General features: G+C 74.0%; 51 protein-coding genes, 3 tRNA genes and 2 pseudogenes (1 of these 56 only partly in view). 19 read left to right on the top strand and 37 right to left on the bottom strand.

All coding sequences use genetic code 11. The features are described from left to right. The first annotated feature begins 219 nt into the window (after positions 1-219). Positions 220-2,967, top strand: coding sequence for a pyruvate, phosphate dikinase (gene ppdK / locus ACFW6P_RS00350; RefSeq protein ID WP_386350122.1), 2,748 nt, complete (start codon positions 220-222; stop codon positions 2,965-2,967). Beyond that, positions 2,886-3,260 (top strand): annotated as a pseudogene (locus ACFW6P_RS00355) (hypothetical protein); the annotation flags it as partial. The gene ppdK and the pseudogene ACFW6P_RS00355, both read left to right, overlap by 82 nt. A gap of 192 nt (positions 3,261-3,452) precedes the next feature. Here ACFW6P_RS00355 and ACFW6P_RS00360 read toward each other — a convergent pair. The 7 genes and pseudogenes from ACFW6P_RS00360 to ACFW6P_RS00390 all read right to left on the bottom strand — a co-directional run. Beyond that, on the bottom strand, positions 3,453-3,971 hold the full coding sequence (locus ACFW6P_RS00360; RefSeq protein WP_386350125.1) for an NUDIX hydrolase: 519 nt from the start codon (positions 3,969-3,971) through the stop codon (positions 3,453-3,455). A gap of 90 nt (positions 3,972-4,061) precedes the next feature. Continuing rightward, positions 4,062-4,553 (bottom strand): excalibur calcium-binding domain-containing protein, encoded by a 492-nt coding sequence (locus ACFW6P_RS00365; RefSeq protein ID WP_386422595.1) that lies wholly within the window; start codon positions 4,551-4,553, stop codon positions 4,062-4,064. Positions 4,554-4,660: 107 nt separating this feature from the next. After that, a complete protein-coding gene (locus ACFW6P_RS00370; RefSeq protein ID WP_386350128.1) occupies positions 4,661-5,818 on the bottom strand; it encodes an alkaline phosphatase PhoX in 1,158 nt (385 codons plus the stop codon). A 461-nt stretch (positions 5,819-6,279) separates the two neighbouring features. After that, positions 6,280-6,642 carry a nitrite reductase small subunit NirD gene (gene nirD / locus ACFW6P_RS00375; protein WP_386350131.1) on the bottom strand — a complete coding sequence of 121 codons (363 nt, stop codon included), beginning with the start codon at positions 6,640-6,642 and terminating at the stop codon, positions 6,280-6,282. After that, a complete protein-coding gene (nirB, locus tag ACFW6P_RS00380) occupies positions 6,639-9,245 on the bottom strand; it encodes a nitrite reductase large subunit NirB (protein WP_386350134.1) in 2,607 nt (868 codons plus the stop codon). Before nirB ends, nirD begins: the two co-directional genes overlap by 4 nt. Continuing rightward, positions 9,245-10,462 (bottom strand): NAD(P)/FAD-dependent oxidoreductase, encoded by a 1,218-nt coding sequence (locus ACFW6P_RS00385; protein WP_386350137.1) that lies wholly within the window; start codon positions 10,460-10,462, stop codon positions 9,245-9,247. The genes nirB and ACFW6P_RS00385 overlap by 1 nt, the downstream gene beginning before the upstream one ends. A 168-nt stretch (positions 10,463-10,630) precedes the next feature. After that, positions 10,631-11,268, bottom strand: a pseudogene (locus tag ACFW6P_RS00390) (hypothetical protein); the annotation flags it as partial. Positions 11,269-11,310: 42 nt separating this feature from the next. On the opposite strand from ACFW6P_RS00390, the gene ACFW6P_RS00395 reads away from it, so the two are divergent. Continuing rightward, a complete protein-coding gene (locus tag ACFW6P_RS00395; RefSeq protein ID WP_386350140.1) occupies positions 11,311-11,703 on the top strand; it encodes a winged helix-turn-helix transcriptional regulator in 393 nt (130 codons plus the stop codon). Here ACFW6P_RS00395 and ACFW6P_RS00400 read toward each other — a convergent pair. After that, positions 11,641-12,306, bottom strand: a complete 666-nt coding sequence (locus ACFW6P_RS00400) for a class F sortase (protein ID WP_386350143.1) — start codon at positions 12,304-12,306, stop codon at positions 11,641-11,643. The genes ACFW6P_RS00395 and ACFW6P_RS00400 overlap by 63 nt on opposite strands. A gap of 243 nt (positions 12,307-12,549) precedes the next feature. Further along, positions 12,550-13,071 (bottom strand): hypothetical protein, encoded by a 522-nt coding sequence (locus ACFW6P_RS00405; protein WP_386350146.1) that lies wholly within the window; start codon positions 13,069-13,071, stop codon positions 12,550-12,552. Between the two features lie 440 nt (positions 13,072-13,511). Here ACFW6P_RS00405 and ACFW6P_RS00410 point away from each other — a divergent pair, with 440 nt between their 5' ends. Next, the gene (locus ACFW6P_RS00410; protein WP_386350149.1) at positions 13,512-14,162 is read left to right on the top strand and encodes an NADPH-dependent FMN reductase; all 651 of its coding nucleotides are present in this window, start codon (positions 13,512-13,514) and stop codon (positions 14,160-14,162) included. 59 nt (positions 14,163-14,221) lie between these two features. Here ACFW6P_RS00410 and ACFW6P_RS00415 read toward each other — a convergent pair whose 3' ends face one another. Further along, positions 14,222-14,638: a gamma-glutamylcyclotransferase family protein gene (locus ACFW6P_RS00415; RefSeq protein ID WP_386350152.1), complete on the bottom strand. Its 417-nt coding sequence runs from the start codon at positions 14,636-14,638 to the stop codon at positions 14,222-14,224. Between the two features lie 70 nt (positions 14,639-14,708). Here ACFW6P_RS00415 and ACFW6P_RS00420 point away from each other — a divergent pair, with 70 nt between their 5' ends. Beyond that, entirely contained in the window at positions 14,709-14,795 is an 87-nt protein-coding gene (locus ACFW6P_RS00420) for a hypothetical protein (protein WP_386350355.1), read from the top strand. Here the strand turns inward: ACFW6P_RS00420 and ACFW6P_RS00425 are convergent. Both ACFW6P_RS00425 and ACFW6P_RS00430 read right to left on the bottom strand, forming a co-directional pair. Beyond that, positions 14,782-16,950, bottom strand: coding sequence for a molybdopterin oxidoreductase family protein (locus ACFW6P_RS00425; protein ID WP_386350155.1), 2,169 nt, complete (start codon positions 16,948-16,950; stop codon positions 14,782-14,784). The two genes, ACFW6P_RS00420 and ACFW6P_RS00425, sit on opposite strands and share 14 nt — an antisense overlap. Before the next feature lie 108 nt (positions 16,951-17,058). Beyond that, positions 17,059-17,781, bottom strand: a complete 723-nt coding sequence (locus tag ACFW6P_RS00430; protein WP_386350158.1) for a vancomycin high temperature exclusion protein — start codon at positions 17,779-17,781, stop codon at positions 17,059-17,061. A gap of 213 nt (positions 17,782-17,994) precedes the next feature. On the opposite strand from ACFW6P_RS00430, the gene ACFW6P_RS00435 reads away from it, so the two are divergent. The 4 genes from ACFW6P_RS00435 to dnaG all read left to right on the top strand — a co-directional run bounded on the left by ACFW6P_RS00435 (position 17,995) and on the right by dnaG (position 23,565). Continuing rightward, positions 17,995-18,762 carry a sirohydrochlorin chelatase gene (locus ACFW6P_RS00435; RefSeq protein ID WP_386350161.1) on the top strand — a complete coding sequence of 256 codons (768 nt, stop codon included), beginning with the start codon at positions 17,995-17,997 and terminating at the stop codon, positions 18,760-18,762. 135 nt (positions 18,763-18,897) lie between these two features. Continuing rightward, on the top strand, positions 18,898-20,208 hold the full coding sequence (locus ACFW6P_RS00440; RefSeq protein WP_386350164.1) for a deoxyguanosinetriphosphate triphosphohydrolase: 1,311 nt from the start codon (positions 18,898-18,900) through the stop codon (positions 20,206-20,208). A 145-nt stretch (positions 20,209-20,353) separates the two neighbouring features. Next, positions 20,354-21,619, top strand: coding sequence for an NAD(P)/FAD-dependent oxidoreductase (locus tag ACFW6P_RS00445; RefSeq protein ID WP_386350165.1), 1,266 nt, complete (start codon positions 20,354-20,356; stop codon positions 21,617-21,619). Between the two features lie 29 nt (positions 21,620-21,648). After that, positions 21,649-23,565 carry a DNA primase gene (dnaG, locus tag ACFW6P_RS00450; protein ID WP_386422438.1) on the top strand — a complete coding sequence of 639 codons (1,917 nt, stop codon included), beginning with the start codon at positions 21,649-21,651 and terminating at the stop codon, positions 23,563-23,565. Positions 23,566-23,571: 6 nt separating this feature from the next. Here dnaG and ACFW6P_RS00455 read toward each other — a convergent pair whose 3' ends face one another. After that, on the bottom strand, positions 23,572-23,859 hold the full coding sequence (locus tag ACFW6P_RS00455) for a hypothetical protein (RefSeq protein WP_386350170.1): 288 nt from the start codon (positions 23,857-23,859) through the stop codon (positions 23,572-23,574). Between the two features lie 90 nt (positions 23,860-23,949). On the opposite strand from ACFW6P_RS00455, the gene ACFW6P_RS00460 reads away from it, so the two are divergent. Continuing rightward, on the top strand, positions 23,950-25,242 hold the full coding sequence (locus tag ACFW6P_RS00460) for a sigma-70 family RNA polymerase sigma factor (protein ID WP_386350173.1): 1,293 nt from the start codon (positions 23,950-23,952) through the stop codon (positions 25,240-25,242). A gap of 97 nt (positions 25,243-25,339) precedes the next feature. On the opposite strand, the gene ACFW6P_RS00465 is transcribed toward ACFW6P_RS00460, so the two are convergent. From ACFW6P_RS00465 to ACFW6P_RS00480, 4 genes are all read right to left on the bottom strand, one after another. Further along, on the bottom strand, positions 25,340-27,268 hold the full coding sequence (locus ACFW6P_RS00465; protein WP_386350175.1) for an ABC transporter ATP-binding protein: 1,929 nt from the start codon (positions 27,266-27,268) through the stop codon (positions 25,340-25,342). Further along, entirely contained in the window at positions 27,268-29,001 is a 1,734-nt protein-coding gene (locus ACFW6P_RS00470) for an ABC transporter ATP-binding protein (protein WP_386350178.1), read from the bottom strand. The genes ACFW6P_RS00465 and ACFW6P_RS00470 overlap by 1 nt, the downstream gene beginning before the upstream one ends. A gap of 112 nt (positions 29,002-29,113) precedes the next feature. Continuing rightward, positions 29,114-30,562 (bottom strand): FGGY-family carbohydrate kinase, encoded by a 1,449-nt coding sequence (locus ACFW6P_RS00475; protein WP_386350181.1) that lies wholly within the window; start codon positions 30,560-30,562, stop codon positions 29,114-29,116. Between the two features lie 76 nt (positions 30,563-30,638). Next, positions 30,639-30,944, bottom strand: a complete 306-nt coding sequence (locus ACFW6P_RS00480) for a YtxH domain-containing protein (protein ID WP_386350184.1) — start codon at positions 30,942-30,944, stop codon at positions 30,639-30,641. 158 nt (positions 30,945-31,102) lie between these two features. Here ACFW6P_RS00480 and ACFW6P_RS00485 point away from each other — a divergent pair. From ACFW6P_RS00485 to ACFW6P_RS00505, 5 genes are all read left to right on the top strand, one after another. Continuing rightward, positions 31,103-31,175 (top strand) — tRNA-Asn (locus ACFW6P_RS00485). 5 nt (positions 31,176-31,180) lie between these two features. After that, a tRNA-Asn gene (locus ACFW6P_RS00490) sits at positions 31,181-31,253 on the top strand. A 190-nt stretch (positions 31,254-31,443) separates the two neighbouring features. Then, a tRNA-Ile gene (locus ACFW6P_RS00495) sits at positions 31,444-31,517 on the top strand. 66 nt (positions 31,518-31,583) lie between these two features. Beyond that, positions 31,584-33,251, top strand: a complete 1,668-nt coding sequence (locus tag ACFW6P_RS00500; RefSeq protein ID WP_386350187.1) for an SWIM zinc finger domain-containing protein — start codon at positions 31,584-31,586, stop codon at positions 33,249-33,251. A 417-nt stretch (positions 33,252-33,668) separates the two neighbouring features. After that, positions 33,669-33,941, top strand: a complete 273-nt coding sequence (locus ACFW6P_RS00505; RefSeq protein ID WP_386350190.1) for a DUF2399 domain-containing protein — start codon at positions 33,669-33,671, stop codon at positions 33,939-33,941. 72 nt (positions 33,942-34,013) lie between these two features. On the opposite strand, the gene ACFW6P_RS00510 is transcribed toward ACFW6P_RS00505, so the two are convergent. The 4 genes from ACFW6P_RS00510 to ACFW6P_RS00525 are packed head-to-tail and all read right to left on the bottom strand — an operon-like array spanning position 34,014 to position 37,966. Then, complete coding sequence (locus tag ACFW6P_RS00510) at positions 34,014-34,631, bottom strand: ATP/GTP-binding protein (RefSeq protein ID WP_386350193.1); 618 nt, start codon at positions 34,629-34,631, stop codon at positions 34,014-34,016. After that, positions 34,579-35,019 carry a DUF742 domain-containing protein gene (locus ACFW6P_RS00515; RefSeq protein WP_386350195.1) on the bottom strand — a complete coding sequence of 147 codons (441 nt, stop codon included), beginning with the start codon at positions 35,017-35,019 and terminating at the stop codon, positions 34,579-34,581. The genes ACFW6P_RS00510 and ACFW6P_RS00515 overlap by 53 nt, the downstream gene beginning before the upstream one ends. A gap of 17 nt (positions 35,020-35,036) precedes the next feature. Further along, positions 35,037-35,513, bottom strand: coding sequence for a roadblock/LC7 domain-containing protein (locus tag ACFW6P_RS00520; protein ID WP_386350198.1), 477 nt, complete (start codon positions 35,511-35,513; stop codon positions 35,037-35,039). Further along, a complete protein-coding gene (locus ACFW6P_RS00525) occupies positions 35,510-37,966 on the bottom strand; it encodes an ATP-binding protein (RefSeq protein WP_386422441.1) in 2,457 nt (818 codons plus the stop codon). The genes ACFW6P_RS00520 and ACFW6P_RS00525 overlap by 4 nt, the downstream gene beginning before the upstream one ends. Positions 37,967-38,386: 420 nt before the next feature. On the opposite strand from ACFW6P_RS00525, the gene ACFW6P_RS00530 reads away from it, so the two are divergent. Continuing rightward, on the top strand, positions 38,387-39,541 hold the full coding sequence (locus ACFW6P_RS00530) for a substrate-binding domain-containing protein (protein ID WP_386350204.1): 1,155 nt from the start codon (positions 38,387-38,389) through the stop codon (positions 39,539-39,541). Between the two features lie 18 nt (positions 39,542-39,559). On the opposite strand, the gene uppS is transcribed toward ACFW6P_RS00530, so the two are convergent. The 4 genes from uppS to ACFW6P_RS00550 form a co-directional block, all read right to left on the bottom strand. After that, on the bottom strand, positions 39,560-41,302 hold the full coding sequence (gene uppS / locus ACFW6P_RS00535; protein WP_386350207.1) for a polyprenyl diphosphate synthase: 1,743 nt from the start codon (positions 41,300-41,302) through the stop codon (positions 39,560-39,562). 84 nt (positions 41,303-41,386) lie between these two features. After that, positions 41,387-41,539 (bottom strand): hypothetical protein, encoded by a 153-nt coding sequence (locus ACFW6P_RS00540; RefSeq protein ID WP_386350210.1) that lies wholly within the window; start codon positions 41,537-41,539, stop codon positions 41,387-41,389. Continuing rightward, the gene (locus ACFW6P_RS00545) at positions 41,536-41,928 is read right to left on the bottom strand and encodes a hypothetical protein (protein ID WP_386422444.1); all 393 of its coding nucleotides are present in this window, start codon (positions 41,926-41,928) and stop codon (positions 41,536-41,538) included. The genes ACFW6P_RS00540 and ACFW6P_RS00545 overlap by 4 nt, the downstream gene beginning before the upstream one ends. Positions 41,929-42,008: 80 nt before the next feature. Then, positions 42,009-42,692: an ANTAR domain-containing protein gene (locus tag ACFW6P_RS00550; protein ID WP_386350213.1), complete on the bottom strand. Its 684-nt coding sequence runs from the start codon at positions 42,690-42,692 to the stop codon at positions 42,009-42,011. 184 nt (positions 42,693-42,876) lie between these two features. Here ACFW6P_RS00550 and ACFW6P_RS00555 point away from each other — a divergent pair, with 184 nt between their 5' ends. Both ACFW6P_RS00555 and ACFW6P_RS00560 read left to right on the top strand, forming a co-directional pair. Then, on the top strand, positions 42,877-43,236 hold the full coding sequence (locus ACFW6P_RS00555) for an STAS domain-containing protein (RefSeq protein WP_386350216.1): 360 nt from the start codon (positions 42,877-42,879) through the stop codon (positions 43,234-43,236). Next, complete coding sequence (locus tag ACFW6P_RS00560; protein ID WP_386350219.1) at positions 43,233-44,186, top strand: anti-sigma factor RsbA family regulatory protein; 954 nt, start codon at positions 43,233-43,235, stop codon at positions 44,184-44,186. The genes ACFW6P_RS00555 and ACFW6P_RS00560 overlap by 4 nt, the downstream gene beginning before the upstream one ends. 16 nt (positions 44,187-44,202) lie before the next feature. On the opposite strand, the gene ACFW6P_RS00565 is transcribed toward ACFW6P_RS00560, so the two are convergent. From ACFW6P_RS00565 to ACFW6P_RS00585, 5 genes are all read right to left on the bottom strand, one after another. After that, positions 44,203-45,240: a rod shape-determining protein gene (locus tag ACFW6P_RS00565; protein ID WP_386350222.1), complete on the bottom strand. Its 1,038-nt coding sequence runs from the start codon at positions 45,238-45,240 to the stop codon at positions 44,203-44,205. A gap of 138 nt (positions 45,241-45,378) precedes the next feature. Next, positions 45,379-45,639 (bottom strand): hypothetical protein, encoded by a 261-nt coding sequence (locus tag ACFW6P_RS00570; RefSeq protein ID WP_386350224.1) that lies wholly within the window; start codon positions 45,637-45,639, stop codon positions 45,379-45,381. Continuing rightward, the gene (locus ACFW6P_RS00575; RefSeq protein WP_386350227.1) at positions 45,636-46,037 is read right to left on the bottom strand and encodes a hypothetical protein; all 402 of its coding nucleotides are present in this window, start codon (positions 46,035-46,037) and stop codon (positions 45,636-45,638) included. Before ACFW6P_RS00575 ends, ACFW6P_RS00570 begins: the two co-directional genes overlap by 4 nt. Before the next feature lie 11 nt (positions 46,038-46,048). Then, a complete protein-coding gene (locus ACFW6P_RS00580; protein ID WP_386350230.1) occupies positions 46,049-47,398 on the bottom strand; it encodes a carboxyl transferase domain-containing protein in 1,350 nt (449 codons plus the stop codon). Further along, positions 47,391-48,836 carry an acyl-CoA synthetase gene (locus ACFW6P_RS00585; RefSeq protein WP_386422447.1) on the bottom strand — a complete coding sequence of 482 codons (1,446 nt, stop codon included), beginning with the start codon at positions 48,834-48,836 and terminating at the stop codon, positions 47,391-47,393. Before ACFW6P_RS00585 ends, ACFW6P_RS00580 begins: the two co-directional genes overlap by 8 nt. Positions 48,837-49,144: 308 nt before the next feature. Here ACFW6P_RS00585 and ACFW6P_RS00590 point away from each other — a divergent pair, with 308 nt between their 5' ends. Beyond that, complete coding sequence (locus ACFW6P_RS00590) at positions 49,145-50,023, top strand: RimK family alpha-L-glutamate ligase (protein WP_386350235.1); 879 nt, start codon at positions 49,145-49,147, stop codon at positions 50,021-50,023. Positions 50,024-50,038: 15 nt separating this feature from the next. Here ACFW6P_RS00590 and ACFW6P_RS00595 read toward each other — a convergent pair whose 3' ends face one another. The 7 genes in view from ACFW6P_RS00595 to ACFW6P_RS00625 are tightly spaced (at most 15 nt apart) and all read right to left on the bottom strand, a layout consistent with a single transcriptional unit that may run on beyond the window. Further along, complete coding sequence (locus ACFW6P_RS00595; RefSeq protein ID WP_386350238.1) at positions 50,039-50,647, bottom strand: hypothetical protein; 609 nt, start codon at positions 50,645-50,647, stop codon at positions 50,039-50,041. After that, entirely contained in the window at positions 50,613-51,440 is an 828-nt protein-coding gene (locus ACFW6P_RS00600; RefSeq protein WP_386350240.1) for an FkbM family methyltransferase, read from the bottom strand. Before ACFW6P_RS00600 ends, ACFW6P_RS00595 begins: the two co-directional genes overlap by 35 nt. Further along, the gene (locus tag ACFW6P_RS00605) at positions 51,437-51,658 is read right to left on the bottom strand and encodes a Trm112 family protein (protein ID WP_386350243.1); all 222 of its coding nucleotides are present in this window, start codon (positions 51,656-51,658) and stop codon (positions 51,437-51,439) included. The genes ACFW6P_RS00600 and ACFW6P_RS00605 overlap by 4 nt, the downstream gene beginning before the upstream one ends. Further along, positions 51,655-52,560: a hypothetical protein gene (locus ACFW6P_RS00610; protein ID WP_386350358.1), complete on the bottom strand. Its 906-nt coding sequence runs from the start codon at positions 52,558-52,560 to the stop codon at positions 51,655-51,657. The genes ACFW6P_RS00605 and ACFW6P_RS00610 overlap by 4 nt, the downstream gene beginning before the upstream one ends. Before the next feature lie 15 nt (positions 52,561-52,575). Further along, a complete protein-coding gene (locus tag ACFW6P_RS00615) occupies positions 52,576-53,322 on the bottom strand; it encodes a class I SAM-dependent methyltransferase (RefSeq protein ID WP_386350246.1) in 747 nt (248 codons plus the stop codon). Then, positions 53,319-54,566: a condensation protein gene (locus tag ACFW6P_RS00620; RefSeq protein ID WP_386350249.1), complete on the bottom strand. Its 1,248-nt coding sequence runs from the start codon at positions 54,564-54,566 to the stop codon at positions 53,319-53,321. Before ACFW6P_RS00620 ends, ACFW6P_RS00615 begins: the two co-directional genes overlap by 4 nt. Then, positions 54,563-56,221: the final stretch of an alpha-(1->3)-arabinofuranosyltransferase family protein gene (locus ACFW6P_RS00625; protein WP_386422450.1), read on the bottom strand. 2,514 nt of this gene lie beyond the right edge of the window; only the last 1,659 of its 4,173 coding nucleotides appear in the window; its start codon lies beyond the right edge, outside the window; it ends in the stop codon at positions 54,563-54,565. Before ACFW6P_RS00625 ends, ACFW6P_RS00620 begins: the two co-directional genes overlap by 4 nt.

The following is a 56,221-nucleotide window of genomic DNA, read 5'->3' on the forward strand; positions in this document are numbered from 1 at the left end:
CACTGCTCATATGAGCACTCGGCGGGCTCCGGGGGAGGGTTCGCGTTCAGGAAGTGAAAACATGCGGCTGGGATCGCTTGCTCAGCCTTGACTTTCGATCCGCTGGCGGACGAGTGGTTACAGGCGTATGACGCGCAAGTGGACGTACCCAGGCGCCTTTGATCTGGGTATGTTCCTGCCCGTCAGGGCAGCCACCGCGTCCTCGAGGAGTCGAGACCCGTGTCGGAAAACAAAGATCCCCACGTAGCTGAGCACGGTAAGAACGTTGAGGGCGTGAAGTTCGTCTACGACTTCACCGAGGGCAACAAGGACCTCAAGGACCTCCTCGGTGGCAAGGGCGCGAACCTCGCCGAGATGACGAACCTGGGCCTCCCGGTTCCTCCCGGCTTCACGATCACCACCGAGGCCTGCAAGGTCTACCTCGACAGCGGCGAGGAGCCCGCGGCACTGCGTGACGAGGTGAGCGCGCACCTCGACGCCCTCGAGGCGCGCATGGGCAAGAAGCTCGGCCAGGCCGACGACCCGCTGCTGGTCTCGGTGCGCTCGGGCGCCAAGTTCTCCATGCCCGGCATGATGGACACCGTCCTCAACATCGGCCTCTCCGACAAGTCGGTGCAGGGCCTCGCCCAGCAGGCCGGCGACGACCGGTTCGCGTGGGACTCCTACCGCCGCCTGATCCAGATGTTCGGCAAGACCGTCCTCGGCGTCGACGGCGAACTCTTCGAGGACGCGCTGGAGGCGGCGAAGGCGGCCAAGAAGGTCACGGTCGACACCGAGCTGGAGGCCGCCGACCTCAAGAAGCTCGTCACCAAGTTCAAGAAGATCGTCAGGACCGAGGCCGGCCGCGACTTCCCGCAGGACCCGCGCGAGCAGATGGACCTCGCCATCCACGCGGTCTTCGACTCCTGGAACACCGACCGCGCCAAGCTCTACCGCCGCCAGGAGCGCATCCCGCACGACCTGGGCACGGCCGTCAACGTCTGCTCCATGGTCTTCGGCAACCTCGGCCCCGACTCCGGCACCGGCGTCGCCTTCACCCGCGACCCCGCCTCCGGCCACCAGGGCGTCTACGGCGACTACCTGCAGAACGCCCAGGGCGAGGACGTCGTCGCCGGCATCCGCAACACCGTGCCGCTCGCCGATCTGGAGCGCATCGACAAGAAGTCGTACGACCAGCTCATGCAGATCATGGAGACCCTGGAGAACCACTACAGGGACCTCTGCGACATCGAGTTCACCATCGAGCGCGGGGTGCTGTGGATGCTGCAGACCCGCGTCGGCAAGCGCACCGCGGGCGCCGCCTTCCGCATCGCGACCCAGCTGGTGGACCAGGGCCTGATCGACGAGGCCGAGGCGCTCACCCGCGTCAACGGCGCCCAGCTCGCGCAGCTGATGTTCCCGCGCTTCGACGAGAGCGCCAAGGTCGCGCAGGTCGGACGCGGCATCGCCGCCTCGCCCGGCGCCGCCGTCGGCAAGGCCGTCTTCGACTCCTACACGGCCGTCAAGTGGTCCCGCTCCGGCGAGAAGGTCATCCTGATCCGCCGCGAGACCAACCCCGACGACCTGGACGGCATGATCGCCGCCGAGGGCATCCTCACCTCCCGCGGCGGCAAGACCTCCCACGCCGCCGTCGTCGCCCGCGGCATGGGCAAGACCTGTGTCTGCGGCGCCGAGGAGCTGGAGGTCGACACCAAGCGCCGCCGGATGACCGTGCCGGGCGGGCACGTCGTCGAGGAGGGCGACGTCGTCTCCATCGACGGCTCCACCGGCAAGGTCTACCTCGGCGAGGTGCCGGTCGTGCCGTCGCCGGTCGTGGAGTACTTCGAGGGCCGGATGCACCCGGGCGCCGACGACGCCGACGAACTGGTCGAGGCCGTGCACCGCATGATGGCCTTCGCCGACCGCAAGCGCCGGCTGCGGGTGCGCGCCAACGCCGACAACGCCGAGGACGCGCTGCGCGCCCGCCGCTTCGGCGCCCAGGGCATCGGCCTGTGCCGCACCGAGCACATGTTCCTCGGTGACCGGCGCGAGCTGGTGGAGCGGCTGATCCTGGCCGACACCGACGCCGAGCGCGAGGAGTCCCTCAAGCAGCTGCTGCCGCTGCAGAAGCAGGACTTCGTCCAGCTCTTCGAGTCCATGGACGGCCTGCCGGTCACCATCCGCCTGCTCGACCCGCCGCTGCACGAGTTCCTGCCCGACATCACGGAACTCTCGGTCCGCGTGGCACTGGCCGAGTCCCGCCAGGAGCCGCACGAGAACGAACTGCGCCTGCTCCAGGCCGTGCACCGGCTGCACGAGCAGAACCCGATGCTCGGTCTGCGCGGTGTCCGCCTCGGGCTGGTCATCCCCGGCCTGTTCACCATGCAGGTCCGGGCCATCGCCGAGGCCGCGGCCGAGCGCAAGGCCGCCAAGGGCGACCCGCGTGCCGAGATCATGATCCCGCTCGTGGGCACGGTCCAGGAGCTGGAGATCGTCCGCGAGGAGGCCGACCAGGTCATCGCCGAGGTCGAGGCGGCCTCCGGCGCGCAGCTGAAGCTGTCCATCGGCACGATGATCGAGCTGCCGCGCGCCGCGCTGACCGCCGGTCAGATCGCCGAGGCCGCGCAGTTCTTCTCCTTCGGCACCAACGACCTCACCCAGACGGTGTGGGGCTTCTCCCGGGACGACGTGGAGGCGAGCTTCTTCACCGCGTACCTGGAGAAGGGCATCTTCGGCGTCTCCCCGTTCGAGACGATCGACAAGGACGGCGTCGGCTCGCTGGTGAAGCTGGCCGCCAAGGCCGGCCGCGAGACCCGGCCCGACCTCAAGCTCGGCGTCTGCGGCGAGCACGGCGGTGACCCGGAGTCGGTCCACTTCTTCCACGAGGTCGGACTCGACTACGTCTCCTGCTCCCCGTTCCGCATCCCGGTGGCCCGCCTGGAGGCGGGCCGGGCCGCGGTCCAGTCCCAGGGCAGCGACCACCGCTAGCCCGGGACGCCTGGAATCCGGAGCCGCCGTCGGTCCCCGACCCTCACCGATCGCGGCGGCTCCGGTGCACGGAGACCGGAGGGCCCGCAGGTCCTGCCCAGGACGCAGGGCGCCGTCCTGGGGACCGGCGCGGCAGCGGGTGCCCGAGCGTCGGACTCACCTTCGGGCGGGGCTCGTTCAGGGCCACCGGCCCGGACGAGGCGCACCCGCTCACCCACACGGTCGGCCCCATGCCGCCCGGCAGCGACGAGCACACCCTCGACCGGGTCCGCCACGACCGCTGGGTGCTGGACCTGCGGACCGCTCCGGGAGCGGCCCGGCACTGGCCGGCCGGGGCCCGGCCCCGCGCAGCGTCGGCACCGCCTACCCGGAGCCGCGCAACGACTACGACAACGCGCTGGGCCGCTGCTTCGACGTCCTGCTCCATCAGGACCGGGTGCGGGCCGCGGACCTGCTGCCCGCGCCCTGGGTTCGGCGGAACGCGGTCACTGGGGCCGTCCTTCCCGCAGGCACACGACGGCGCCGGTGAGGGCGGCCCGGTGCAGGGTGGTGAGCGTGTGCAGCGGGGTCGACAGCCGCGCCGGCGCCAGGTCGGCGAGGGCGAACAGGCCGTCCTCGTCGTGCTCGGCGCTGCGCCGGACGGTCAGCCCGTCCGGGAGGCGGCCGCCGAAGAAGTAGAAGTCGATCACCGGGCCCGTCTCCTTCACGTCGGCCCGGTGGTCGTACCCGATGAGGCGGAGCGGGTGCGCGAGCACGATCCCGGTCTCCTCGCACACCTCCCGGCGCGCGGCCGCGACCGGGTCCTCACCGTCGTCGAGCATGCCGCCCGGCAGCCCCCACAGGCCCGCGCCGGGACGGCCCCCCGAGTAGCGCAGCAGCAGGATCCGGTCCTCGGTGTCGAGGAGCAGGACGCAGGACGCGACGATGGTCTGCGGCAGCGTCTTGACCCACTCGGCGCGCGGCAGCAGGCCGGGAGCGGTCGGGGCGGGCACGGTCGTGTCCACGTGGTGTTCCTTCCGTCGACGGGACAGTCCTTCCGGGCTGTCTGAACGGTGGAACGGCCGGGCCCGCCGAAGGTCACCGGCAGGCCCGGCTCAGGTGTCGCACGCCACCCCGTCGCCGTCGCGGTCCAGGTGGGAGGCGTACCCCGGTTCACCCCGGTGGATGGGAGCGGCGCCGGCGGCACGGACGGCGGTGCAGTTGGCGTAGTACACGTCGGCGCCACCGTCTCCGTCCGGCCCGCCGGCGCCCGAGCCGCCGCCGGCGGCCGGCCGGACCGTGACCGTGGGGGTGACCTCGACGGTCTTCGTGGTGGTGACGGTGGGCGCGGGCGCCGGCTTCGCGGCGCGCGGTGTCGCGGTCGCCGTGGTGGTCGCGGTGACCGTGACGGTGGGCCGCGGCGCGGCGGCGGCGGGCTTCGCACCGGCCGCGGTGTCCCCGCCGCCGGCGCCGATCCCGACGCCGAGGACCAGTGCCAGGCCCAGCGCGGGCAGCAGGTAGCGCTTGCGGGCCCAGCGGGGCGCGGGCCGGCCCGGCTGCGGTGCGGAACCGGGGCTGTCGTGCGGGCCGGCGTACGGATTCGCCATGGTCATCCCCCCGAGGGTGTGCGAGGGGATGACCGTAGGACCGGGCGGCCCCCGGTGGGGGAGAGGTGACCAACTTGTGATGATCGGGTGAAGGCGGCAGGGGCGGGCTACGAGCGGAACGGCCCCTTCACCTCGTACGTGATGCCGCCCGAGGAACTGCCGCTGGTGCCGCGCTGGCTGGAGAAGTACAGGCGGGTGCCGTCCGGGGAGAAGGCCGGGCCGGTGATCTCCGAGCCGGACTGGCCGTCGACGCGGAGGAAGGGCGCCACGACGTCGTCCGGGGTGATGACGCAGATGTCCATGGTGCCGCCGTCCTCGGCGACGAACAGGTCGCCGGAGGCCGCGCCGGTGACGTTGTCCACGCCCGTGAGCGGGGCCGTGCCGCCGGTCACCAGGGAGTCGTCGTAGGCGAGTTCGATCGTCTGGGCCGCCGCGTCGTACTGCCAGACGCGGTTGTCGCCCTTGGTGGTGAACCAGCAGGTGCCGTTCGCGTAGTAGCAGCCTTCGCCGCCGTTGAAGCGCTTGGCGCCCGCGACCTGGTTGCGGGTCGCCGTCGCGCCGGTCGGGTCGGGCACCCGGGCCCAGGTGACCGGCCCGCTCGTGGCGCTGCCCGCCACCAGGACCTCCAGCGTCCCGGCGGACAGATCGCCCCAGGTCGTCGGGCGGAAGCGGTAGAAGCAGCCGTCCGACACGTCCTCCGTGAGGTACACGACCCCGCGGACCGGGTCGGCCGCCGCCGCCTCGTGCTTGAAGCGGCCCATCGCGTCCCGGCGCACCGCCGGCTTCACGCCCCAGGGATCCGTCTCGTAGACGTAGCCCCGGTCCACCTCCTCGCAGGACAGCCAGGTGTTCCACGGCGTCTTCCCGCCCGCGCAGTTCTGCCGCGTGCCCGACAGGATGCGGTACGCGCCCGTGATCGCGCCCGTCGAGGAGAACGCCACCGCGCTCGCGCCGCCCGAGGGGTTGATCTCGGAGTTGGAGACGTAGATCCAGCCCGTTCCGTCGGCGTAACAGGCGCCGCCGTCCGGGGCGTTGTGCCAGCTGTACGACGTGCCCGCGACCCGCTGGCCCGAGCGGGCGATCACCCGGCTCGTGAAGCCGGCGGGGAGTCTGATGCCGTTGGCGTCCGGGGAGCCCAGCGGCCCGTAGGGGCCCGTGCCGGGCTGGGCGGGAGCCGCGTACGCGGCGCCGCGCCACAGGGTTCCGCCCAGCGCGGCGGACGCACCGCCGAGGACGGCCGCGCGCAGAAGGCTGCGACGTTCCACTCTCACTCCAAGAGGTGCCGTACGGGCCCGCCGCCGGTCGACGGCGGGGTCGTGCACAGGGGAGGCGGAACGCGACGCTAGAGCAGCCGGGTTGACGGGGTGTGGACACCCCGTGGCCGGAGGGCGGCGACATCTGCCGACGGCGGGGCCGCGGGCGGTACGGCGCCCGTGGGATGCCGTCCGGGCCGACCCGGCCCGGAGACGCCGCAGTGGCGGGGCGCCCGCCGCACACGGCAACCCCCCCGGGGGGCGGCGCGGGCCCCCCCCGCCCGGGGGGGGGGGGGGCGGGGGCCGGGCCCGGTGGGCCCCGCGGGGCGGCCCCCCGCGGCGCCTCCCGCGCGGTGGCCGCGCCCGCCGCCCGCCCCCCCCCGCCACCGGTGACGACAGGGACGCGCCTCCGGCTCCGCAGCCGCCTTCGGACCGGCGGCGCCCCGATGAACGCGGGGCCCCGCCCCTCGCCCCTACGCGGGAACGTACGAGGTCCGCACCTCGTACGCCGGCACCCGCACCGCCTCGTCGTCCAGGCACTGCCCGGAGGCCAGGTCGAAACGCTGCTTGAGCAGGGGGGAGGCGACGAAGGGGCGGCCCCGGTGGGTGCCCGTCAGGCCGCGGGAGAGGACGGCCGCGCCGGTGAACGGGTCGCGGTTGTCGATGGCGTACAGCTCGCCCGTGCGGTCGCGGAAGACCGCGGCCTGGCGGCCGTCCGGCAGCAGTGCCGCCACCCCGCGGCCCGGGAGCAGGGCGCTCAGGTCACAGACCGTGAACCAGTCGCCGTCCAGGGCGAGCTGGACCTTCAGGCCGGTGGTCTCGGGTGCCAGGGTCATCGCTGGGTGCTTCCTTCCAGAACGTCGGCGGCCCGCGTACCGATGGACAGCAGCGGCAGGTCGGGCTTCATCTGGTCGCGCTCGGGCACGAACGCGACGACGGGGTCCGGCGTGTCCGGCGCGTTCACGAAGGACACGAACCGGGCGAGCTTCTCGGGGTCGTTGATCGTCTCGGACCACTCGTCGCGGTAGTGCGCGACATGGGCCCGCATGAGCTGCTCCAGCTCGTCGCAGATGCCGAGCGAGTCGTGCACGACGACGTCCCGCACGTGATCCAGGCCGCCCGGGATCCGCTCCAGCCAGGTCGAGGTGCGCTCCAGGCGGTCGGCCGTGCGGATGTAGAACATCAGGAACCGGTCGATCAGCCGGACCAGTTCGGCGTCCGACAGGTCCTGCGCGAGCAGGTCGGCGTGGCGCGGGGTGGCGCCGCCGTTGCCGCCGACGTAGAGGTTCCAGCCGCCCGCCGTGGCGATCACGCCGAAGTCCTTCGACTGGGCCTCGGCGCACTCGCGCTGGCAGCCCGAGACCGCCGACTTGAGCTTGTGCGGGGAGCGCAGGCCGCGGTAGCGCAGCTCCAGGTCGATCGCCATCCTCACGGAGTCCTGCACGCCGTAGCGGCACCAGGTGGAGCCGACGCAGGACTTCACCGTGCGCAGCGACTTGCCGTAGGCGTGGCCCGACTCGAAGCCGGCGTCGACCAGGCGGGCCCAGATCAGGGGCAGTTGCTCGACGCGGGCGCCGAACATGTCGATCCGCTGACCGCCGGTGATCTTCGTGTAGAGGCCGAAGTCGCGGGCGATCTCGCCGATCACGATCAGCTTCTCCGGGGCGATCTCGCCGCCGGGGATGCGCGGCACGACCGAGTACGAGCCGTTCTTCTGCAGGTTGGCCAGGAAGTGGTCGTTGGTGTCCTGCAGGGCGGCCTGCTCGCCGTCCAGGACGTAGCCGCTCGCGCCGATCGTCGGAGCGAGGGAGGCGATGATCGAGCCGACGGTGGGCTTGCAGACCTCGCAGCCGTCGCCCCCCCGGGCCTCCCCGCGGCCGTAGCGGTCCAGCAGGTCCTGGTAGGAGGTGAGGCGCAGCGCCAGGACGATCTCGTACAGCTCCTCGCGGGTCTGGGAGAAGCAGCCGCACAGGCCCTTGTCGACCTCGACGCCGGACGCCTCCAGCTCGGCGGTGACCAGCTGGCCCAGCACCTTCACGCAACTGCCGCAGGTGGTACCGGCCTTGGTGCACTTCTTCACCTCGGGCACGGTGGTGCACCGGTGCTCGGTGACCGCGCCGCGGATCGTGCCCTTGGTGACGTTGTTGCAGGAGCAGATGATCGCGTCGTCCGGCAGCGCGGCCGGGCCGAGCTGCGCCGGGGCGCCGGCACCGGCGGGCAGCACCAGCGACTCCGGCGAGACCGGCGGGACGGAGCCGGTGAACGCCTTCAGCGTGCCGTACGCCTCCGCGTCGCCGACCAGGATGCCGCCGAGCAGCGTGCCGTCGCGGCCGATGACCAGCTTCTTGTACAGGCCCGCGCGGGAGTCGGAGTAGACGACGTCGAGGCAGTCCTCGGCGGCGCCGTGCGCGTCGCCGAAGGACGCCACGTCCACGCCGAGCAGCTTCAGCTTGGTGGACAGGTCGGCGCCGGTGAAGGACGCCTCGTCGGCGGCGATCGTCGCGGCGGCGGTCTCCGCCTGCTCGTAGCCGGGTGCCACCAGGCCGTACACCCGGCCGTCGGCGGCCAGCGCGCACTCGCCGATGGCGAACACGTGCGGGTCGGCGACCGTGCGGCACTGCTCGTCGACGGTGATGCCGCCGCGCTCGCCGACGGTCAGGCCGCAGTCGCGGGCCAGCTGGTCGCGCGGCCGGACACCGGCGCTGAACACCACCATGTCGGTGGCGAGTTCGGAGCCGTCGGACAGCCTCATGCCGGTGACGGCGCCGTCCTCGCCGACCACGACCTCCTGCGTGCCCACCCCGGTGTGGACGCGCAGGCCCATCTCCTCGATGGTGCGCAGCAGCGCCGCGCCGCCGCCCTCGTCCACCTGCACGGGCATCAGCCGGGGCGCGAACTCCACGATGTGCGCGTCGAGTCCGAGCCCCTTCAGCGCGCCCGCGGCCTCGAGACCGAGCAGACCGCCGCCGACCACGGCACCCACCCGGGCCCTGCTCCGCGCGTACGCCTCGATCGCGAGCAGGTCCTCGATCGTGCGGTAGACGAAGCAGCCCTCGGCGTCCTTGTGGGGGACCGGCGGCACGAACGGGTAGGAGCCGGTCGCCAGGACGAGCACGTCGTAGCCGAAGACCGCGCCGGAGCGGGCCGTGACCTGGCGGGCCTCGCGGTCCACGGAGACCGCCGGATCGCCGACGCGCAGCTCGATGCCGTGCTCCTCGATGAACCGCGGGTCCGTCATGGACAGGTCCTCGGGCGTCTTCCCCGAGAAGTACGAGGTGAGCGCCACGCGGTCGTAGGCCGGGCGCGGCTCCTCGCAGAGCACGACCACGCGGTGCGTGGCGGTCAGGCCGCGCTCGGCGAGCGCTTCGAGGAAGCGCTGGCCGACCATGCCGTGGCCGACGAGCACGATCGTGGGGGTCGCCCCCGGGGTGGCCGTCATCAGAAGCCTCCGTCGTTGGTGAGCAGGTGGAGCAGCGGGCCGCCGTCGGAGGGGAGCGGCTCTGCTCCCTCCCAGGCGCGGGCGAGCGCGCCGACGGTGCCGAGTTCGCCGACGAGGACCCCGCCGACCAGGCGGTCGTCGCGGACGACGACCTTGCGGTAGGTGCCGCGGGTGGCGTCGGCGAGCTGGACGACGTCGTCGCCCGGGAGCGCCTCGGTCTCGCCGAACGCGGCGAGGTCGAAGGGGCTGTCGTGCCCGTTCAGGGTGAGCCGGGTCAGGGAGCGGGTGCCGGTGTAGCGGGCGGCGGGGTCGCCGGCCAGCAGCCCGGCGAGCGCGTCGGCCTGTTCGAGCGCGGGGGCGGCGAGGCCGTAGAGGACGCCGTCGTGCTGGGCGCAGTCGCCGATCGCGTGGATGTACGGGTCCGAGGTGCGCAGCTCGTCGTCGACGACGACGCCCCTGCGCACGTCGAGGCCGGCGGCCCGGGCGAGAGCGGCCCGGGGGTGGACCCCGCAGGCGACGACCACGAGGTCGGCGTCGAGGGCGTACCCGTCGGCCATCTCCACGCTGCGGACCGCGCCGCCGACGCAGCGCACGTCCCGGACCCGGCACTCGGTGTGCACCTCGACGCCCAGTCCGGTCAGATGCCGCCGCACGAGCCCGGACGCGGCCGGGTCGAGCTGGCGCTCCATCAGCCGCTCGGACTGCTGGGCGAGCACCACCTGGGCGCCGCGCAGGGCGAGCGCCCGGGCCGCGGAGACCCCGAGCAGCCCCCCGCCGACGACGACCGTCCGCACACCCGGCCGGACCGCCTTGGACAGGCCCAGGCAGTCGTCCATGGTGCGGAACGCGTGGACGCCCTCGGGCAGTTCGCGGTCGGCGGTGAACAGGCCGCGCAGCGGCGGCAGCACGGGGTTGGACCCGGTCGCCAGGACGAGCCGGTCGTACGCGATCAACGATCCGTCCGCGCAGGCGACGGTCCGCGCCGCGCGGTCGATCCCGGTGACCCGGGCGCGCCGCACCTCGGCGGGTGCGGGCAGGGCGATCACCTCGGGGCTGTAGCGCCCGGCCAGCACCTCGGCGAGCAGCACCCGGTTGTAGGGCCGGTGCTCCTCCTCGCCGATCAGCGTCGCGGGCGTGCCGAGCTCACCGAGCCGCCGGGCGAGCCGTACGCCCGCGAGGCCCGTGCCGATCACCACCACACGCTCGTTCGAGGTCATGCCCCCGAGCGTGCGGTGCCGGTGTTACCCGGCGGCATCACCTCTGTTTCCCACGGGGAACGCTGCCCTCAGCGGAGGCGGGGGAGGGGTGTGAGGGTTCCTGACGTGCGGGGACGGGGGGCGTGAGAGGACCGGGAGTCCTGGCGCGGGCCCCCGGCGGCGGACCCCCTACGCGCTCCGCCGCCGGTCCAGCAGCCCGATCAGTCCCGCCCCGTCCTCGTCCCCGTGGCCCTGCGCCACGCGCCTGGCCATCAGCTCCAGGTACGGCGCCGGCAGCTCGGGGCTGACGCGCTGCTCCTCGGCGGTGCGCAGGCACGTGGGGATGCCCGCCGCCTGCGTGGCCAGGCTGGAGACGACGTTCCCGGTGAGGTCGCCGCCGCGCAGCCGGCCGGCTGTCTCGGCCACGGTGTGCGCCATCGCGGTCAGCCACTCGGCGAGCAGCGGCGCGAAGTCCTCCGGCGCGACGTCCTCCGGGCGGATCGGCGCGAAGGCGTGCGCCACACCGGCGAACATGCCGTTCATCGCGCTCAGCAGGGCGACGTCGTGCAGCGCGGCGAACCCCGGGTCGGTCCCGACGTACCGGGTGCCGGCCGGGACGCCGAGGGTGGCGCGGTGCTCCTCGAACTCAGCAGGGCGACGTCGTGCAGCGCGGCGAACCCCGGGTCGGTCCCGACGTACCGGGTGCCGGCCGGGACGGCGAGGGTGGCGCGGTGCTCCTCGAACAGCTCGCGGGAGCCGCTGCAGAAGACGTAGCCGCCCGAGTCCGGCGCCCCGATCATCGGCGGTACGGCCATGATCCCGCCGTCCGGGCCACAGGGAAGGGTGCAGGGGGAAGGAGGGCGGACGGCATGGGGATGACGGGACGGCGGCCGGGGGCGTACGTCTGCGGCATCGACGCCGCGATGGACGTGATCGGCGGCAAGTGGAAGGTGCTGATCCTCTGGGCGCTGAACGAGCGGCCCGGCCGCTTCGGGGAGCTGCGGCGGGAGCTGCCGGGGATCACCGAGAGGGTGCTCGCCTCCCATCTGCGCCGGATGGAGGCCGACGGGCTGGTCCACCGCGAGGCGTACGACGAGGTGCCGCCGCGGGTGGAGTACTCGCTGACGGCCCGGGGCGCGTCCCTGAACGAGGCCCTGGAGCCGCTGGGGGCCTGGGGCAGGGCCCATGTGCCGGTCGGCTCAGCGGCTGCCGGTGAGGTGCGCGAAGACGACGACGTTCCCCCGGTAGCCGGTGGCGGGTGACCAGCCGCCGCCGCAGGTGATGACCCGCAGTTCGGGGCGGCGGGCTGCGCCGTAGACCTTCTCGTCGGGGAAGTCCTCCGCCGGGTACGCCTCGACGGCGTCCACGGTGAACACCGCGACGCCGCCGTCCCGCCGGTCCACCTCGATCGTGCTGCCCCGGGCGAGCGCGCCGAGGTCGTAGAAGACGGCGGGGCCGTCGGCGTCGTCGACGTGGCCGGCGACGATCGCGGTGCCCCGCTCGCCGGGGATGGTGCCGGCCTCGTACCAGCCGGCGAGGTTCTTGCGTCCGGCGGGCGGTGCGTCGATGCTGCCGGTGCTCGTCAGGCCGAGTCCGGTCAGGGGCGCGTCCACCCGGATCGCGGGGATGCGGATGCGGAGCGGCGGTGAGGGCGGCAGCGCCGGCACGGCCCCGCGGTCGGTCCGGCCCGCCCGGCCGTCCAGCCCGGCGCTGGCCTGCGCGGCGGACGGCTGCGGCGGGGCGTGCGGCGCGGCGCCGTCGCGCAGCAGCCACGTCCCCGAGCACAGGGCGAACACCGTCAGGGCCGCCATGGCCGCCTCGGCCGGACGGCCGAACCGGCTGCCGTACCCCGGGAACCCGCACATGACCGACCCTTTCCCGATCCCGACCTGATACCGATCCCGACCCGGTCCCGACCTGATCCCGGACCGACCTGATCCCGGACCCGATCCGGTCCCGAACCCGACCCCGGGCACCGTTCACCGACCCGGCTCCCGGCACCGCCCCCCGGGTACCGCCCCGCGCTCCCCCTCCGGGCCGCGAGGGGCGTGGGACCCGGAGGGGGAGGGGGACATGCGGTACCGGCGACGGACAGCGGAGGGTGTCCGTCAGATCCCGTCGCCTCTCGCCCGGCGATGCAGGAGCCAGGTACCGCCCGCGGCGGCGACGGCGAGGGCCGCCACGCCGGCCGCGGTCCGTACGGGATCGGGGCCCAGAGCGCCACCGACCCCCGTCTTCACACTCCCGCGCGGAAACACCTGCTCGCGCGCCGGAGTCAGCGTCACCACCAGCTCACCGGTGATCTCCGGGCCGCTTCCGCCGCATCTCGCGGTGATCTCGTACGTGCCCGGCTGCGCGCTCGGCGGCACTCTGAACCGCCCGCTGGCCCCCGGTTCCCCCGAGCCCCGCGTCAGGCTGAGGGACCCGGCCCCGACCGCGCCGGCGTCACCCGTCGCAGTACCGGCGTCACCGCAGGCCGCCGTACGTACCGTGACCTGTCCGCCGGGCACGACCTGGGCCGGGGACACCTCCAGGTCACCGGCCCGTGCGCCGTGCGCGGGAGCGGCGGCGAGGGCCGCGGCGGCGACGGCGAGCACGGTGCCGGTCAGCGGCCGGGCGGTACGTCGCATCCGTGCCCCACCTTTCTGTTCGGGTTGATCGGGCCATTCGTAGGGTTGGGTCACCCAGGGGCCCGGGGTATGGCTGGCATAGGGGAGCCGTCTGATGGCTCAAGGAGCTTGGCCGCCGCGGGCCCCGCGACGACTCGACCGCTCATTGGGAAACGCGACTTGATCGCTGTGTACGGCTCCTTCGCGCTGGTCGGTCGTGCACCTGCCCTTCCGAGGTAACGGTCAGCGCGGCCAGCGCGCTTGCTGATGGAGCGTCAGAATTGGGGTGAACGAGTGTCGGACACGGACGGATCCGACGGTCCGTCAGTGGCGTTTCGGCAGGTCACGGGCGCGGGACGGGCGGGGTGCGGAAAAGTGCGCGGGGCGGGTGTGAACGGGTGACTTCGGTGCGGGTGGCCGGGCTTGACCTCAAGCAAGGTCGAGGTACGAGGCTGTGGCGCATGGACACCACCACTGAGAGCACCATCTCCGACGCCATCGACCCCATCGACGCCGACGCCACCACCACCGCCGGGCCGGCCGGCCCCCTGCGCGTGACCCTCGTCGTCGGCAGCAACCGCCACGGCCGCTTCGGCCCGATCGTGGCCGACTGGCTCCTCGGCCGCCTCCGGGAGCGGGACGACCTGGTCACCGACGTCGTGGACGTCGCCGGGGCCGCGCTGCCGACGTCCCTCGAACCGACGCCCGAGGCGACCGCCGCGCTCGCCGGCGTCACCCCCGGACTGGAGCGCGCGGACGCCTTCGTGGTCCTCACGCCCGAGTACAACCACTCGTTCCCGGCCGGCCTGAAGAACCTCGTCGACTGGCACTACGGCGAGTGGCGGGCCAAGCCCGTCGCCCTCGTCTCCTACGGCGGACTGGCCGGGGGTCTGCGTGCCGTGGAGCACCTCCGCCAGGTCTTCGCCGAACTGCACGCCGTGACGGTCCGCGACACCGTCTCCTTCCACAACGCGGGCGCGTCCTTCGACGACCGCGGCGCCCTCAAGGACCCCTCCGGCCCGGACGCGGCCGCGAAGACCATGCTGGACCAACTGGTGTGGTGGGGAAGGGCGTTGCGGGAGGCCAGGATCAGGCGGCCGTACGCCGTCTGACCCGGCCGCGGGGCGGCGAGCCCCCTCAAGCGAGGCTCTCTCAAGTGAACCCCGCCGCGTCACCCCCGCGCCCGCCACCGCCCGCCCTCGATCCGCCGCCCCCGGGCCCGCAGGCGCGCCGCCGCCTCCGGGCCCGCCACGTACACCCAGGCCCGCACCGGCGCCCCGTCCGTCTCCCGCACGACCTGCCGCTCCACGCGCAGGTACAGGCTGCGCGGATCACCCGGCACGTACTCCTCCAGCCGGTCCAGCTCCGCGAGCAGCCCGGCGTACGCCTCCGGCAGCGCGGTCACCAGCTCGCCGCCGACCGTGCCGCCGCCCGGCTCCTCGACCGCGTAGGGGTAGCCCGGGCCGTCGTACAGCACCGCCCCCGTGAGCCGGCCCGGTTCCTCGGAGCTGGTGCGGCCGCGCAGGAACAGGCCGTGGTTGACCTCGCCGGGGCGAAGGGTGCCGTAGACGAAGAAGGGGAGGGTCACAGGAACGATTCTCCACCCTCACGCACCTCCCCCGTCCTCCACCGACTACGCGCGCGCCCGCGCGGCCACCCTGAGCGCCGCCGAGGACCTCTGCGGCGGCGACAGCGCGGAGCACGCGGCGGTGGCCGCTGCCTGGACGGCCGTCAACGCCCGCTGACCCCGCCCCGCCCGGCCCGCTCCAGCCGCACCGCGCACGCCTTGAACTCCGGCATCCGGGAGGTCGGGTCGAGCGCGGGGTTGGTGAGGGAGTTGGCGCGGCCCTCGCCCGGCCAGTGGAACGGCATGAACACGGTGTCGGGCCGGATGGCGTTCGTGATCCTCGCGGGCGCCACGGCCCGGCCCCGCCGCGACACCACGGCGACGGGATCGCCCTCGGCCGCCCCCAGCCGGGCCGCGAGCCGCGGGTGCATCTCCACGAACGGCCCGGGCGCGGCGGCGTTCAGCTCCGCCACCCGCCGCGTCTGCGCCCCGGACTGGTACTGCGCGACGACCCGCCCGGTGGTCAGCAGCACCGGGTACTCGTCGTCGGGTTCCTCGGCGATCGCGCGGTGGGAGACGGGCACGAACCGGGCCCGCCCGTCGGGCGTGGCGAAGCGGTCCAGGAAGAGGCGGGGCGTGCCCGGGTGCGCACCCGGTGCCTCCCGGGCGGGGTCGTCGGGAAGCGCGTCCAGCAGCGCGTCCTCGCCCTCGTCCACCGGCTCCTCGACGGCCGGGCAGGGCCAGAACACCCCGTCCTCCTCCGCGAGCCTGCGGTAGGTGATCCCCGAGTAGTCGGCCGCCCCGCCCGCGCTGGCCCGGCGCAGCTCCTCGAAGACCTCCTCCGGGTCCGTCGGGAAGCCCTTCTCCACCCCCAGGCGGGCGGCGAGTTCGTGCAGGACCTCCAGGTCGCTGCGGACGCCGTCGGGCGGGGTGATCGCCCGGCGGCGCAGCAGCACGCGGCCCTCCAGGTTCGTCGTCGTGCCCGTCTCCTCCGCCCACTGCGTGACCGGCAGCACGACGTCCGCGAGCTCCGCCGTCTCCGACAGCACCACGTCGCACACGGCGAGGAAGTCCAGCGCCCTGACCCGCTCCTCGACATGGGCGGCCCGCGGCGCGGACACCACCGGGTTGGACGCCATCAGCAGCAGCGACCTGATGTCCGTGCCCAGCGCGTCCAGCAGCTCGTACGCGCTGCGCCCCGGCCCCGGCAGGCTGTCCGGGTCGACGCCCCACACCCCGGCGACGTGGGCCCGGGCCGCCGGATCGTCCAGCTTGCGGTAGCCGGGCAACTGGTCGGCCTTCTGGCCGTGTTCACGCCCGCCCTGCCCGTTGCCCTGCCCGGTCAGGCAGCCGTACCCGGACCGGGGGCGGCCCGCCCGGCCGGTCGCCAGGCACAGGTTGATCCAGGCGCCGACGGTGTCCGTGCCCTTGGACTGCTGCTCGGGCCCGCGCGCGGTGAGCACCATGGCCGACTCCGGCTCGCAGAACAGCCGCACCACCTCGCGGAGCTGCGGGACGGACACCCCCGTGATCCGCTCCACGTACTCCGGCCAGTGCGCCATCGCCGCCGCCCGGGCCTCCTCCCAGCCGGTGGTGCGCTCCCGGACGTACTCCTCGTCCACCCGGCCCTCGGCGATCACCAGGTGCAGCAGGCCCAGGGCGAGCGCCAGGTCGGTGCCGGGCCGGGGCGCGAGGTGCAGGTCCGCCTGCTCGGCGGTCCTGGTGCGGCGCGGGTCGACGACGATCAGCGTGCCGCCGTTCTCCCTCAGCTCGGTGAAGAACCGCAGCGACGGCGGCATGGTCTCCGCGAGGTTGGAGCCGACGAGGATCACGCAGCCCGACGTCGGGATGTCCTCCAGCGGGAACGGCAGCCCGCGGTCCAGCCCGAACGCCCTGATGCCGGCGGCTGCCGCCGACGACATGCAGAACCGGCCGTTGTAGTCGATCTGCGAGGTGCCGAGCACGACCCGGGCGAACTTGCCGAGGGTGTACGCCTTCTCGTTCGTCAGCCCGCCCCCGCCGAACACCCCGACCGCGTCCGGCCCGTGCTCCTGCCGCGTACGGCGCAGGCCCGCGGCGATCCGGTCCAGCGCCTCGTCCCAGGAGGCGGGCACCAGCGCGCCGCCCTCGTCCCGCACCAGCGGCGAGGTCAGCCGGACGTCCCGCGCGAGCACCGCTGCGGCCGTCCGGCCCTTGCCGCACAGCGCGCCCCGGTTGACCGGGAAGTCGGCGCGCTCGCTCACCTCGACGGTCCCGTCGGGCGCGGGCGTGAGGTTCATCCCGCACTGCAGGGCGCAGTAGGGGCAGTGCGTGGGCGTCGCGGAGTTCTGCATGACGTTCAGCGTGCTTCGGCCGTGTTACGTGCGCGGCGGCCTCCTGTTACGTCACCGGGAAGGCAACCTCCCCGCCGTAGTCCCGGCCGCGTGAGGCGGCCCGGGGCGTCACGGAGAGCGCCGGTGCGGCTCCCGTCCGGGCGTCCGCGCGGCCGCGGCCAGCGCCCTGCGCACCCCCGGCTCCCGCGGCCCGAGGAAGCGCGGGTCCGGCCGGAACGCCGCGTCCAGTGCCGCCTTCCCGGCGGCGAGGATCTCCCGGGCGCCGCCGTAGTACCAGGTCACGTCGTGCACGGCGTCCACGCCGACGCCGTAGGACCGGACGCCCGCCGCCTGGCACAGCGCGACCGCCCGCCGGATGTGGAAGCCCTGGCTGATCAGCACGGCCTCGTCCACACCGAAGATCCTCTTCGCGCGCACGCACGAGTCCCAGGTGTCGAATCCCGCGTAGTCGCTGACGACCCGCCCGTCCGGGACGCCGTGCCGGGTGAGGTACGCGCGCATCGCGTCCGGCTCGTCGTAGTCCTCACGGCTGTTGTCGCCGGTGACCAGCACGACCTCCACCCGCCCCTGCCGGTACAGCCGCGCCGCCGCGTCCAGCCGGTGCGCGAGATACGGCGAGGGCTCCCCGTCCCACAGCCCCGCCCCGAACACCACGGCCACATCGGTGCGCGGCACCTCGGCCGCCGACCTCAGCCGGTCACCGGCCGCCAGGTGCAACCAGGTCGCCGGCAGCAGCGCGAGCACGCACCCGGCCATCACGGCCTGCCCGAGCCGCCGCCGCCCCCGGCGGGTACGCGGCAGCCGCGGCCGGCGCAACGTCACACGGCGCATCGAAACGGTCCCTCCCCAGGTCGCCCCTCGACCCTCAGGGACGCCCGGCCGGGCTTCCCGGTTCACCCGCGGCACCGTGACCGGCTTCACCCGCGTCCCGAGGTCCGGGGCCGGCCGGGCTCACACGGCCGCCGCTCCCCTCGTGAACCGCCGGAAAACACCTGTGACGCCCCCGCAACGAGTCGGCAACCCGGCAGCGGGAACATGGAGGGCATGCCCAGCCAGCCCAGCACCGTCCCGCCGTCCGCCGCACGCCGCCGGCCCGCTCCGGCCCTCGTCGTCGTGGCCCACGGCAGCCGCGACCCGCGCGCGCTGAGCACGGTGACCGCGCTCCTCGACCGGGTCCGCGCCCTGCGCCCCGACCTCCCGGTCCACCTGGGCCACATCGAGCTGAACGCCCCCCTGCTCCCCGACACCCTGGCCGCCCTCGGCGACACGGAGGCGGTCCTCGTCCCCCTCCTCCTCAGCCGAGGCCACCACGTCAAGCAGGACATCCCCGAGGCGGCCGCGGCCTCCCCGGCCCGCACGCACCTGGCGGTCCCCCTCGGCCCCCACCCCCTCCTGGTGGACACCCTCCAGGCCCGTCTGACGGAGGCCGGCTGGGGCAGGACGCCCCGCCGCACCAGCGCCGTCGTCCTCGCCGCCGCCGGCTCCCGCGACCCGGACGCGAAGACCGACACCGCCCGCACGGCCCATCTCCTCGCGGCCCGCCTGGGCGTCCCCGTCCTGCCCGCCTACGCCTCCGCCGCGAGCCCCACGGTCCCGGACGCGGTGCGCACCCTCCTGGCCAGGGGCCGCCGGCACATCGCCCTGGCCTCCTACTTCACCGCCCCCGGCCGCTTCGCCACGGAGTGCGCCCAGGCGGCCCCGTGGATCACGGCGGAGCCCCTGGGCACCCACCCGGCGATGGCCCGCCTCCTGCTGCACCGCTACGAGGAGGCCTTGGCGAGGCCGGCCGTCGGGGAACTGGCCCCAGCCTGAGAACGGCACGTGCCGGCACGTCCCTCAGGGGCGCGGAGAACCGCGCGACGAGCCACCGTGAACCCGCGCGCGCCACACCGCGGAACCCGGCGGACGCTCAGGCACGCAGCACCCCCGTGCCCGTACTGTCGACCCATGGCAGGCACCACGACGCACCCCACGGCCTACGACCCCACGTCAGTCGACCGCTGGGCCCCGGAACCGGACAAACACCCCGGCCGCACGGCCTTCCAGCGCGACCGGGCCCGGGTCCTGCACTCCGCGGCCCTCCGGCGTCTGGCCGGCAAGACCCAAGTGGTGACGCCCGGCACCCTGGGCCCGGCCTGGGACGCCAGCCCCCGCACCCGCCTCACCCACTCCCTGGAATGCGCCCAGGTCGGCCGTGAGCTGGGCGCGGCCCTCGGCTGCGACCCCGACCTCGTGGAAGCCGCCTGCCTCTCCCACGACCTCGGCCACCCGCCCTTCGGCCACAACGGCGAACAGGCCCTCAACGAGTTCGCGGCCGACTGCGGCGGCTTCGAGGGCAACGCCCAGTCCCTCCGGCTCCTCACGCGCATCGAGCCCAAGCGGTTCACCCCCGAGGGCTCCGTCGGCCTCAACCTCACCCGCGCCACCCTCGACGCCGCCACCAAGTACCCCTGGCCCCGCGGCGCCCACCCCACCGACCCGGCCTCGCCGAAGTTCGGTGTCTACGACGACGACCGCCCCGTCTTCGACTGGCTCCGCAAGGAGGCCCCCGGCGCCCGCACCTGCTTCGAGGCCCAGGTCATGGACTGGTCCGACGACGTCGCCTACTCGGTGCACGACGTGGAGGACGGCCTGCACGCCGGCCACATCGACCCGGGCCGGCTGCACGCCGAGCCCGAGCGCCGGGACGTCTTCGAGGCCGCCCTCGGCCGCTACGTGCCCGCCGGCACCGATCCGGCCGAGCTCAGCGAGGCCCTCGACCGGCTCCTCGCCCAGGAGTGGTGGCCGCACGGCTACGACGGCAGCGCCGTCGCCCAGGCCCGGCTGAAGGACGCCACCAGCCAGCTCATCGGCCGCTTCTGCCTGGCCGCCGAGACCGCCACCCGCGCCGCCTGGGGGTACCACCCAGGCCGTTCAGGCACTGGGGGAGGCACGGGACGGCTCACCCGCTACGCCGCCGAACTCGTCGTGCCGCGCGAGACCCGCATGGAGTGCGCCGTCCTCAAGGCCGTCGCCGACCTCTACGTCATACAGCGCGCCGAGCAGGAGCGGCTGCGCGCCGACCAGCGGATCGTCGTCGCCGAACTGGCCGAGGCGCTCACCGCCCGCGCCCCCGACGGCCTCGACCCGCAGTTCCGGGCGCTCTTCGAGCAGGCGCGGGACGACCGGGCCCGCAAGCGGGCCGTCGTCGACCAGATCGCCTGTCTCACCGACACCTCGGCCCGTTCGCTTCACGCCCGTCTGACGGGGCACGCGTGAGAGGGCACAGCGCGGGAGGACCGGCCCGCGGAGCACGTGACCCGTGCATATGACTCGGGTGGCCTGATCGGGTCACTCCCCCTTCCCGCAGCACGCTCCGTGCGGGACGCTCACAAGTGGCGACACCCTGACGAGGAGGCATCAAGTGGTCGACGCGGATCAGACATTCGTCATCGTCGGCGGCGGACTGGCCGGCGCCAAGGCGGCCGAGACGCTCCGGGCGGAGGGCTTCACCGGCCGCGTGATACTGATCTGCGACGAACGGGACCACCCCTACGAGCGCCCGCCGCTGTCCAAGGGCTACCTCCTCGGCAAGGCGGAACGCGACAGCGTCTTCGTGCACGAGCCCGCCTGGTACGCGGCCCACGACATCGAGCTGCACCTCGGCCAGACCGTCGACGCCATCGACCGCGCGGCCAGGACGGTCCGCTTCGGCGAGGACGGGACCGTCGTCCGCTACGACAAGCTGCTCCTGGCGACCGGCGCCGAGCCCCGCCGCCTCGACGTCCCGGGCACCGACCTGGCCGGCGTGCACCACCTGCGGCGCCTGTCCCACGCCGAGCGCCTCAAGCAGGTCCTCACCCACCTGGGCCGCGACAACGGCCACCTGGTGATCGCGGGCGCCGGCTGGATCGGCCTGGAGGTCGCGGCGGCCGCCCGCGAGTACGGCGCGGAGGTCACGGTCGTCGAGCCCGAGGCGACCCCGCTGCACGCCGTCCTCGGCCCCGAGCTCGGCCAGCTCTTCGCGGAGCTGCACCGCGAGCACGGCGTCCGCTTCCACTTCGGCGTGCGGCTCACCGAGATCGTGGGCCAGGACGGCGTGGTCCTCGCCGCCCGCACCGACGACGGCGAGGAACACCCGGCGCACGACGTCCTGGCCGCGATCGGCGCCGCCCCGCGCACCCACCTCGCGGAGACGGCCGGCCTGGAGATCGCCGACCGCGCCCACGGCGGCGGCATCGTCGTCGACGCACGGCTGCGCACCTCCGACCCCGACGTCTACGCGGCCGGGGACGTCGTCTCCTTCCCGCACCCCCTGTTCGGCACCCGGCTGCGCGTCGAGCACTGGGCCAACGCCCTCAACGGCGGCCCGGCCGCCGCGCGCTCCATGCTGGAGCAGGACGTGACCTACGACCGCGTGCCCTACTTCTTCTCCGACCAGTACGACCTGGGCATGGAGTACTCCGGCTGGGCACCGCCGGGCAGCTACGACCAGGTCGTGATCCGCGGTGACGCCGGCAAGCGCGAGTTCATCGCGTTCTGGGTGAAGGAGGGCCGGGTGCTGGCCGGGATGAACGTGAACGTGTGGGACGTCACAGCCAAGATCCAGCACCTCATCCGCAGCCGTGCCCGGGTGAGCACCGAGAAGCTGGCGGACCCCCACATTCCCCTCGAAACCCTCGCGCCGTGAGTGTCGGTCCGTCCCCGTAGAATTCACGCGTGGCAGGACGGATCAACGACGAGGACGTGAAGGCGGTTCGGGACGCGGTCCCGATCGACGCCGTGGTGTCCGAGTACCTCCAGCTGCGCAACGCGGGCGGCGGGAACCTCAAGGGTCTCTGCCCCTTCCACGACGAGAAGTCGCCCTCCTTCCAGGTCAGCCCCGGCAAGGGCCTGTTCCACTGCTTCGGCTGCCAGGAGGGCGGCGACACCATCACGTTCGTGATGAAGATCGACCACCTCACCTTCTCGGAGGCGGTCGAGCGCCTGGCCGGCCAGGCGGGCATCACCCTGCGCTACGAGGAGGGCGGGTACAACCCCTCCCACCAGCGCGGTGAGCGGATCCGCCTGGTCGAGGCCCACAAGATCGCCGCGGAGTGGTACGCGGAACAGCTCGCGGCCTCCCCCGACGCCGACGCCGGCCGGATCTTCCTCGCCGAGCGCGGCTTCGACCAGGCCGCCGCCGTCCACTTCGGCGTCGGCTACAGCCCCCAGGGCTGGGACCACCTCACGCGCTATCTGCGCGGCAAGGGCTTCAGCGACAAGGAGCTCCTCCTCTCGGGCCTCTCCCAGGAGGGCCGCCGCGGCCCCATCGACCGCTTCCGGGGCCGCCTGATGTGGCCCATCCGCGACATCGGCGGCGAGGTCGTCGGCTTCGGGGCCCGCAAGCTCCACGAGGCGGACAACGGTCCGAAGTACCTCAACACGCCCGACACGGCGATCTACAAGAAGTCCCAGGTCCTCTACGGCATCGACCTCGCGAAGAAGGACATCGCCAAGGCCTCCCGCGCGGTCGTCGTCGAGGGCTACACGGACGTCATGGCCTGCCACCTCGCCGGGGTGACGACGGCCATCGCCACCTGCGGCACCGCCTTCGGCTCGGACCACATCAAGATCCTGCGCCGCCTGCTGATGGACAACGGCTCGGCCCGCGTCATCTTCACCTTCGACGGCGACGCCGCCGGCCAGAAGGCCGCCCTGCGCGCCTTCGAGGACGACCAGAAGTTCGCCGCCGAGACGTACATCGCCATCGCCCCGGACGGCATGGACCCCTGCGACCTGCGCCTCGCCAAGGGCGACGAGGCCGTCGCCGACCTGGTCGAACCGCGCACGCCCCTGTTCGAGTTCGCCCTGCGCCAGATCGTGAGCCGCTACGACCTCGACACCCCGGCCGGCCGCGCCGCCGCCCTGGACGAGGCCGCCCCGATCGTCGCCCGCATCAAGAACAGCGGCGCCCAGCACGAGGTCGCCGTCCAGCTCGCCGGCATGCTCGGCATCCTCGACACCCAGTTCGTGGTCAAGCGTGTGGCCCAGCTGGCCCGCTGGGCCCGCGACCGCGGCGGCAAGGGACCCGTCCCGGACCGGCACGCCTCCCCGCAGTACGCCGCCGCCCAGCCGCCCGCCGCCCCCCGAGGCCCCGCCCTCAACCTCCGCAACCCCGTCTACGCGACAGAACGCGAACTGCTCAAACTCGCCCTGCAGCGCCCCGAGCTGGTCTCCCCTGCCTTCGACGCGTACGGCGTGGACGAGTTCACCGCCCCGTCCTACGCCGCCGTCCGCCAGGCCATCATGGACGCCGGCGGCGCCGAGCTCGGCGTGCAGGACACCCAGGACTACCTGGTCCGGGTCCGCGAGGCCGCCCCGGACGACGCGGTCCGCGCGATGGTCACGGAGCTGGCCGTCGAGGCGATCATGCTGCACCGCGGCGTCAAGGGCGTCGACGAGACCTACGCGGGCGCCCAGCTGGTCACCGTCCGCCGCCGGGCCGTCGAGCGCCGCATCCGCGACATCACCGGCCGGCTCACCCGCCTCAGCACCCGCGGCGACCCCGCCGAGCTGGCCGCCGTGCAGAACGAGCTGTGGGTGCTCCAGCAGTACGACCAGACCCTGCGGACGCACGGCGCCGCCGCCCTGTGACGCCGGTCAGGACCCGCCCTCCCCGAAGGCCGGCCGCACCGCCCGCTCGGCGAACTCCCTTGCGCCGTCCCGGAACCGCGGGTACTCCGTGACGAAGTGGTCCCACTCGACGTACCCGACCGCCTCCACCACGTCCTGGAGCAGGATCTCCTCGCGGTCCTGATAAGGCCACCCGCCGGACGGCCGGCACACCTCGTGCGGCAGCTCACGCCGCAGCGGGTGCCGCTCGGCCGGCAGGACCGCGTCGTACCGGTCCCTGCCCCCGGAGGGCCACGGGGCATCCGGGTTTCCCACGAGGGGCGACCGCCCGGTCACGGACCGGAGGCAGAAAGTCCCCGCACGCCCCTCGTGGTGACGATGTGTCGTACTCCACACTGGGGTGCGGTGCCTGAGTCCTCGGAGCGCGGCCGATCCGTCACCGACGGGTTGCAGACCCCCGCGGTTCCGCTCATCGCGTACGGGACGGAAAGCGGCGAGGCCGCCGACTCCGTCCCCCGAGTACCGCTGCCGCCGTCCCGGGCAGCGATCATCCTGGAGGTCGCCCCCGTGCAGACCCGGACCCTCACCCAGACCGCCGCCCGTGGCGCCCCCGGCGCCGGCGACGCCGCGCCGGACGCGGGATCCTGCGCCCTGTCCGCGGTCCCGGCGCAGAGCCGCCCCGCGCACCACCCCGAGACGGAACCGGACGAGCAGCCCGCCGAGGCCGTCGGGACACCCGGGGCCGCCGAACCCGTCGAACCGCCCCCGGTCCGCACCGAGAGCGGCGGCCCCACCTCGGACCTGTTCCGCCAGTACCTGCGGGAGATCGGCCGCGTCCCCCTGCTGACCGCCGCCGAGGAGGTGGAACTCGCCCGCCGCGTCGAGGCCGGCCTGTTCGCCGAGGAGAAGCTGAGCAACACCCCCGATCTGGACGGCCGGTTGGCGCTGGACCTCGACCGGCTCGTCGTCATGGGCCGGATGGCCAAGCGCCGCCTCATCGAGGCCAACCTGCGCCTGGTCGTCTCCGTCGCCAAGCGCTACGTCGGCCGCGGCCTGACCATGCTCGACCTCGTCCAGGAGGGCAACCTCGGGCTGATCCGGGCCGTGGAGAAGTTCGACTACGCCCGCGGCTACAAGTTCTCCACGTACGCCACCTGGTGGATCCGCCAGGCCATGTCCCGCGCCCTGGCCGACCAGGCCCGCACGATACGGGTCCCCGTCCACGTCGTGGAGCTCATCAACCGGGTCGTGCGCGTGCAGCGCCGCCTGCTCCAGGAGCGGGGCCACGAACCGACGGCCGACGAGGTCGCCGCCCACCTGGACCTGCCGCCCGAGCGGGTCGGCGAGGTGCTGCGTCTCGCCCAGGAACCGGTGTCGCTGCACGCGCCGGTCGGCCAGGAGGACGACGTGGCCCTCGGCGACCTCATCGAGGACGGCGACGCGGCCAGCCCCGTCGAGTCGGCGGCGTTCCTGCTGCTCAGGGAGCACCTGGAGGCGGTGCTGTCGACCCTGGGGGAGCGGGAGCGGAAGGTCGTCCAGCTGCGGTACGGCCTGGCCGACGGCCGCCCGCGCACCCTGGAGGAGATAGGTGGCATCTTCGGCGTGACCAGGGAGCGGATACGGCAGATCGAGTCCAAGACCCTGAGCAAACTGCGGGATCACGCTTTCGCGGACCAGCTGAGGGGCTATCTGGACTGACGCCCCCGCACCCCTTCAGGGGCGCGGGGAACTGCGCGACCAGCCCCTCACCGGCCCGCAGCCGCCCCGCGACCTCACGCGGCACCCCGGACGGGGCTCAGTCCACCTCTGCCACCGCCTGCGCGAACTGCGCCTCGTACAGCCGCGCGTACGCGCCGCCCGCCACCAGCAGCTCCTCGTGCGTACCCTGCTCGACGATCGAGCCGTTCTCCATGACCAGGATCGTGTCCGCGTCCCGGATCGTGGAGAGCCGGTGCGCGATGACGAACGAGGTCCGCCCGTGCGCCAGTTTGGCCATCGCCTTCTGGATCAGCACCTCCGTGCGGGTGTCGACGGAGCTGGTGGCCTCGTCGAGGACCAGGATCACCGGGTCGGACAGGAACGCCCGCGCGATGGTGATCAGCTGCTTCTCGCCGGCGCTGACCCCCGTGCCCTCGTCGTCGAGCACGGTGTCGTACCCGTCCGGCAGCGTCCGGACGAACCGGTCCGCGTGCGCGGCCCGGGCCGCCTCCTCGATCTCCCCGCGGGTGACCTCGCGTGCGGCCCCGTAGGCGATGTTCTCCGCGATCGTGCCGCCGAACAGCCAGGTGTCCTGCAGCACCATGCCGATCCCGGCGCGCAGTTCGTCCCGGGACATCCGGGCGATGTCCACGCCGTCCAGGGTGATGCGCCCGCCGGTGACGTCGTAGAACCGCATCAGCAGGTTCACCAGGGTCGTCTTGCCGGCGCCGGTCGGGCCGACGATGGCCACCGTCTGCCCCGGCTCGACCTTCAGCGACAGGTCCTCGATGAGCGGCTTGCCGGGGTCGTAGCGGAACGACACGTGCTCCAGCGCCACCTGCCCGCGCAGCTCCTCGGGCCGTACGCCCGGCACCGGATCGGCGCCCTGCTCCTCGGCGTCGAGCAGCTCGAACACCCGCTCCGCAGACGCCACACCGGACTGCACCAGGTTCGCCATCGACGCCACCTGCGTCAGCGGCATGGAGAACTGCCGCGAGTACTGGATGAAGGCCTGCACGTCGCCGATGGACAGCGCGCCCGAGGCCACCCTGAGCCCGCCGACGACCGCGACCAGCACATAGTTCAGGTTCGACACGAAGAACATCAGCGGCTGCATGATCCCGCTGTTGAACTGCGCGTTGAACCCCGCCTCGTACAGCGCCTCGTTCTGTTCGGCGAACTGCTGCGCGGACTCCTCCTGCCGCCCGAACACCTTCACCAGGGTGTGCCCGGTGTACATCTCCTCGATGTGCGCGTTCAGCGTGCCGGTCGAGCGCCACTGCTGCACGAAGTGCGGCTGCGAGCGCTTGCCCACACGCGTGGCGACGACGAACGACAGCGGCACCGTCACCAGCGCGACCAGCGCCAGGATCCAGGAGACGTAGAACATCATGGCGAGCACGCCGATGATGGTCAGCAGCGAGTTGATGAGCTGCCCCATCGACTGCTGCAGCGTCTGCCCGATGTTGTCGATGTCGTTGGTGGCCCGGGACAGCACCTCGCCGCGCTGGCGCTGGTCGAAGTACGACAGCGGCAGCCGCGACAGCTTCGTCTGCACGTCCTCCCGCATCCGGAACATGGTGCGGTTCACCGCCCGGTTCACCAGCCGCGTCGCCACCGCCATCAGCAGCCCGGCCACCGCGAACACGCCCAGCGCGAACAGCAGCACGTGCCCGACGGCCGTGAAGTCGATGCCCTCGCCTGGGGTGAAGTCGGTGCTGCGCAGCATGTCGGCGACGTCGCCCTCCCCGCGCTGCCGCATCTGCTCCAGGACCTGCTCCTTGGACGCCCCCTCGGGCATGTCCCGTCCGACGATGCCCGCGAAGACCAGGTCGGTGGCCCTGCCGAGGATCTTCGGCCCGACCACGTTGAGGCCGACGCTCAGCACCACGCACAGCAGCAGCACCCAGAGGGTCGCGCGCTCCGGGCGGAACCGGCCGATCAGCCGTTTGCCGGATCCCTTGAAGTCCAGCGAGCGCTGGTCGGGGCCGCCCCCGGCCATCATCCGCCCCATGGGCCCCGCCATCAGGCAGCCTCCGCTTCCGTGAGCTGGGAGAGCACGATCTCCCGGTAGGTCTCGTTGTCCGCCATCAGCTCGTGGTGCCGTCCGGTGCCTACGACACGGCCCGCCTCGAGGACGACGATCCGGTCGGCGTCCCGGATGGTCGCCACCCGCTGGGCGACGATCACCACGGTCGCCTCGGCGGTCTCCCGCGCGAGCGCGGCCCGCAGGGCGGCGTCGGTGGCGTAGTCGAGCGCGGAGAAGGAGTCGTCGAAGAGGTAGATCTCCGGGCGCTGCACCAGCGTCCGGGCGATCGCGAGCCGCTGGCGCTGACCGCCGGAGACGTTCGTCCCGCCCTGCGCGACAGGGGAGTCGAGCCCGCTCTCCAGCCCCTCCACGAACTCCTTGGCCTGCGCCACCTCCAGCGCGTGCCACAACTCCGCGTCGGTGGCGTCCGGGTTGCCGTAGCGCAGGTTGGTCGCCACCGTGCCCGCGAACAGGTACGGCTTCTGCGGCACCAGCCCGACCGTCCTCGCCAGCAGCCGCGGGTCGATCTCCGCCACCTCATCGCCGTCGACGAGCACCTGCCCCTCGGTCGCGTCGAACAGCCGCGGGACCAGGCCGAGCAGGGTGGACTTGCCGCTGCCGGTCGAGCCGATGACGGCGGTCGTCTCGCCCGGCCTCGCCACCAGGTCCACGGCCCGCAGCACCGGCTCCTCGGCACCCGGGTAGCGGAAGCCCGCCCCGCGGATCTCCAGGTGCCCGTGCCGGCGCAGCTCCCGCACGGGCGCGGACGGCGGCACGACGCTGGAGGGGGTGTCCAGCACCTCCTGGATGCGCTCGGCGCACACCTCCGCGCGCGGCACCATCATGAACATGAAGGTGGCCATCATCACGGACATGACGATCTGCATCAGATAGGCGAGGAACGCGGTCAGGTCACCGATCTGCATCTCCCCGCTGTCGATGCGGTGCGCCCCGAACCACACCACGGCGATCGACGACAGGTTCACCACCGTCGTGACGATCGGGAACATCAGCGCCAGCAGGTTGCCGGTGCCCAGCGCGAACTCGGTGAGGTCGGTGTTGGCCTTGCGGAAGCGCTGCTGCTCGTACTCGTCCCGGACGAAGGCGCGGATGACCCGGTTGCCGGTGATCTGCTCGCGCAGCACCCGGTTCACCGTGTCGAGCCGCTCCTGCATCGCGCGGAACAGCGGCCGCAGCCGCCGCACGATCAGCGTCACGCAGACGCCCAGCACCGGCACGACCGCCACCAGCACCCCGGACAGCGGCACGTCCAGGCCGAGCGCCAGCACGATGCCGCCCACGCACATGATCGGCGCCGACACCATGAGCGTGAACGACATCAGCGCCAGCATCTGCACCTGCTGGACGTCGTTCGTCGTCCGGGTGATCAGCGACGGCGCGCCGAAGTGACCCATCTCACGCGCGGAGAACGACTGCACCCGGTCGAACACGGACGCCCGCACGTCCCGTCCGAGCGCCGACGCCGTCCGGGCGCCGTAGTACACGGCACCGATGTTGCACAGCACCTGGACCAGCGAGATGCCGATCATCAGGGCGCCGTAGCCCATGATGGAGCCGGTGTCGCCGTTCACGACGCCCCGGTCGATGATGTCCGCGTTCAGCGTGGGCAGGTAGAGCGTGGCGCAGGTCTGCAGGAACTGCAGCAGCACCAGCAGGGTGATGGGTCTCTTGTAGGGCCTGAGATAGGTCCGCAGAAGTCGTATGAGCACGCTGCTTCTCTCGGGGTGGTCGAAGGGGGCGCATGGTTGCCCCTGGCCCCTATCGTCGGACACTCCACCGGCGTTACCTCAACCGAATTAACCCAACAGGCGGTCAAGAAGCTCAGAAGGCACCGGGGTGCGTCTGCTCCCGCACGGCGACGAACTGCTGCCGCACCGCCTGCCCCACGGCCAGCTCCTCCCCGGGCTCCAGCACCTGCGCGACCGCGCCCTGCCAGGCCGGCGGGGTGCGCGCGTCGAGCGTGCCCTGCGACACCCCGAGCGCCCAGGCGGCCTGGCGGGCCGCGCCCATCGCCGCGTAGTCCGCGGGCTGCGGCACCACGACCTGCGTCCCGAACAGCGAGGGCGCGGCCGCCTGCACCGCGGGCAGCTCCGCGGCCGGTCCCAGCAGGAAGACCCGGCGCACCTCCACGCCCCGGGCGCGCAGCACGTCCAGCGCGTCCGCGAGCCCGCACAGCATCCCCTCGAACGCCGCCCGCGCCAGGTGCTCCGGCTTCATCGACTCGCGCCGGAGCCCCGCCAGGGTCCCCGCGGTGTGCGGCAGGTTCGGTGTGCGCTCGCCCTCCAGATAGGGCAGCAGCACCAGCCCGTGCGCCCCCGGCGTCGACTTCGTCGCCAGGTCGGACAGGCTCTCCAGATCGGGCATCCCGAGCAGCTCGGCCGTCCCGCGCAGCGTCCGTACGGCGTTCAGCGTGGTGACGACGGGCAGGTGCATGCCGGTCGCGTCGGCCAGCGCGGTGATCATCCCGGAGCCGTCGACCAGGGCCTCGGGGTGCACGGCCATCACGGACCCGGACGCCCCCAGCGACACGACCGCGTCGCCGAGTCCGATGCCCAGCCCGAACGCCGCCGCCATGGTCTCGCCGGTCCCCACGGAGATCAGCAGCCCCTCGGGCGTGGTCCCGGCGGCCTCGGCCGGGCCGATCACCTCCGGCAGCATCGCCTGGTGCCCGAGCGCCAGCTCGACCAGGTCGGGCCGGTAGCCGCCGGTCGCCGCCGACCAGTACCCGGTGCCGGACGCCCCGCCCCGGTCGGTGGTCCTGCGGACGGGCCGGCCCAGCAGCTGCCACACCAGCCAGTCGTGCGCCTGCAGCAGGACCGCGGTGCGCTGCGCGTTCTCCGGCTCGGTCCGGGCCAGCCAGCGCAGCTTCGTCACCGGCTGGGCGGCCTGCGGGACACTGCCCACGGCATGCGCCCACGCCTCACGGCCGCCGAGCGCGTCGATCAGATCGGCCGCGGCGACCTGGGTGCGCCGGTCGGCGCCGACCATCGCCGGGCGGACGGTGTTGCCCTGGGCGTCCAGCGGGACGACGGCGTTCTGCTGCGCCGAGACGCCGATCGCCTGCACGCCCTCCAGCAGCCCGCCGCCCGCGGCCTCGCCCAGGGACAGCAGCCAGGCCTGCGGGTCGACGTCGGACGGCTTGCCGCCGCCCTCGGGGCTCTCCACCGGATGCGGTGCATATCCCTGCCTGAGCACGGTTCCGGAGTCCGTGTCACAGACGACGATACGAGTGAAATCGGGCGAACTGTCCAACCCGGCGACTATCCCCATGACCGAAATTCTGCCGTACCGCCTGGCCGGGTCGGCCCGTGGGAGCGGTCGATCCCGGTGGCCGGCGGAGGAACCGTCACGTGTTGCTCGTGCCCCAGTCGTCCTCGCCGCCGTTGTGGGTGGCGCGGTCGCGCAGCCGGCGGACCCGGTCCGCCACCGGTTCGGGCATCCGGTCGCCGACCCTGTCGCTGACCACGTGGTACGCCTTGCCCGCGAACTCGCGGCCCTGATGGGCCGCCGTCTCCGCGGTGTTGCGGACGGCGGGGTTCTGCGCGAACTGCCGGGCTGACTTCTTCAGCTGCTCGTAGCGCTCGCGTCCGGCCCTCGTGCCCAGCACGTAACCAAGGACGACTCCGGCGACGAACGTGAGCCGGTAACGCATGGCGGCCACCCTTTCCTTGCGTAGGTCTCCGGTGCGGCGTCGGCGCCGGGGGATACCGATTGGCGGAGCACCCCCCTGCTTGCGCTAATGTATGTGTCGCAGCGAGCGCGCGCCCCCTGGCAAGTACCCAGGTAGGTACGTTCGATGCAACGAGACCTTCCTCGGTAGCTCAATTGGCAGAGCAGCCGGCTGTTAACCGGCAGGTTACTGGTTCGAGTCCAGTCCGGGGAGCTCGGTCCTCCGTAGCTCAATTGGCAGAGCAGCCGGCTGTTAACCGGCAGGTTACTGGTTCGAGTCCAGTCGGGGGAGCAGGATGAACGAGGGCCCCTCGCAGGGGTCCTTTTTCATGTGCGCGCCGTCTCCCGGGTACCGCGCGGCCGGCCCCGCGGTCCTCGAGGTCGCGAAGGCCGTCGCGGAGCGGACCATCCGAAGCAGGAGATCGTATGAGCGGCTATGCTGCGGCAGACGGCGCGCACACATGTAGGCGACACGCCGCTTCGGGGCGGTAGCTCAGCCGGTTAGAGCAGCGGACTCATAATCCGTCGGCCGTGGGTTCGAGTCCCACCCGCCCCACCCAGGCTCCTCCCAGGAGAACCGTTTCTAGCTGCGCAGACGCGAGACCGGGGGTCACCAAAAGCGGTGGGATTCGGTGAGGACGATCTGAGGGTGCTGGCCGGGGCCCGGTCCTTCGAGCGGGGGCTGGGGTATCTGGACGCCGTGAGCGGTCTGGAGGTGGGAGAGGGCTCGGTCACCGCCGTGGTGCACGGTACGGATGTCTACGAGGTGGAGCTCACCCTCGGCGGGGACGAGGGAATCTCCGGGGGGTGTGACTGCCCGTACGGGCAGGAGGGCAACTTCTGCAAGCACTGTGTGGCGGTCGGGCTGACCGTGCTGCGGCGGGCGAGGACGATCCCCCGGCAGCGCGCCGCGGCGCAGGCGCGGGCTTCCGGCTTGGAGGCGTGGCTTTCGGCGCTGTCCCGTGACGAGCTGCTGGCGCTGGTGCGGGAGCGGGTCACCGAGGACCGGGTGTTGCGTCGGCGTTTGGAGGTGCGGGCAGCCGCTGCTCGTTCCGACCTCGGTACGGTCCGGGATCGGATCACCGCCCTGATCGATCCGCGGCCGTTCGCCCGGTACGGGTACATCGGGTACGCGGATGCCTCCGGGTATGCGCGACAGGTCGCCGAGGCGGCGGCCGCGCTGCGCGTCCTGACCGCCGACGCGCAGGCGGCGCAGGTGGTCGGTCTGGCCGAGGAGGCGATCCGGGTACTGGGAGAGGCCTACGGGGAGATCGACGACTCCGACGGGGTGGTCGGACAGGCCGCCGCCGCGATGGCCGAGGCCCATCTGGAGGCCTGCCGAGTCGCGCGCCCCGACCCGAAGCGGCTGGCCGAGTGGCTGGCCGGCACGGTGCTCGACGACAGCTACGACGTGACGGACCTGGATCCGCTCGACTATGCCGACGTGCTGGGGCCGAGCGGACTGGCCCGCATGCGGCAGCTGGCCACCGAGGCATCCCGGCGCGGGCCGCACGGCTGGGCGGCGCGGTACCTGATGGAACGCCTGCTCAAGGCGGAGGGCGACGTCGACGCGCTGGTCGCGCTGCATGCGCAGGACCTCGACCCGTCCGGCGCCGGCCATCTGCTCATCGCCGAGGAGCTGGAGTCGGCGGGACGTGCGGACGAGGCGCTCGCCTGGGCGGAGCGGGGACTGCGGGAGTGCGCCGCCGGGACGTACCTCGACGGCCGTCTGGTCGACTACGTGTGCGTGCGCTACGCGCGGACGGGGAGGGTGGCCGGCGTGGTCGCGGTGCGCCGCGACCGGTTCCGTGTCGAGCGGTCCCTGGCCGCCTACCGGCAGTTGCGCTCCGCCGCCCGGGCTGCGGACTGCTGGGAGGCCGAGCGCGCGGCGGCGCTGGCCGCCTTGGGGGAGGACGCCCGTCGTGAGCGCGGCGGCCGGTACGGCGGGCCCGTGCTGATCGACGCGTTGCTGGACGACGGTGACCTGGACGCCGCCTGGCGGGAGGCCGCCGGCCGCGCCGACGACCGGCAGTGGGAGCAACTCGCCGGCCTGTCGCGCGAGACGCGCCCGGCCGAGGCGCTCGGCGTGTACCTGCGGCTGGTCGAGCGGGCGAAGGAGCCGACGGGGGACCGCGCCTACGAGCATGTGGCACGGTTGCTGCAGGGCGTCCGTGACTGCCATCGTGCGCTGGGCACCGAGGAGGTGTTCGGCGTGTATCTCGCCGGCCTGCGGACGGAACTGAAACGCAGGCGGAAGCTGATGAGCATCCTCGACCGGCACGGGCTGTGAAGGCGGGCGGGCCCGGCGCCCGCTCATCTGTGTGCTGGACGGCGTCTGACGGTCCTTGAGTTCGATCGTCCTCGCGCGCCTCGGCCGCGGCCTGCTCCAGCTCCCGTGCGCTGCGCGTGACGCCGTCCTGCGCGGCTCCGGCGTCAGCCCCGCCGGCCTCGGCGCCGCCGTCACCGCCCTCTCCGGACCCGTCGCCCGGCCGGCACCGCCGACCGGTCCGAGCGCCCGGCCCGCCGCTCGTTCAGCCGCCGTGCGACCGCCAGGGGTTGAGGGATCGCACCGAGTGCGCGAGGCCCATGGTGAGGACGGTGGAGGACAGCGTCCCCGAGGAGCCCGGCCGCGGCCCATGCGTCGCGGCACCACTCGGCTCCGCTGCCGTCCGGGAAGCCGGTCAGCGCGCGGGCGCCGGACCCGCGATTGCCGTCGCAGGCACCGATCGGGAAAGCACCCGCCGCGCGTGACACCCGACGGCGTGTGTGCGAGAACCCGGCCGTCCTCGCCACCGCGGCGGACACCCTGGGAGCCGCCTGCCCGCCGCCGGGCCGCCTCCAGGGTCAGCCCGCGGCCGCCGCCTCACCGCGGCTGCGCCCCCTGCACGCCCGTTGCCGGAGGCGGGCGGCCGGCGCGGACCGCCGGCTCCGCACGCCCGTCCCCCTGGCCTGCGCGCGCAGCCCCAGGGCGGGCCGGTGAGCGGGGGCGGCGACGGTGCCAGGAGAGGTACGGTCCGGGGGCGCCCGGACGCCCGTTCCGTGCCGACTGCGGTCAGCTCTCCGCGGCGGCCTTCGCCGCGCGGGACAGGGCCACGTCGAGGACGGCCAGGAGCGCGTCCCTGACCGAGGCCGTCACCCGCGCGTCGAACACGAACAGGGGGACCTGCTCGGTCAGAGCGAGCGCCCACCGCACCTCGTCCAGGTCATGCTCGATCTTCCCGTCGAACGCGTTGACGGCGACCGCGAACGGGATGTCCTTGTGCTCGAAGTAGTCCACGGCCGCATGACAGTCCTCCAGGCGGCGGGTGTCCACGATCACCAGGCCGCCGAGTGCTCCCTCGACCAGGTCGTCCCACATGAAGCCGAACCGCTCCTGGCCCGGTGTGCCGAACAGATAGAGCTTCAGCGTCGGGTCGATGGTGATGCAGCCGAAGTCCATGGCGACGGTGGTGGTGGTCTTGCCCGGGGTGTGCGTGAGGTCGTCCACACCCGCCGCGACCTCGGTGATCGCGGCCTCGGTGGTGAGCGGCCGGATCTCGGAGATCGCGCCCACGGCGGTGGTCTTGCCCACACCGAAGCCGCCGGCGACGACCAGCTTGACCGGCAGCGGCGGCTGTTCAGCCACTGTTGCGGAGTGTGCCCCTTGAGTCGGGGACGGCACGAAGACCATCGATGACCCTTCGCAGTACGGAGATGTCCTGGACCGTTCTGGTGTTCGGCACGTAGACGGCCAGATGGCCGGCCGCGCACAGGTCCTCGGCCAGGACACGGACGACGTTGAGGTGAAGTCGCAGTCGGGCGGCCACTTCCGCCACCGACTGCGGCTGTTGGCAGCAGGCGACGATGTCGCGGTGCTCGAACGTGAGCGAGTGGAGGAAGGCGATTCCGTCCGAGGTGGCCACGACCTGGCTCTCGAGCGGCAGCGCGGACTCGGTGCCGCTCGACACCCGGCCGGCGGTCAGCAGGAACGGCCGGATCGCGGAAACGCGACCGGCGCTCTCCGCGCAGACGTCGCCGTCGCCCGTGGCCTCGCCCGTCTCTGGTCCTCGAACGGCCATCACCAACCCCCTCAGAGTCAGCCGGCCGACGTGGCGCCGACGTTGTTCTTCAGTTCGAGCACCAACTGCGGTGTGAGCGCGGTTCCGGCCCGGTTGGCGAAGAGAGCCATCTCGTAGGCCACGGTGCCGAGCTTCGCCTCGTTGGACGTGACCACTCCGAGGACGGCGCCGCTGCCGATGGCCGACACGAGCACATGGCCGTTCTCCAGGTCGATGATGACCTTGTTGAGGACGCCCAGGCCGTAGTTCCCGGAGGCGCCCGCGGCGAGGCTCGTCAGACCGGAGACGATCGCCGCGAGCCGCTCGGAGTCGGCCTGGTCGCGCAGTTGCGAGGCGGCGATCAGCAGACCGTCGGACGAGACCGCGATGGCGTCCACGACCCCGGCGGTCTCCGCGGCGAACCGGTCGAGCAGCCAGGTGAAGTCGGCCGCGGCGGCTCGCAGGTCCGTTGCTTCCGTCCGCTCGGAACGGCTGTCGCCTGTCGACGTGGTCACTGACCCGACTCCTTCTGGGATTGCTGTTCTTCCGATGGTGTGCGGTCCTGGTGAGGGACCGGTGGGGCCATGGTGCTGTCCTGCTCCGCCCTGCGCACGGCGTCCTCGAACTCGTCGAGCTCCGAACGTACCGCCTCGGCGTCGACGGGGCCCAGCACCGTCGGGAGCGCCCGATCGGCCGGCGGTCTCGTCATGGCCAGCGTGGCGCCCCGGACCCGCCGCCGCAACGGCGTGCGGGACTCCCGCGCGGACTCGCCGGATCCCAGGCCGGGCACCGCCTTGGCACGTCGTGGCAGGCGGCCCTCCGGCGACTCGATCACCGGCCGGCGTTGCAGGAGGGGGACGGCGGTGGCGGACACCGGCGGGGGAGTACCGGGCTCCTGCCCGGCAGCGGCCGGGGCGCTCGCCGCCGGACGGACCGGCTGCGGACCGGAGGGGGAGCGGGGCGAGGACGCCGGGGATCCGTGGCCCGTCAGCAGATGCGCGGACGGGATCCAGACCGTACTGGTGACCCCGCCGCCGGGCGTACGGCTCAGAGCCACCCGCACGCCCCAGCGCCGGGCGAGGGCGCCGACGACGAAGAGGCCGAGCACCTTCGTCGGCACGAGGTCGAGGCGTTCCCGCCGGACCAGCCGGGCGTTCTCCTCGGCGAGGCGGTCCGCGCTCATGCCCAGGCCGTGGTCGATGATCTCGATCAGTGCCCCGCCGTCCGCGGTGACCTCGCTGCCGGGCCCGACGGTCACCTCCACCGGCGTGTCGGCCGGGGAGAACGAGACCGCGTTCTCGAGCAGTTCGGCGAGCATCAGCGTGAGGTCGTCGTGGAGGTCGGGGGAGATGGTGATCTCCGTCTCCGACCGCAGCGACACCCGCTGGTAGCCCTCGATCTGGCCGAGCGCGGCCCGGATGACGTTGCCGAGTCCGGCCGGCCGGGCCTTGACGTCGGTGTCGCGGATACCGGCCAGCAGCATCAGGCTGTCGGCGTTGCGCTGCATGCGTACCGCGATGTGGTCGATGCGGTAGAGCTGCTCCAGGAGGTTCGGATCGGTCTCCTCCCGTTCGACGGCGTCGATCAGCAGCAACTGACGTGACGTCAGGTTGCTGACCCGCCGCCCGACGTTGCCGAACATCTCGGCGACGTTGCGCCGGCTCTGCACCTGCCGCTCCAGCAACTGGGCCGCCGTGACCTGTACCTGGTTGAACGCCTCGGCCAGCTGGCCGATCTCGTCGCGGACCGGCACCGGGATGGGCCGGGTCCGCAGCTGAGTGCCGTCGGCGACGTCGTCGTCGGCGACCCGTGCGAGCTCCTCGCCCGCGACGTCGACCACCTGTTGGGCCGCATCGGTCAGGGCCCGCATCGGGCGCTGGACCGAGCGCCGGACCAGGACGGAGAAGGCCAGCCAGGTGGCGAAACCCAGCAGGGCGAGGCCGACCATGAGCCAAGCCGCGCGCAGGGCGCTCGCGGACGCGGCGTCGGCGCGGGCGGCGATCTGCTCGATCAGCGTCCCGGTGATCTCCAGGCGGGTCCCGGCCTGCTCGGTCGCGGTGTCGATGCCCGCCCGCAACTGCGCCGGAGTCCGCCCGTGCAGCGACTCCGGATCGATCTTGAGCTCCGCGAACTGCGCCTCGATGCCGTTCTGCTCGGCGGCGCGCTCGATGCCGTCGAGAAGCATGACCTGCTGCGGTGTGGCGATGCGCTCGAAACGGGCCTTGTGCAGGGCGTGGAGTTCGTGGGCGCCGACCGCTCGGGTGTACGCGGTGAGCGCGTTGGCGTCCCGGCTCTGCGCGGAGAAGACCGCGCTCTCGAAAGCGGCGTGCGCGGCGTCGGCACGCAGCACCGTGTCGAGCAGGGTGATGTCCGAGGACGAGGAGCTGCCGGAGAAGCGGTCGAGCCCGATCCCGTCGATCAGGTAGCCGATCGCCGCGGCGTAGGCGGGGTCGATGTCGGCCGCGGGAACGTACCCCCGCTCCAGCTTGTCGCGCAGGACGGTCAGGTCCTGAAGGTAGTCCAGTGCCCGTGCCTCCTCCTTCGGCAGGCTCGACCCGAACGCGGAGCGCACGGCGGCGATCTGCGCGTCGGTGGCACGCTGCGCCTCGCGGTACTCGGTCGTGGACGGCCGGGAGGTTCCCGGGCGGGCCGCGTCGTAGCGCACGGACAGCACCAGCGCCAGCCGGTGTTCGGCCTGCACCTCGCTGATCAGCCGCGTGACCTGCTCGCTGTCACGCACCAGAGCCGCGATCCGGCCGGCCTCCCGCGCCCGCTCCGCCTCGCCGCCGACGCCGACGCCGAGCAGCACGCCGACGGCGACGACCGGAGCGATCACCAGGATGTTGAGTTTGCGCCGGAACGGCCACCGGTCGAGGAAGACGGTGGTTTTCCGCCGCCATCCCGCCGGACCGCCCGCGGGGTCGGGTGGGGCGTGTGCGAGTGATGGGTCCACGGTGTTCGCGGGCACCCGGGCCTCCTTCGACGGCTCCTGAGCGGTGACCGGGTGCCGTTGCCTCGGACCGCACCAGCACCGGGGAGCACACGTGGCACCGGCACGGTCACTCCGCGGCGCACGCAGGGGTATTCGGCCGCTTGTCCGGAACTGGCCGTGTGAGAGTACCGTCTGTGCGGGAGTTGACAAGAGGCGCTCCGATGACGAGGCAGGGTGAAGGCCGCATTTCCCCTCGTGTCGTCCGCAGATGACCCGCTCACCGTCGGTGGCCGACGGCTTTCCCTCGGTGCCTGCTACATTCCCACCTCAGCACGCCCCGGGCGCCGCACCGGCCGCCCTGACGCAGGGCCGTGCACCGGGACCCTCGTCACCCCGAGACGTCCCTCTCCTCCCCCATGCAAGCCCCTTACCTCTCGCGCCCTGTGAGGAGACCCTGTGCACCACACCCGCAAGTCGGCCGTGACGGCCGCCGCGCTTCTGGTGGTGGCCGCCACCGCGCTGACCGGCTGCGAGTCCGGCTCCAGCGGCACCGCGTCCGGGGCCGGCTCCAACGAGTCCCGAAAGCCCGGCTGTCCCGCCGTCCTCGCGGGCGCCGAGCGGGCCGTCAGGAAGGCCGAAGACGTCAACGCCCCCTGGCAGGGCCCCACCACGGGCCCCGCGGCCGTCCCCGGCAAGACCATCGTCTACATCGCCCAGACCCTGACCAACCCCGGTGTCACCGGTGTCGCCCAGGGCGTCCGGGAGGCCGGCCGGGTCATCGGCTGGGACGTGCGCACCATCAACGGACAGGGCACGCCCGCAGGCATCCGGGACGCCTTCGACGAGGCGCTCGAACTCGAACCCTCCGGAATCGTCGTCGCGGGCTTCGACCCGAAGCTGACCGCCCGCCAGATGGAGCGGGCCGAAGCCGCCGGCATCCCGCTGATCGGCTGGCACGCGGTCGCCGATCCGGGCCCCAGCGAAGACCCCGAGCTCTTCAGCAACATCACCACGGACGTGCGGGACGTGGCGAAGATCAGCGCAGACTGGATCATCGCCCGGTCCCAGGGCCGCGCGGGCGTCGTCCTGTTCACCGACGCCTCCATACCCTTCGCCAAGCGCAAGTCCGACCTGATCAAGCAGGAGCTCGCCACGTGCTCCGGCGTCAGTCTGCTCAGCTACGAGGACATCCCCATCCCCGAGGCCAACAGCCGCACCGTCAAGGTGGTCTCGTCCCTGCTGAACCGCTTCGGCGACACGTGGACCCATTCCGTCGCCGTCAACGACCTGTACTTCGACCACGCCGCGGCGGCCCTGCGCAAGGACGGCCGGGACGGTTCGGGCGCCCCGTACAACATCGGCGCGGGCGACGGCGACCCGTCGGCCTTCGAGCGCATCAACGGCAGGCGGTTCCAGGCCGCCACGGTGCCCGAACCGCTGTCCGAGCAGGGATGGCAGATCATCGACGAGTTCAACCGCGCCTTCGCCGGAAAGCCGGCCAGCGGATACGTCGCCCCCGTCCACATCAGCACCGCCGCCAACAGCGGGGGAGCGCTGTCCTGGGACGCCGAGGGCTACCGCCTGGCCTACCGCGCGATCTGGGACAAGTGACCGCGCCTGCCGCCGGCATCACGGCGTGGACATCGGTACGTGCGGAGCCGCGCCGTGGCGGCGCTGGCGGTGGGTGTAGGCGGTGACGGCCCGCCAGAGGTCGCGGCGGTCGGTCTCGGGCCAGAGGCCCGCGGTGAAGTGGAGCTCCGCGTACGCCGCGTGCCACGGCAGGAAGTTGGAGATGCGCTGCTCGTTGCCGGTACGCCAGAGCAGGTCCACGTCCGGCATGTCCGGGTGGGGCAGATGGCGGGCGAAGTCCTCGTCGGTGATCAGGTCCGGGTCCAGGTGGCCGGCGCGGGCCCGGCGCGCCAGGGCGGCGGCGGTGCGGGTGATCTCGTCCCGGCCGCCGTAGTCGATGCACATCGTCAGCGTCAGACCGGTGCGGGTGCGGGTGGTGCGCTCCCGCAGCTGGAGCAGGTCGGCCAGGTCGGGCGGCAGGCGGTCGGCGCGGCCGTGCCAGCGCATGCGGACGTCCAGGTCGCGGAAGGGGTCCTCGGCCAGCTCGCGGCGCAGCAGGTCGAGGATCGCGTCGACCTCCTCGGTGTCGCGCTTCCAGTTCTCCGTCGAGAACGTGTACAGCGTCAGGTGGCGCAGCCCGACGTCCAGGGCGCCGTGGACGACCTCGCGGACCGCGCCGGCGCCGGCGCGGTGGCCCTCGTAGCGGGGCAGGCCGCGCTGCTCGGCCCAGCGGCCGTTGCCGTCCATGATCACGGCGACGTGGGTGGGGAGGTCGCCGGGCGGGACGGCGGGCGGCCGCTCGCCGCTCGGGTGGGGCGGCGGGCGGCGGAAGGCGGCCGGCCGGACCGGTGCGCTCCGCGGGACCTGCGGCGGCTCCCGCCGGGGCGGCGACGTCAGGGGCGTCAGGCTCCAGGCCAGGGCCGCGCGGGCCCGGGCCGGGGCCAGCACGCGGGCCCGGGCGAGCAGTGAGGGGCGGGGCCGGGTGCGCAGCACGGCCGGGCCGGCCGCGTCGACGGCGTCGAGCTGGGCGTGCAGCAGGGCGGCCATCGTGTCCAGGACGGTGGCGGGTCCGGGGTGCATGCCGCGGGTGAGGGCGTGCTGTGCGGTCCACCGGCGGGCCAGGGCCGTCAGATCCGCGACCAGGGCCGAGACCGCCGGGCTCCAGCGGCGTTCGAGCAGGTCGCCGGCCGCGTCCGGGTGCCGGTCGAGCGCCTCGTCGGGCAGCAGCAGGTCGCCCTCAGCGAGGTCGGCGGACAGGTCGGTGAGGATGTCCGTGAGCCGGACGCCGTCGAGGAACTCCTCGTAGGCCTCGCGGGTGTCCAGCCGGAGCGCCACGGGAACGCCGGCCCGGTCCAGGATCGTGCGGACCTGGGCGAACCAGGGCAGCAGGTTCTCCCGGCCCCAGGCGCGCCACGCGTCCCAGTCCGCGAAGCGCCTGCCCCGGGTGTCGTCCCGGACCTGGGTCATCGCCTCGCTCAGCTCCGACAGGTCCAGGCGCCAGCGGGCCGCGGTGTCCACCAGGGCGTGGCGGACCGGGTCCTCGCTGGTGCCGGTGGGCAGTTCGCGGTGCAGGGCGGTGATCCAGGCCTCGACGCGGGCGGCCCGCTCGGCGGCGGGAGCGGTGCGGTCGTCGCCCAGGTCGTCGAGGGCGTTGGCGGCGGCCCACAGGGCGTGCAGGGACGGACGCAGGGGCGCGGGGACCAGCCGGATCAGGGCGTACTCCGCCGGATCCTCGTTCCTGGTACGGCGTCGGCACAGTCGGTAGGCCGCCCGCAGGGCCGGGTCGGCAGGCGCTTCGCTCACACCGAGGACATTACGTCGCGGGTGCGCGGGGGTTCGTGCAGGGGGGCCGGTGCCGCGTCGCGGCGCGGGGGCGGCCACCACGGCTCAGGCCGTGGTGGTGTCGTCGCCCTGCTGCCTTCCTTCTTCCGTCCCCGTGTCGTCCCGCTCGCCGTCCGCCTGGGACGGGGTGGGGGTCGGGGCCGTGTCCTGGTCGTCCTCGCGCTCGCCTTCGGCCTGGGACGCGGTCTGGTCGCTCATCGTGCCTCCTCGTGCCGTTGCGGCACGGGGTACCCAGGTGGGACCGGGATGACCGCGTCCGCGAGCCCCGCTCGGGCGCCGGGCGCCCGACCGGGCGCGGACCCGCCCACGGGATCGGCGGCGTCCCGCCGCTGGTCGCCCTCGGTCTCGGGACGGTGGTCGCGGCGGAACAGCTCGTGGTGCCGGGCCCGCACGCGCGCGCAGGGCGGCTCCTGGCCGTCGTGGATCCGTCCCCGCGGCCTCTCGCACCGCTCGTGCGCGATCGCTGCCCGGGGGGCGGTCTGGTCGATCCGGGTGTCCGGCAGGGCGCGGAGGAACGTCTTGTCCCACTGGCAGGTGAGGACGTCCGGCGGCTCCGCGGCGGGGATCTCGGCCGGTTCGCGGCTCACGTGACGGCGTATCAGGCCGCAACCGACGCTCGGGTGCTGACGACAAGTCCGCCGGATGCGGGACCGGCCCGTGGGGGGCGTCACCCCGCGCGGCGCCTCGCGAGGACCGTCCGCAGTGCCGAGCGCACGGCGGCGGGTGGTGCCGGGCCGTCCGGCTCCGCGCCGGCCGTGACCGCGGCCGCTACCTCGCGCAGCTTCGTGTTCGACAGCTGGGACGTCTCCCGCAGGATGTGCCACGCCTCGTCGGACGTGCACCCGTGGGTGGCCATCAGCACGCCCCGGGCCTGGTCGATGACCGGCCGGGAGGCGATCGCGTGGCGCAGCTGCTCGACCTCCGACTGCAGGGTGTGCAGCTGCTCCGCGCGCTCCAGGGCCACCGCCGACACGGTCGGGGCCCGCGGCGCGGTGTCCGGGGCCGGCCCGGCCAGGGGGTCGGCCGTGTCCAGGCCCGCCAGCTCCAGGATCCGCCGCGGCTGCCCGTTCCAGTTCCTGACCGTCACCGTCAGCGACCGCTGCCCGGCGTGATCACCGAGCACGTCCAGGAACCGCAGGCCGGCCGTGTCCATGAAGTGCACGTCGCCCATGTCGAGGTCGACCCGTGTGATCGAGGCGGGCAGTTCCGCCAGGGTCCTGGCCAGGACGTCCGCGCATCCCTGGACGAGCTCGCCCCGCGGGGCGAGCTCGGCACCGTCCGCGTCCACACGGCCCCTGATGACCAGGTTGTTCAGCCCTCCTGAGAGGTGTGATGATGCCGCTGACGTCATGTCACCGCCTTGTCGGTCCTCAGTCGCGTTCGTTCCCCGGGACTGCACGACGTCGCTCGCCCCCGTGGACGCCGGTGTTCAGGTGCGCGTGCCCGCCGTGCGGCTTACTACACGCGTCACGGGGAATGAGCTTGTCCCGTGCGGGTACGTGCGCCGTGGTCCGAGAACGTGGAGGAGAAGGGGCGTGGACACTCGGAGTCAGCTGCCGACGGCGGGGGAGCGGGGTCCGGCGCCGAGACTGGCGGTGTTCCCGCTGGCCGGGCGGCGGGGTGTCCGGGCGGCCGGTGAGGTCGGCCTGGCGACCCGCGCGATCTGGGAAGGCCTACTGGAAGAAGCCGTTCGTGAGGGTGAGGGCGTGTACTACCTGGAGCTGTCCGACGTGACGTTCGTCGATGTCGCGGGCGCCGGCGCGCTCGCGGCCGCCGCCGGGCGGCTGCGGCGGGACGGCCGGCGGTTCGTGGTGAACCGCCCGCCGGCCGCGCTGCGGCGCACTCTGGACCTGCTCTGGCCCGGTCAGGCGGGGATCGAGGTGTCCACCCCATGACCGCTGCCGCGGCCGGCGCTTTCTGGCCCCTCACGCCCTTCTCCCACCCCGCGCTGCTCTACCGGGACGAACAGGACTACCTCGACGGCACGGTCCCCTTCGTCCGCGAGGGCCTGGAGGACGGCGAGCCGGTGGCGGTCGCGGTGCCCGGTGAGAACCTGGCCCTGATCCGGGACGCCCTGGGCGCCGACGCCGGTGCCGTGCGGCTCGTGGACATGCGCGAGGCCGGACGCAACCCGGGGCGGATCATCCCCGGCGTGCTGCGGGCCTTCGCCGACGTCCAGCCGGCCGGACGCCGCGTGCGGATCGTCGGCGAACCCTTCTGGGCCGGCCGCTCCGGCACCGAGTATCCCGCCTGCGCCCAGCACGAGGCGCTCATCAACGCCGCGTTCCGGGGCCGCGCGGCCACCATCCTGTGCCCCTACGACGCCGGCCGGCTGCCCGGGCGGGTCCTCGCCGACGTGTACGCCACCCACCCCACCGTCATCCCCGCCGGCTCCCGCGCCGAGCAGGACAGCGCCGCGTACGCCCCCGACGAGGTCGTCGACCGCTACAACGAGCCGCTCCCGCCCGTGCCGGACGCGCTGACCCTCGCCTTCGACTCCGACGCGCTCTCCCACGCCCGGCACGTCGCCGTCGGGGAGGGCTCCCGGCTCGGTCTCACCGGCGTCAAGCTGGACGACCTGGCCCTGGCCGCTGCCGAGCTCGTCACCAACAGCGTCGTGCACGGCGGCGGCACCGGTGAGCTGCGGGTGTGGCCCGAGGACGGGTACGTGGTCTGCGAGGTGCGGGACGCGGGCCGGCTCACCGACCTCCTGGCCGGACGCCACCGGGTGCCGCGCGAACAGCGCGGAGGGCGCGGGCTGCTGCTGGTCAACCTGATCGCCGACCTGGTGCGCGTGCACCGGGGCGACAGCGGGACGACCGTGCGCTGCTGGTTCGCCCGCTGACCGGAACCGCGGGCCCTCAGGTGCCCAGCGGGTCCAGCGCCAGCGGTTCGATTCTGCCCTCCAGCATCGCGCCGAGGCCCTGCACGGCACACACGTCCGGCCGCTCCGCGATGTGCACGGGCATCCCCGTCGCCTGCCGCAGCATCTGGTCGAAGCCCGGCAGCAGGGCGCTGCCGCCGACCATCATGATCCCCCGGTCGGCGAGGTCGGCGACCAGGTCGGGCGGGCAGTCCCGCAGCACCTTGCCGATGCCGTCGAGGACCGCCGTGAGCGGTGTCTGGATGGCGTCCCGCACGGCCGCGGTGTCGACCCGGACGGAACGGGCCAGGCCCGTGGCGACGTCCCGGCCGTGGATCTCGGTGGTGGCCGGGCCCTGCGCGGTGAGGCCGTTGCCGGACAGGGCGAGCTGCAGCGGCCGGACCGACTGGCTCGGCAGCATCAGCTCGTGCTCGTGCCGCAGGTGCTGCACGATCGCGTGGTCGACGGCCTCGCCGCCCACCGGGATGCGATCGGCGGTGACGATCGAGCCGAGGGACAGCACGGCCACCTGCGTGGCCGCCGCGCCGCACACCATGATCATGGTCGCCTCCGGCTGCTCCACGGGCAGTCCGCAGCCCACGGCGGCGGCGATCAGCGTGTCGACCAGTTCCACCCGGCGGGCCCCGAGGCCGACCAGTGTCTCGATCGCGGCGCGCTGGGCGAGCGGGTCGGCGTCGTGCGGGGTGCAGGCGGCGGCGCGCAGGATCGGCTTGCGGCGCAGGCTGCGGCGCATCTTGTCGCCGAGCAGGTGCCGCAGCATGCGCTGGGCCATCTCGATGTCGACGACGGTGCCGCCGGAGACCGGCCGGACCACCCGGATGTAGTGCGGGGTGCGGCCCGTCATCTTCTCCGCGAGCTCCCCGACCGCGATCAGCGCCCCGGTGCGGGTGTTCACGGCGGCGGCGGACGGCTGGTCGACGACGAGCCCGGCCCCCTTGACGTAGACACGCGTGCGGGCCGCCCCCAGGTCGACGGCGAAGTGGCAGCGGCGCAGCTGCTCCAGACTGGCGGTCATGGCAGGTCCTCCCGAGAGCGCAGACCGTGGGGGGCCGCCAGGCGGCGGGCCTCCCTCGCATCGTGCGCGGCGGCCGGCGGGGTTCGCCTTTCGGAGGGGGCCGGGCGGGGTGCCGCCGAACGGGGGTTTGACTTTCCGTCACAAGGAGCGGGCGGCCCGCAGCAGCGGGGCGAGGGAGGTGACGGTGGTGGCGCACCCCGCCTCGCGCAGCTGCCGGTCGGCGGTGGTGTTCCGGGCGAGTCCGACGAACCGCAGACCGGCCTGCTGCGCGGCCGTGCTCGGCGACCGTGGAGTCGACGAGTACGCCGGACGCGGTGCCGCCGCCCGCGCAGTGCGCGGCGCGCAGCAGGACGTCGGGGTGCGGGGTGGGCAGCGTGAGGTCCGCGGCGCGGCCCTCAACGCCGGCCAGGGGCAGACGGTAGGGGTCGAGGTAGCGGCGGACGGCCGCCGCGCACGAGACCACGCCCACCCCGGCGGCCCGCCTCGTGCAGGGCGCGCACGCGGGGCACGGCGTTGTGGGCCGTCGGCGCGTCCGGGACCGCCCGCAGCTCCAGCGCGTCGAGGCGGTCGCGCAGCAGCGGGCCCAGCGGGTCCCGGGCGAAGGCCCGCAGCACGTCCAGCGGATGCGCGAAGGTGTCCGGATCGGCCGCGGCCGGGACCGCCCGCGCGTCGCGGTGCGCGGCGACGACGGCCAGCAGGTCGCGTACCGCCTCGCGCGTGGACCGCGCCGGGAACAGCCGGGCCACGGGTCCGTCGAAGCCAAGGTGACGGAAGGTGCGGGACGGGGTGCCGGTCATCCACCGCACTCTCACGGGCCGACCGTGCCGCGGATCACCCCCAGCTCCACCAGGTCCTGCGGCCGGATGCGCAGCCGGTCCGCCGTCGCCTCCACCTCGCGGGGCGGCCGCTTGAGTATGGCCGCCGCGAGTTCGGGGGCGATCACCGAGAAGTAACTGTCGGGCGTGGCCCAGGTGTTGCCCGGGGCGGCCAGGGCCAGGGCGCCGCCGGAGCCGCCCTCGCCGATCACCAGGGTGGTCACCGGCGTTCGGGCGGACGCGACCGCGGCGAACACGTCGGCGATCGCCGCGCCCGCGCCCTGCCGCTCCGCCTCCGCGTCGTTGGCGGCGCCCGGGGTGTCCACCAGGGTCAGCACCGGGACGCCGAGCCGGTCCGCGAGCCGGATCAGCCGGGCGGCCGTGCGGTACCCGGCGGGGCGGGTCGCGGTGCCGGTCTGGGCCGCGTAGGCGATCGTGCGGCCCTCGTGGCTGCCGAAGCCGCACAACATGCCGTCCGGGTCGGCGCCGCCGCAGCGGTCGCCGCCGAGCGCGACCCGTTCGGTGAAGTAGGCGTCCAAGTAGGCCTCCGCGCGCGGGCGCTGACGGGAGCGGGCGCGCCGGACGGCGTCCCAGCCGGTGGCGGGCAGGGTCGCGGTGTCGCCCAGCGGCTCCGGTGGCGGGGCGGGCGTGCGGGACGGGCAGGTCAGCAGCCGCAGCCACCGCCCCAGCGTCCCGCGCAGGTCCTCCGGCCGTACGACGGCGTCCGCCGCTCCCGCCGTGACCTGAGCCTCGGCCGTGTACGCCGCCGGGTCCGCGTTTGCCGGGCGCACCCGGGACCCGGCGAAGCCGACCTGGGCCCCGGTCAGCGCGAGCACCACGTCGGCGCCCGCGCCCAGGGTGGCCCAGCCGCCCCCGGTCGTCGGGTCGCGCAGCACGGCGATCTGGGCCAGCCCGGCCTCCCGTGTGAGCGCCGACTGGCGTGCCACGCGCTGGAGCTGGGTCAGCGCGAGCATGCCCTCCTGCATCCGGCTGCCGCCGGTGGCGACCAGCGGCACGACCGGCAGACGGCGTGCACGGGCGTGCGCGTAGGCCGCCTGGAGCAGGTCGCCGGTGCGCTCGCCGAGGGAGCCGCCGAGGAAACCGAACTCGAACGCGATCAGCACGGCCCGGACGCCGCCCACGCGGGCGGTGCCGCACACCACCGACTCCCGCTCGCCGGTCCGCTCGGCGGCACGGGCGCGGGCGGCGTCGTAGCCCGGCCAGGCGAGCGGGCCGTCGGGCCGGGCGTTCCTCGTGTTCCGCGCCGGCTCGGGGAGTTCGGCGAAGGTGGCCTCGTCGGCGAGGACGGTGAGGACCTCACGGGCGGTCGGGCGCTCAGCCATGGGCCAGCGCCCTCTTCATGATCTTCCCCATGTCGTTGCGGGGCAGGGCGTCGAGGTGGTGGACGACCCGCGGGCGCTTGTGCGGGGCGAGCCGCTCGGCCACGTGGGCGGCCAACTCGTCCAGGGAGGGCGGGGACTGGGGATCGTCCGGCACGATCCACGCCACGATCCGCTCGCCCAGGTCGGCGTCCGGCTCCCCGGTCACCGCCGCCTCCCGCACTCCCGGGTGCTCCAGGAGCGCGTTCTCGATCTCACCGGCCCCGATCTTGTAACCGCCGCTCTTGATCAGGTCCGTGGCCTTGCGGCCGACGATCCGGACACAGCCGTCCGGGTCGCGCACCGCCATGTCGCCGGTGCGGAACCAGCCGTCGGCGGTGAAGGCCGCGGCGGTGGCGTCGGGGCGGTTGAGGTACTCGGTGAACAGGTTCGGGCCGCGCACCTGGATCTCGCCCACCGTCTGCCCGTCGTACGCCGTGATCCGCGAGCCGTCCTCCTCCACCAGCCGCAGCTCCACGCCCGGCAGCGGCACGCCGACCGTGCCCGGGCGGGCCTCGCCGTCGGCCCGGACACTGGTGTTCATCAGCGTCTCCGTCATGCCGTACCGCTCGATCACCCGCCGCCCGGTGGCCGTCGCGATCCGCCCGTGGTCGTGCACCGGCAGCGCGGCGGACCCGGAGACCAGCAGCCGCGCCCCGGTCAGGGCCTTCACCAGCTCCGGTTCGCCCGTCACGGCCTCGGCGATCCGGTGGTACATCGTGGGCACGCCGAACAGCATGGTCCCGCCCGCGCCGAGTTCGCGGGCCACGCCCCGGGTGCTGAACCGGCCCAGGTGCCGCACGGATCCGCCGCGCCGCAGGGGGCCGAGGATGCCGAGGACCAGGCCGTGCACGTGGAACAGCGGCAGCGCGTGGACGAGGACGTCGTCGCCGGTCCACTGCCAGGCGTCGGCCAGCGCGTCGAGGGTGGAACTGATCGCCCGGCGCGGGACGACGGCGCCCTTGGGCGGGCCGGTGGTGCCGGAGGTGTAGACGATCAGGGCCGGCGCCTCGTCGTCGGCGCGGTCCTCGGGGACCGGCCCGGTCGCGTGCACGTCGACGTCCACGCGGGCGAGGCCGTCCAGGGCGGCGGGGAGCCGGTCGTCGGGCGCCGTCAGCACGAGGCCGGGCGCGCTGTCGCCCAGGATGTGGCCGAGTTCCCTCTCGCCGGACTTCGGGTTGAGCGGCACGGCGGGCACACCGGCCAGCAGCGCGGCGACGGCGGCGACGGCCGTCTCCAGGGTGGGCGTCGCCCAGACGGCCACCCGCCGGGCTCCGCCGATACGGCCCGTGAGCGCGCCTGCCGCGGCGGCGAGCTGCGCGTAGGTCAGGGAGCGCTCGCCGAACCGGAGGGCCGGCGTGTCACCGGGGGCGTCGGTCAGGGCCGGGAAGAGAGGGTTCACGCGTCGGATCTCCTTGGCTGTCGTGGGCGGTTGCCGGGGGCCGGGCCGTCCGTCCCCGGCCGGGGACGACCGTCACCGGCCATGCCGCCGCCGGTACGACCGCCACCACGCCTTCTCCGTACACCATCGGCCGCCGGAGGAAACCCTCGCGGTCCACGTCCGGGGCGGCCGGCATGCCGATCGCGCCGATCGTGAGCACGGCCGTACGCCCCCCGAAGGGGAAGGCCGACCAGGGTGTCGCCGGCGCGGACGGGATTGTTAGCCTGCGGCACGAGCCGATCGATCGTCCGACCGAGGAGGGAGCGGCCGTGGCCGGCACCCCGCGCATCGCCGTCGTCACCTACGACCCCCGGGGCGCCCGGCACAAGGACCGGGACCTGCCGGTGCTGGTCGGGGCGCTGCGGGAGGCCGGGGCCGAGGCCGCCGCCGTCACCTGGGACGACGCGGCCGTCGACTGGGCCGGGTTCGACCTCGCCCTCATCCGCTCCACCTGGGACTACAGCCGGCGTGGCGCGGAGTTCGCCGCGTGGGCCGAGCGGTGCGCGCGGGTGACCCGGCTCGTCAACCCGGTCGAGGTCGTGCGGTGGAACGCCGACAAGCGGTACCTCGGGCAGCTCGCCGAGGCCGGGGTGCCCGCCGTGCCCACCCGGTACTTCGCGCCCGGCGAGGCCGCCGAGCTGCCCGTCGGCCACGAGTACGTCGTGAAGCCCACGTCGGGGGCCGGTGCCCGCTACGCGGGCCGCTACCCGGCCGGGGAGCGCGACGCCGCCGCACGGCAGGTCGAGCGGATGCACGCCGAGGGGTTCACGGTGATGGTGCAGCCCTATCTGAGCGGCATCGACACCGAGGGCGAGCGGGCCCTGCAGTTCTTCGGCGGGCGGCTGCTGCACGCCAGCGTCAAGGGCGCCGTCCTCGCGCCGGGCACGCCCTACGACGCCGACAAGACCCCCCACCCCGACCTGCGGCCCTGGGAGCCGACGGCGGCCGAACTCGCCGTCGCCGAACGGGCCCTGGCCGCCGTACCCGGGGACCCGGAGCTGCTGTACGCCCGGGTGGACCTGGTCACCGGGCCGGACGGGGAGCCGTGGGTGATGGAGCTGGAGCTGATCGAGCCCAACCTGTTCCTGTTCCTGCACCCGGGGTCCGTGCCCAGGGTCGTGAAGGCGGTGCTGGCCGCCGCCGGCTGACCGGGACGCCTGCCCTCAGCCCGGCCGGCCCGTGACCGCCACCCGCTGCAGCAGCCCCCAGGTGAACTCGGCGACGACCTCCCGCCGCACGCCCCGCGCGTCCGGCGCGGTGAACGCCAGACCCCACCGGGTGGGTGCCGTGCCCTCCAGGGGGCGGGCAGGGGCGAAGCCGCGGGAGGCCTCGTCGACCGTGCAGGACCAGGGGGTGAGGTCGTCGAGCGTGCGCAGTTCGGGGCCCGCGGTGCCCGGGGCGCGGACCAGCCACTCGTTCCACACCGCGCCGTTCGGGGCGGTCAGCACCTCGAAGCGCAGGCCGGGCCAGAGGGGCACCGGCCACAGCCACGCCTCGCAGTCGAGGTCGCCGATCCGGCGCGGCGTACGCGACTCCGGTTGGCCCAGCACCGCACGGTATCGGGACAAGGGCGCGCGGGAGCGCGGGGAGCGGACCATCGCCTGCCAGCGCCGGTTGGCCTCCCGCATGTCCGCGATCGACACCCCCAGCGCTCGGCGGGCGTCCTCCACCGGGCCGGGGTTGTGGTCGGCCATGCGGCGCAGCAGCACCAGCTGGAAGTCGAGCGGGGTGAAGGGCCTAGCGGGGCGTTTCGCGGAGGGCATGGGACCCATCGTCGCCCACCGTGGCCCGGCCCGGGCGGCGGCCGTCGGGGAGGAACAGCACGGAGTTGACGTAGCGCGGCCCCCTGAGCACGGACGAGGGCAGCACCCGGCGCAGCAGGCCGTGCGAGACCACGTGGGAGGCACCCGCCTGGTGGTCCTCCAGGGGGAAACCGGCCAGCGGCAGCCAGCTGTCGCCGGGCAGCACCCAGCCCGCGTAGCCCAGCAGGGACAGGTACGTCACCACCGGCCCGATCGGCTGGATGCGGGACTCCAGCTCCACGAACAGGGCCGGCCGGTCACGGGCCAGCAGACCCGTCGCTCCGCGCAGCACCGCGGCCTCGCTGCCGTCCACGTCGATCTTGATGAAGCCCACGTCGCGCAGCGCCAGGTCGTCCAGCGTGACGCAGGGGACGTCCAGCGCCCGCCCGTGGATGTCGCGCCGGACCAGCGAGGACACGCCCCGGTCTCCCGAGTCGCCGGCCGGCAGCCACAGCCGGGCGATGCCCGGGCGGTCCGAGGCCGCCGCGCGCACCACGCGGACGTTCCGCGGGGCACCGGCGGCCAGCAGCCGGGCCAGATGCGGCACCGGCTCGATCGTCACGACGCGCTCGGCGCGGCCCGACAGCCGGTGCGTCCACGGCCCGTACCAGCCGCCCACGTCCACCGCCGTGCCGCAGCCGGGCGGCAGCAGCTCGGCGAGCCGGGCCAGCTCCGGTTCGAACCGGGGGTAGAGCGCCCGGGCCGTCGCGGCCACCAGGCGGGTGGGCAGGAGGGGCGCGAGGCGGGCGGCCAGGCTGGTCACGGCGCCATCCTCGTGAGGAGCTCCTCGTGCACGTCGTCCGGGACCTGCTCGCCCGAGGACGGCAGCAGCTGCGGAATGCCGTCGATCACCGGGTAGCGGCGGCGCAGCCGCGGGTTGTACAGCGCCTCCTCCTGCCCGGCCTCCTCGGCCAGCAGGTGCAGCGGGCCCTTGTCGAGCGGGCAGGCCAGGATCTTCAGCAGCGGGTCGTCGGGGTTCATGGGGAGGCCAACTCCTCGGCGTGGTCGTCCGGTCGGTGAGCGGTGTCGTGCTTGGGCATGGTCAGCAGCACGGCCACCGCCAGGGCCGTGCCCGCCACCCGCAGGGCCAGGCGCAGCGGTTCGTCCGGCAGGGACTCGCCGAACGACAGCGTGCCGAGCACCGCCGTGAACAGGGACGTCACGGTCGTGCACACCGGCACGATCAGCGAGGCCCGGCAGCGCTGCAGCGCCGCCTGCGACATCACCAGGCCGAACACGCCGGTGAACAGCAGCAGATACGGATACGGGGAGCTCAGCAGGTCCAGCAGCGCACCACCGGTTCCGCTGGTCGTCAGGTGGCCGGAGACGCCCTTGATGGCCAGCGAGCTGACCCCGTAGAGCAGGCCCACGGCCATGCCGTACTCGACGCCGGTCGTCGGGCGGCGGTGCCGGTTGCGGGTGCGCCGCTCGGCGGAGCCGTACAGCCACACCCCGGCCGCCAGGGACGGCACGCACACCAGCAGGATCAGCCGGTGGGGCGCGTCCCGGCCGGCGGTGTCGGAGCCCTCGCGCAGGGACAGCACCACCATCAGCAGCGCCAGCAGGATCGCGCCGAGCGCGTACCGCTCCCGGCCGCTGGTCTCCTCCCCGAGCAGCCGGGCCGACAGCAGCACCAGCAGCACCAGACCGGAGACGAAGATGCCCTGGGCGGCGGCGATCGGCAGCGTCCGGTAGACGACGAGCTGGGCGGCGAGACCGGCGGCGAGGGCGAGGGAGCCGCCGATCCACAGGGGGCTGCCGAGGACCAGGCGCAGCAGCCGGGCGGGCTGCCGGACCGTCACCTCGGGCAGCGCGGTCAGGGCCCGCTTCTCCAGCACGAAACCCACGCTGTACAGGGTGTTCGCCAGCAGCGCCGCGGCCACTCCCCACCACACGGGCTACGTCCTCCGGGCGTGCAGCAGCAGGATCGACGCGAGCTGCGGCCGGACACAGGCCAGCCGGTCCAGCGGCCGCAGCGGACGCGGTACGCCGTGGAAGGGGGCGCCTTCGAGCCGGACGACACCGAACCCGGACGCGGCGACGAACTCCCCGAGGGCGCGCGGCGTGTACAGCCGCAGGTGGCCCACGACCTCCGTGCCCGGGCGGCCGTGGACGCCGCGCAGGCTGACCTCCGAGAACACCGGCTGCACCCCGGCCAGCAGCAGGGCCCGGTTGTACCAGGCGGCCAGGTTCGGGGTGGACAGCATCAGGTGGCCGCCGGGCCGCAGCACCCGCCGGATCTCGTCGAGCGCGGCGTCCGGGTCGACGAGGTGCTCGATCACCTCGCTGAACAGCACGGCGTCGGCCGATCCGGACGCGAACGGCAGCCCGCCGCCGGTGAGTTCGCCCCGGACCGCGTGGGGGATGCGGGTGCGGGCGCGTCGGAGGGCGTCCTGGGACCAGTCGACGCCGACGAGGCGGTGGCCGGGCAGGAGCGGGGCGGCGGTCGCGGCGGCGGTGCCGTCCCCGCAGCCGATGTCGAGGATCGTGCGGGGGCCCGTCCTCCCGTCGCCGCCCAGGGCCCTTGCCAGCATGCGGGCCTGGCGGAGGCTGCGCGGGGTGCCGGAGGCGACCGGCACGGCCGGGTTCTCGTAGAAGTCGCGGAGGTCCTTCGGGGGTGGTGCGGTGGTCCGTGCGGCCGTCATGGGGTGGCCTCCGTGGTGTGCAGGTGGTGCTCGAAGAGGTCGCGCAGACGGGCGCCGTCGCCGTCGCCGAGCAGGGAGCGCGACCAGCGCAGGGCGAGGTGGAGGCGGCCGGCGGTGGAGGCGGTGGTCACGGTCAGGCCGCGGGGCATCCGGGCGGGTGCCGAGAACCAGACCGCCCGGGCGCGGCCCGCCTCCTCGCCGAAGTCCAGCGGGTAGGGGACGCGGCCGATGTTGCTGAGCAGGGTCGTCGACGTCCAGGGGGCGGCCGCCCTGCGCAGCGTGCGGGTGAGGGCGGCCCGGGCGGCGACCGGTGCCCAGGGGGCGGTGAGGAGGACGGCGCCGTGGCCGAGCTGGGGGCGAGGCAGGGACTTCAGGGCGCGGGTCCGCTCCGCGGTGCGGCGCAGCAGCGCGGGCAGGTCCGGGTCGTGCAGCTCGGCGGGGGTGAAGGGGACCTCGACCAGGCGGGTGCCGTTGCCGATGGGCATCGTGGTGTCACGGGGCCGGTCGTCCACGGGCATGGTGATGCGCAGCGGGCGGGGCTGGGATCCGCGGTCCCTGTTCCAGTGCGCGATGGTCAGCGCGGTGGCGACCATGAGCTGGTCGTTGACGGTGCAGGGCGCGCCCTTGGGGCGGTGCGGCAGGGGCAGTTCGGTCACCAGCATGCCGTTGCCGGGGGACGGGTCCGGGGTGCCCGGCGCCACCCGGGCGGGTGGTGCCCAGTGCGCCGGGACGTCCGGTGCCTCCCGCGGTGCCGTGGGGGCCCGGGTCGGGGGCGCCGCGGGGGAGTTGTCCCGGCCTCCGTACAGCTCGGCGGCCGTCGCCAGGACGCGCAGGCAGGCCGGGCCGTCCAGGGCGGTGTGGTGGACGGTGAGGACCAGGACCGAGCCCACGGCCTCCAGTCGTACGGGCGGGGACAGCGACAGCGGCGGTGCCTCGGCCAGGGCCCGGGCCCGCGCGTCGCGCAGCGCGTGGGGGCCCGCCGGGGCGAAGGTCACCACCTCCGCGTCCGGCCCGCCCGTCAGCTCCCACTCGTAGCGCCGCCGGTACCACGGCCCGCGGGCCTCCCGCATCAGGATCCGCGGGTGCCGGTGCAGCGCCTCGACGAAGGACGTGCGCAGGCGCGCCGGGTCGAGCGGGCCGGGCAGGTGGACCTCGATGTGGACGGTCTCCGGCTCCTGTTCCCGCAGGCAGTGCCGCGAGACCTCGTCCACCACGGGGAACGGGACGCGTACGGGTGCCGTCATGGGGCCTTGCCCTCTTCCTCGTCCGTCCGGGGCGACCGCCGGGTCGGCGTCTGTGGCGACGGCCCTTCGCGCACACTCACCAGCGCCGCGAACAGGCCGATCAGCGCGAGCAGTTGGGCCAGGTGACCGAAGGCCCCCTCGCCCGCCCCCACCGGTTCCCCGGCGCCGGACGCGGCCACGGCGCCCGCGCCCGCCAGGGCGGCGAAGGCGACCGGCACCAGCAGCGCGTGCCGCCGCGCGGCGAGCAGGGCCAGCGCCGGGACCAGCAGCGCGAACCAGCCCGCGATCACCACGGCGACCAGCGTCAGCGCCACCGTGCCGAGCCACAGGCCGGGCGGCGGCGGGGCCGGCTGCGGGGCGTCCGGGCTGGGCGCGCGGCGGCGCCGGAGGGCCAGGCCCAGCAGGACCGCGATGCCCGCGCCGCTGCCGATCAGCCCGGCGTCGTAGGTCGTGGCGGGCTCGTAGGACAGCTCGATCGTGCCGCCCGCCCCGGCCGGGATCCGCCAGCCCTGCTGCCAGCCGTCCAGCCGCAGCGGGGTCAGCTCCTCGCCGTCGAGCGTGGCCCGCCAGCCGTCGTTGACGTTCTCGTAGGTGGTGAGGTACGAGGCGGCGCCCGAGCCGACCGTCACCGTGCGCCGGTCGCCCAGCCAGTCCCGGACGCGCAGGTCCCGCCCGGCCGTGGAAGCCTCCGGGACCGTGCCGCGGGTGAGGGTCACGTCCGTGAGCGCGAGCGGGCCGGCGTCGCCGCCCTCCAGCCGGTGCTCGCCCGCGGACAGCGGCACCGCACTGTCGGCACGACCCTCCTGACAGAGCGTCACCTCCATGCCCCGGCGCTCCACCAGGTCCCGCACGGTGCCCTCCGCGCCGGTCCGGTACAGCTCGCCGTCCAGCGCCACGTCCGGGCCCTTGCCGCACGGCAGGGAGAAGGTCCGGGTGCCGTCCGGCTGCGGGGTGCGGTACGAGTCGAGGGAGGGGAGATAGGCCTCGGTCAGGCCCACGGGCAGTCGCAGGTCCTCGTCGACGACCGGGTTGTGCAGGGTCAGCGGGGCCGTCTCGGTGATCGTGATGTCGAGGCGGTCGGTGGTGAGGGGCGGGAAGCGCACCCAGCCGTTCTCGTCGACACCGGCGATCGCCGCGCCGTCCGGGGAGCCGATGTGCACTTCCGCGGCCCGGGTCGACAGGCCGCCCGCGGGGGCCAGGACCAGTTCGCCGACCGGCTGCTCGCCCTCCCAGCGCAGATGGATCGTGGGCCGGTCCCCGGCGATCCACGCCGTGGTCAGGTCGCCGTCGGTGAGGTTGCGCGCCCCGAGGCCCGCGCCGAGGCGCGCGGTGGAGTCGGCGGTGGCGACGATCCGGGCCCGCTGCTCGGGCGCGACCTCGTACAGCAGCTCGTCGAGTTCCGTGCCCGGCACCGGCACCGCGCGCGCCTTCACCTCGAACGTCCCGGCGGAGGGCGTGGTGAAGCGGCGGTGCAGACCGGCCTCGGTGCCGGTCGCGGACAGGCCGGTCGGGTCGGAGGCGCGGTGCAGGGAGACGACGGTGGCGCCCGTGGTGGCCCGGTCCGCGTCGGACGGCAGCCGCAGCAGCCGGGTCACCTGCACGTCGGGCAGGGCGATCTCGGAGAAGCCCGCGCCCGTCAGCCCGGCCTTGCGCTC

Source organism: Streptomyces sp. NPDC058741, assembly GCF_042746715.1.
Taxonomy (GTDB): Bacteria; Actinomycetota; Actinomycetes; order Streptomycetales; family Streptomycetaceae; genus Streptomyces.

Bases quoted from the DNA above. Each gene is read 5' to 3' on its own strand.
- ACFW6P_RS00405 (WP_386350146.1), bottom strand. From the start codon at position 13,071: ATGCGACGTACCGCCCGGCCGCTGACCGGCACCGTGCTCGCCGTCGCC.
- ACFW6P_RS00425 (WP_386350155.1), bottom strand. From the start codon at position 16,950: ATGCAGAACTCCGCGACGCCCACGCACTGCCCCTACTGCGCCCTGCAG.
- ACFW6P_RS00440 (WP_386350164.1), top strand. From the start codon at position 18,898: ATGGCAGGCACCACGACGCACCCCACGGCCTACGACCCCACGTCAGTC.
- ACFW6P_RS00480 (WP_386350184.1), bottom strand. From the start codon at position 30,944: ATGCGTTACCGGCTCACGTTCGTCGCCGGAGTCGTCCTTGGTTACGTG.
- ACFW6P_RS00410 (WP_386350149.1), top strand. From the start codon at position 13,512: ATGGACACCACCACTGAGAGCACCATCTCCGACGCCATCGACCCCATC.
- ACFW6P_RS00560 (WP_386350219.1), top strand. From the start codon at position 43,233: ATGACCGCTGCCGCGGCCGGCGCTTTCTGGCCCCTCACGCCCTTCTCC.
- ACFW6P_RS00510 (WP_386350193.1), bottom strand. From the start codon at position 34,631: ATGGTCTTCGTGCCGTCCCCGACTCAAGGGGCACACTCCGCAACAGTG.
- ACFW6P_RS00385 (WP_386350137.1), bottom strand. From the start codon at position 10,462: ATGACCTCGAACGAGCGTGTGGTGGTGATCGGCACGGGCCTCGCGGGC.
- ACFW6P_RS00605 (WP_386350243.1), bottom strand. From the start codon at position 51,658: ATGAACCCCGACGACCCGCTGCTGAAGATCCTGGCCTGCCCGCTCGAC.
- nirD (WP_386350131.1), bottom strand. From the start codon at position 6,642: ATGACCCTGGCACCCGAGACCACCGGCCTGAAGGTCCAGCTCGCCCTG.
- ACFW6P_RS00465 (WP_386350175.1), bottom strand. From the start codon at position 27,268: ATGGCGGGGCCCATGGGGCGGATGATGGCCGGGGGCGGCCCCGACCAG.
- ACFW6P_RS00430 (WP_386350158.1), bottom strand. From the start codon at position 17,781: ATGCGCCGTGTGACGTTGCGCCGGCCGCGGCTGCCGCGTACCCGCCGG.
- ACFW6P_RS00580 (WP_386350230.1), bottom strand. From the start codon at position 47,398: ATGGCTGAGCGCCCGACCGCCCGTGAGGTCCTCACCGTCCTCGCCGAC.
- ACFW6P_RS00475 (WP_386350181.1), bottom strand. From the start codon at position 30,562: ATGGGGATAGTCGCCGGGTTGGACAGTTCGCCCGATTTCACTCGTATC.
- ACFW6P_RS00575 (WP_386350227.1), bottom strand. From the start codon at position 46,037: ATGACCGGCACCCCGTCCCGCACCTTCCGTCACCTTGGCTTCGACGGA.
- ACFW6P_RS00595 (WP_386350238.1), bottom strand. From the start codon at position 50,647: ATGGGTCCCATGCCCTCCGCGAAACGCCCCGCTAGGCCCTTCACCCCG.
- ACFW6P_RS00435 (WP_386350161.1), top strand. From the start codon at position 17,995: ATGCCCAGCCAGCCCAGCACCGTCCCGCCGTCCGCCGCACGCCGCCGG.
- ACFW6P_RS00400 (WP_386350143.1), bottom strand. From the start codon at position 12,306: ATGTGCGGGTTCCCGGGGTACGGCAGCCGGTTCGGCCGTCCGGCCGAG.
- ACFW6P_RS00620 (WP_386350249.1), bottom strand. From the start codon at position 54,566: ATGACGGCACCCGTACGCGTCCCGTTCCCCGTGGTGGACGAGGTCTCG.
- ACFW6P_RS00540 (WP_386350210.1), bottom strand. From the start codon at position 41,539: ATGAGCGACCAGACCGCGTCCCAGGCCGAAGGCGAGCGCGAGGACGAC.
- nirB (WP_386350134.1), bottom strand. From the start codon at position 9,245: ATGACGGCCACCCCGGGGGCGACCCCCACGATCGTGCTCGTCGGCCAC.
- ACFW6P_RS00615 (WP_386350246.1), bottom strand. From the start codon at position 53,322: ATGACGGCCGCACGGACCACCGCACCACCCCCGAAGGACCTCCGCGAC.
- ACFW6P_RS00565 (WP_386350222.1), bottom strand. From the start codon at position 45,240: ATGACCGCCAGTCTGGAGCAGCTGCGCCGCTGCCACTTCGCCGTCGAC.
- ACFW6P_RS00365 (WP_386422595.1), bottom strand. From the start codon at position 4,553: ATGGCGAATCCGTACGCCGGCCCGCACGACAGCCCCGGTTCCGCACCG.
- ACFW6P_RS00515 (WP_386350195.1), bottom strand. From the start codon at position 35,019: ATGGCCGTTCGAGGACCAGAGACGGGCGAGGCCACGGGCGACGGCGAC.
- ACFW6P_RS00395 (WP_386350140.1), top strand. From the start codon at position 11,311: ATGGGGATGACGGGACGGCGGCCGGGGGCGTACGTCTGCGGCATCGAC.
- ACFW6P_RS00550 (WP_386350213.1), bottom strand. From the start codon at position 42,692: ATGACGTCAGCGGCATCATCACACCTCTCAGGAGGGCTGAACAACCTG.